The following is a 57,671-nucleotide window of genomic DNA, read 5'->3' on the forward strand; positions in this document are numbered from 1 at the left end:
ATTGAATTTGAGGAACGACTCAGCAAGCATATTTAAAATCTAAAAACGGGCAGTTACACAGAATCCGTTACAGGCTCGTTAAATTTATTCCTACTTCTTTGAGTAGGAGCCTAATTTTGTCTGATAACATTATTAACCGCTGTTTTCGTGTGTTATAAACCATCTAAATGGTGTTGAATAAGCCGTTAACTTTAAAGGTATCCAATGAGATTTATATTAATCGTTTTATTTTTTTTAAATTCTACTCAAGCTCTTGCGCAGTATGACCGCTTGAGTCTAAATTCTGAGTTCCTAGGAAAAGACGTTACCGTTCAGATATCGTTACCAGACACTTATCGACATTCTGATAACTTTTCATACCCTGTACTAGTTGTATTAGATGGCGCCACTCAATTCAATCACGCGGCAGCTAGCGCGCATTTTTACAGCACTTATGCAGCAATACCGGAAATGATTGTTGTAGGTGTAAGTCTAAAAAATAGATTAGCATTTTTTACTCATACTGAGCCTGAAGCATTTGTCGGTCGAGCCGGTAAAGCTGACTTACTCACGCGTTTCCTACAAGAAGAGTTATTAAACCAACTTAATAAGCAATATAGAGTTGCGCCTTATTATGTTATCGCAGGCCACTCACTTTCTGGTCTATATACCAGTTACCTTGCAGTTAAAGGTAATACTAAATTTAATGCTGCGATATCCATTAGCCCAAGTCTTTGGTGGGATGAAGCTACAATAGTTACAGACTTTGAAAAAAAGCACTCAACCAGTGGAGCAAAAACTTTTCGATGGTTTCTAAGTATGGCAAGTGAGCCGAACGAAATGCCCGAAGCTTTTGATCGCATGTTATTGGCATTGGAAAAAAAATCAAAATCAGGGCTTTATTATAAGTACGCAAGGTTCCCCGATGAAACACACGACACCACTCCCGTAGTAGGAATGGCAAAAGGGTTACAAGCTATTTTTTCTGATTGGAATGCGGTACCTGAGATTGATATCATGCCTCTGTCGAACCTAATAAAATTTTATGAGGATAAAGCTAAAGAGTTCGGTTATGCATTCCCTTTATCGGCACATCAGTATAATGTTTATGGGCTCAAAGCTACGTATGAAGATAAGCCAGCATGGGGCGTTGAAATTTTGGAAAAAGGTACTGAGACTTTTCCTAATTCAGAGATACTGTGGGATAGTTTAGCAACAGCTTACAGTTTGAATAAGAATTTACCTGATGCGTTAATTGCATCTGAGCGTGCGCTGGAACTGGCTGTCGCCAATAATTCAATTTTTATCGCTGAGATCAAGGAGCAAAATACGGACTTGAAGCTAAGCAAAAAATAGATGGTCATCAGGTAGCCTGTAAAGTAATACAGCTAACAATCAAATCTTATCGCCAGCAAATAGCGCTGGCGTGACTTTAACCCTCTGAGCGAATTCTCACGCTAAATTTAGGCGTTGCTGAGTGATAACAATTGATACGTGCCAGACTCTAACTTCGAGTCTGGCTTAGGTCCAAATTTAAGCATCGATCTGTTCTGATACTTCTAACGCATCATCAACTTCTATTCCCAAGTACCTGACAGTGCTCTCTAGTTTTCTATGGCCAAGTAGAAGCTGACAGGCTCTTAAATTTTTAGTTTTTTTGTAAATGAGTGATGGTTTGGTACGTCTCATAGAATGAGTGCCATATTGAGTCTTATCTAATCCAATTGAGGTGACCCAAGAATCAACTATACGTCCATATTGACGGGTTGAAAGGTGTTCAGAGGAATGAATTCGTGACTTAAACAAGTAATCATAAGAATTGAGAGTAAATTGCTCTATGAGCGCCACAATTGATTTCCTTGTATTTCCAGTAATTTCAAATTGAACAGGCATACCAGTCTTTTTTTGAACGACTATTGCCCTTGATTGGATTGTTTTACCATGAGCGATGTCATTAACTTTTAGTGAAACTAAATCACACCCTCTTAGTTTGCTATCTATGGCTAGGTTAAATAGTGCTAGATCTCTTATTTTATGAAAAAGTTCTAGTCGTATTCGGATAGCCCATATTTGCTGTAATTTTAAAGGTAACTTTTGTCCTACAAGCTTATTTTTATTCCAAGGCTCTTTAGGCTGATATATAGTTAACTGGTGCATTAGTTGTACTCCGGTGTTTATGGAGTTTTAAGCTTAGCTTGCTACAAAAAAATTCGGGTATGAGCGAGAAGCTGACGGTCGGATATACTCGTTTTTGGACATTTTTGAGTTTCGAATCGGCACAAGAATAACAGGTCTCAGATTTGTAAAAGAATGGAGTGACTCTAGAACTGTGGCCAATCTCTATCGGCCACAATAATCCAAGCTTTTCTTGAAATTCAGCTCGAAACTAAGCTTTAGCAAATTTCATTACGCAGCTACTCCTTGATCTTTTGACGATTTTTGTGGTTCACCGTTAATTCCCATCATCATCTTATAATGAGCGCCATGCTCAGACTCATCAAAAATCTTCCTGAAAACTTTTCTGTAGGTTTCAATAACTCCAATGTCTTGAGTTACGTACAAATCGTCAATAGAATGATGAGAGCCATCGTTAACCCACGAAAACAGTGACTGGCAAATCAACCTTTCTTCTCCTTCGAAAAGCTCAATCATGTCATCTTTTTTGATATTCCCTAAGAACGTAAAATAGTTCTCTAATATCTTTCTCATTGTATTTTGAATAGTTAGCGAACAAGGTTCAGGCGCTTTTATCTCTTGCCAGAGTAATTCATACGATGATTTTATTGGATTTGAATTGTGCCCAACAATTTTAGAAGTACCATCAACTTTCCTCACTATCCAAAAGGTTTCATCACTCAGTTTATCTTGCCCTGACCGTTTTTTATTAAAAGTAACTTCCTTAAAGAAATAAGTGTTATGAGTCAAGATGAATAACTGCTTAATTAAGCTAGAATCATTTCTAGCATCGGATATTAGTCCTTTTATTAAAGTACTTACAATAAACAAAATATCGCTATCCAAGCTAGAAACAGGATCATCGACAACTACAACTCTGTCAGTTGTTATGCCAACTTCGTTGAAGCTACCTTTAAGTAAATGGTAAAAGTATAAAAAAGATATAAAGGTCTTTTCTCCTTCACTTAATGTCTCTTTTGCACAAGAGCCATCACTTCTAACAATAGAGTAGCAACGATCTTTTGTTGATTTTCCAATAGTAAAACTAGTAAATCCAAATGACTTTAATAAACTGTTAATGGCATCGATAGTTGGCTGAATTGAAGTAGTATCCTTCTCTAGCACCTTTATTTCAGCATCCTTAGCTATCTTATGTGCCTTTTTAGTACTTATACCGACAGTTAAGCCCTTAATAGCTTTTTGCAAACTTGAGGAATCTTTTGTGTATTGTTGAAGTTCTGCTTTTAGTTCTTTCTCCAACACAAACTTCCAAACCTGATTGACTAACAGTTCTTTTTCGCTTTTAAAGTTAGATACAATTAAATTATGCTGATTAATTGAATTGTTGGCGTTTTCAACTATTGATTGAATTTCATCGATTATTTGATGGGTAGCTTTTAATGTAACAGTAGAAGCAGGCTCTGATATTTTATTACCAAGCAACTGCATATTCTCACTGGTTATCGCCTTCAATGTGTCAAACTTGGCTTTTAATAAGTTGCTGTCAATATCTGTATGGCTATTAGCTAAAAGGCTTTCGAGATGTGAAATCAATTGTTGTGATGAGTTAGAATATTTAGCCACTACAGCCTGTAGAGTTTCAATATTTTGAGTAAATGTTTCGTCGAAATAATTGGCTAACTGATCTTCAAAGCCACTCAGTAGTGTTTGTTGGCAAAAGGGGCACTCACCTTCTGCTTGAGGTAAGTAGTTCATACCATGTCTAACCCAGTCGCTGTTATTGAGCTTATTAATTACACCAGCTATATCAACATCACTTTTACCTATAATTCTTTGTTGTAAAATCAGATGTTGTTCCAATTCCTTTAGTTTTGACGAGTCAATAGTAAGTTGGATTAATGGTTTTGATTCTGGGGTATCACCAAATAGTGTCTTTGCTTTTTCAACTAAATATTCTTTTGTTTTTAAATCAGCAGTATTAATAGCGTCCTCACTAATAACTCGATCTTTAAACTTGGATTTACTGTTACGTACACCTTGAAAAGCGTCTTTAAATAACTCGTCTAATTTATCTTTTATTAACCAACATTTATCAGTGAAATTATTATCAATAACTTCAAGCTCTGTTATTTTCCCCTTGTTGCTGTCGTCACCATTTAAAACTAATTCCTTGGATTCAATTTCTTCAACTATCTTGTTTAATTCAAGTTTTCCTTGTGCAATATTATCTATAACTGCTTGATCAGCTTCCCCTAAGGTAAAGACACCGGGCAGGTCCTTTTGGGGATTGAAATTTTTCTCTACAAAATCTCGATTATAAACAAATCTTTCTATGGGCGATCCAGACCACTTAACTGTACAGTTTGCGTACCTTGTTGAATCTTCAATCAATCTAGAAATTGTCGTTTTACCAGCACCATTTGCACCAAAGAAAAAATTAAACTTTTCAAGTGGTGTAACCTGTTGAGAGACTATTCCATATGTTGCTGCGTTAGCGATTGTTAGAAAATTAATCATTCGACATCCTTGTTAGATAATTTAACGTCACCAGAGATTAATTATTGGAAATAAATAATTCCAAGTTTCAGTTAGTTAATTAGTTTTTTTGAGTAAACACCATTACAGTGATAATTTTGTAGTATAACAAAAATTTGCTTAGCTCTTAACATACAGAAAAAGAAGCAGCCCAACCAGATAACTCGAAAAGGGGTAGAAACGAGTTAATCATGAATGACTGCTCATGGCACTTTCCAGCCACTCGACAACATAAAATGTTGATAATAATTGGCAAGATATTTTACTGTGTCGGATGGCGCTTCGCTTATCCGACCTACAATTGGCACTGCGGGCTAATTTTTAATTGAAAACTACTTGTTTACGTATTACGTGAACGTATAAGTAACTGGCAGTGCAAACGTAAGCTATCCATATTTTCACAAATCTACCCGCTAATGGGTGCTATTTTGCTACTTACAAACCAAATACCCACCTTTAAATGCCATTTATGGGATTTACTGTGCCGTTTATGCTTATTTATAAAATCAATTAAGGTCAATATACTAAGCTAGTATTTTATTAATCGTTTAATTAAATAGCAGGCAATGTTCTGTCGTTAAATAAAAATTGGCTGCCTTGCCTGTTTAACAGCTTAAAACTATTTATATTGCGACTTTCTTATATGGTGTTTTTGTAAGCCTTTATTACCTTATCAATTTTAAGCTAAGAATGGTGCAAGGGATCATGTTGGCTATGCAATTTAATGGCAACATTTCTTAGAGCGGCTACTTCATTCTAATTTATAAAGGAATCATTTAATTATGTGGATAATTTTTGCATTACTCGCCACGGTTTTTTTTGGCGCACGAGGAATAATGTATCAATGGACATCCCAGAAAAAAATTGATCGAAACTTATTATTATTCGGTGTGTTTTTTGTCGGATTTATAATCAGTGTTTTGGGTGTAACCTTGTTAAATCAAAAGTGGTATGGCTGGGCTGATATTGCTGTTGGCTTAGCATTGGGCTTTGGCTCTTTTGCCGCGAATGCTTTTTTGCATAAAGGTTTTTCGGTTGGAAAGGCTTCGCTTATTAGTATTTTGTCGGGTTTAACTCCTTTATTTGTGTTGGTTTTTGCCTTTTTATTATGGCAAGAAACCTTAACAACGCTGCAGCTAATTGGCTTTTTTATTATTTTTGGTGGGCTTTATATTATTCGCTACTCTAATGATATTTCGTTTACTAATTTACAAGGGGCGCAATGGGGGTTACTGGCTGCATTATTCTTTTCATTTAATGACTTACTAGGTAAGCAGTCTACTTTGCTGGAGGCCGATACGTTCGCTACGCTCACCTCTATGTTTGGTTTTGGTAGTTTGCTTTTTGCTATTAGTTGGTTAGTAAGTAACAAAAAACAGGCCAGTGACGCAAATGACTCTCGGCCTAATTGGTCGCCAGTAAAAACGTTTTCTTGTGGGTTACTTATTGGATTGACGAATGTGGCTGGCATGGTTGCAATAATATCGGCTTTTGCAATTGGCAATACAGGGCTGGTTTCTGCTATTTCTGGTATGAATATTTTAATAATTCTTTTGTACTCACGCATTATTTTAAAAGAGTCGTTTACTCGCCAAGAGCTGTTAGGGCTAACGACCGCTTTTATAGGGGTAATTGTACTAAGGCTGAGCTATTAACGCTTAAAACCACACACAGTAAGGACGTTTCGGTAAATAATTAAATAGGAATAGTAAAAATGAAGAAGAAGTTAGCACTAATAGGGTGTGGTTATTTAAGCCAAACTATTGCTCAGGCTGTAAAAAGTGGCTCTCTTGCTGGTTACGAGCTAGTTGCGGTATTAGGCAGAAACCCAATTAGAACCAAACAATTTGCTGATTACTTTAACTGTACACCATGCACAGATATTGATGCGTTTATGGCTTTAAAGCCTGAGTTTGTAGCCGAAGCTGCATCGGCGGTATCTGTAACCGATTATTGTGAAAAAATATTAGCCGCTGGCTCGCACTTAATTGTGTTATCTACGGCGGCATTTGCAGATGTAGCTTTGTACCAAAGAGCCATAGCTGTAGCATTAAAAAATAATACTAAAATATACATTGCCGGTGGTGCAACAGGTGGCTTTAACCTGCTTCAAACCGCTTCATTTATGAGTTCAACACCGATTGATGTAACAATAACATCTAAAAAATCACCTGGTTTTATTGCTCGAACCCCTTTTAACAAAGAGGGCTTAATGAACATAACTGAGCCAGAAAGAGTTTTTAGCGGAACAGCTAAGGAAATTATTGATATTTTTCCTTATGTTTTTAATGTTATTTATGCAACTTCGCTAGCAAGTGCGGGGCCAAAAGCAACTAAATTTAATATTGATGCTGTGCCTAACTTTGCTGGAGATGACTACAGAATTGAAGTTAAAGGTGAACAAGTAGCTTTAGATTTAACAATTAAATCGGGCGATTATGCTATTGCAGCATGGAGTGTGGTGTCTATTTTAAATAATGCGGCTTCTCCGGTCGTTTTTATGTAAAACACTAAGCTGAGCGGCTATAGCAGCCTGCTATTCTCACCTTATAATATTTATTATTCATAAATAAAAAGCCGATACTGCAATCAGTATCGGCTTTTACCTATTTGTAATTCAGGTATTAAAAAACTAATTAGTTATTGCTGAGTTTTAATTAGCTTTGCGGTGTAATTAAGTATTTTTCGCCTGTGGCTTGTTTAGAGTAAGCCGCTATTGATGCTAATTGTAGCGCCTCAGACAACGACACTTCATGGGTGTAATTGCTGGCAAATGTGGTAGTAATTTCATCGGCTATACGTTTACGCATTGCCACTACCGTATTCGTGCCTAATTTACCAAGCGCATTAAATAATAAAAACCCATTTACGCCCCAAGCAAAGCCAAAATTACGATTTAGCGTAATAGGGCCGCGATCAAGTGCGCCATAAATATAAACTTGCTTGAAATTATCTGAGCCATACACGCTATACTCTTCTACGTCGCGAGTTATAGCAGCTTCCATACAGTTAAGAATGTCGCTGGTTAGTTGGCCACCGCCAATTGGATCAAACGCAATTGTGGCACCAGTGGCAATAATTGCTGCGGTTAAATCCTCAAGAAACGACTCACTACTAGAATTAACCACATACTTTGCGCCCATGTTACGTAACAGTGTTTCTTGCTCTGTTTTGCGTACAATATTAACTAAATCAATACCGTCGGCAATACAAATACGGTTTAACATTTGCCCAAGGCTAGATGCCGCCGCCGCATGAATAATAGCTTTATGGCCTTCGGCGCGCATGGTTTCTACCATAGCTAGTGCTGTAAGCGGGTTAACAAAAGACGATGCGCCTTGCTTAGCGGTAGTGCCTTCTTTTAACTCTAAGCAACTTTGTACATTAACGCAGTGATATTGACGGTACGTTCCGCCGCCAATTACAGCAACCATTTTACCCATTAATGCTTGTGCCGCTGGCGATGAGCCCGCAGCAACTACAGTACCGGCACCTTCATTACCTACAGGCGTTGCTTTATTAACACGTGTTTTGAGCGCTGGCATAAACTTAGCTGGCACATTAGCTGTAATAGCTGGGCTTTGCCCAGTACCCGATTGCGTTGCTGTAGACATGTCAGCGGCGCTGAACATAACCGCTAAATCAGATGGGTTTAATGGCGCAGCTTCAATGCGAATAACCACTTCATCGGCACTTGGTTGTGGCATGTCGATGTTTTGTAAGGCAAGCGTTAGTGTGTTGTCTTCGCTGATTGTTGAAGTAAGTTGGATATTTTTGTCTGTCATCGGGATTTGCTCCTGCACATTATTAAATTAGTTAAACCAATAAGGTTAATGAATTGGCTGTTTTATAGCTAAGCATTAGCTGCTTGAATTTGCGCTGTGACCTTTTGCATAAACTCGGGCATGTTTGCGAGCCGATCTACCTCTACTTTTTGCGCAATAGCAGATTGGCGCATGGTGTCGTTCCACTGTTTCATTCCCGGTACATCACCCAGTACATCCCAATTAAGTTGGCTGGCACCAAAAGCGTTAACTATGGTATTTACGTGATAAACGTAAATATCTGCCATAGTAAACTGCTCACCCGCAATCCAAGGTGAAAACTTACATAAGCGACTCAAGGCGGTAACACCACGGGTTAACACTTGGCGTACCTCATTTTTAAGCGATTCTGGCGCGTTTGTACCACTAAACGCATACGGTATAAGGCGTCTGCTTGGCAGTTCAAAGTACAGCTCTGCTATTTTCATAATTTGGCGCACTGCTGCACGCTCGGTGCTATTTTTTGGATAAAGCGGAATATCTGGGTATGACTCTTCAATATAGTCGCAAATAACACTCGACTCTGAAATATTAACGCCCTGAGATGTTGTTATAACTGGCACTTTACCCGCAGGACTCATTGCCAGTAACTCGTCACTACCGCCGTAAATAAGGTGCTCTTTAAATGGCAGTTCTTTATATAAAAGTACATGTTTTACTAGGTTGTAATAGTTGCTAGCAGCAAAACCGTGCAAAGTAATCATAATAAATTTTCCATCATTAACGTGAAGGGACTTTTTAATTACCTAAAATGCAATTAATGCCTCAGTGCTTAATACACTGCGACTGGGCTATTTAAGCTAAACACATTATTACTGGTTTTAATTTGCTTATATATAGGGGTAAATGCTAATCACTTTTGCTTTTAAGACAAAAATAGAAAACTATTTGGCAAGGAAGTAGTGGCGGTACTAGCGCTCCCTATTTACATTTTTTAATAGGGAACCCCAGCTAAAGAAGTTATTTTTGTTGGTAATAATTTACGTTAAATTAAGTAAAACAGGCGAACTCAGCAAAGTTATGCCAACAGGCTAAACTTGGTTATTACAAGCTCGGCGCTGAATTACTGCGGCTCTAATATGGTCGTAACTCAAGTTAAATAAAAAAGCATAAATAGTAATAAAAATAGTCACGCCTAAGTCCATTAAAAAAGCATTCCATAAGCTCACCGATAATAAATAAGCCATAATTGGAATAGTTAACACCAGTAAACCCGCTTCAAATAAGGTAACGTGAAATAGCCGCATTGAAAAAGTACGCTTAGTTTTATCTCCTTTAACATAAAGATCAAAAACCCAATTAAAAGCATAATTCCAAACCATGGCGACACTCGCAATAACTATCATAGTTCCTGATAATGCAGCGATATCGTGCTCAGTAAAAGCAGCTAAACCGGCAATCGATAAAGTTACTGCTATTACTTCAAATGACACAGAGTGAAACACACGCTCTACAGCTCTCATTGTTATATTTCTCCAATAAAGGTCTTACTTTAAAATTAAGTGATTAACACTAGGCAATTAACACAAAGTAATTAATACAAAGGTGATAAAAAAGGATAACGAAATTATTAAGCGGCGATTATGACAGTCAATCAAAACAGATAAAGTTAACAGCTATCACGAATAGTGATAATCTGAGCCAAATACCTGTAACTCTCAGACACACCATGTATAGCTTCGAGCAATTGAAAGTATTTATCACTGTATGCGACACCGGATCTTTTTCAGCTGCTGCTCGTAAATTAAAGCGTGCTCAATCGGGGGTAAGTCAAGCAATTGCAAACCTTGAAATAGCCATTAATCAAGAGCTGTTCAATCGTGATAAAAACACTCCGGTATTAACTGATAACGGCAAAACCTTGCTGCCAATTGCAAAGTCTATTTTGCATCAACAAAAGTATTTTGATCAAACAATAGAATCGCTAGCAAAAGAGCATGAGCATGAAATGGTTATTGCTGTTGATGAGAGTGTAATGAGCCCAGACTTTTTAAATATTCTCATGCCGCTTGCCGATAAATACCCAATAACTCACTTTGATATCATCACCACCTCAACCTTTGATGTAGAACAACTCGTTCGTTCGGGTAGGGCGCAAGCCGGTATTGTTTATGCCGACGGTGAGTTAAAGGTGGATATGGATTTTTTCTTGTTAGGGCAAGCACGCTTTTTAACCGTAGCATCATCGACCCACGAATTAGCCAAACTAGCTAAAGTGCAAGGCTCTGATTTAAAACGTTATAGACAATGTGTACATCGCAGTGCTGAACATAAGGAGTTATGGTTTAGTTACGGTATTAGCTCTATGTTGTGGTATGCCAACACTCACCAAACACTGGTTGAGTTAGTTCATGCGGGCATGGGGTGGGCAAACGTACCTGAGCTATCAGTAAAAGAGCAGATAAACCAAGGCCATATTGTCGCATTGCCTGTTACCCATGAGTACAATGGGTGGTTAACGCCTGTAGGATGCTTAATTTCTCGAAGCCATCAATCGGGGCCTGTACTAACGAGTTTAATTGACACTCTTCAACAGTATCATTTTAGTAAAAACAGCTGGAAAATCAGATAAGCTACCCATTGTTTTGATAGAATAATTGTCACTTTTAAACAAATTAATCTATCATAAACACATAAATTTTAGAGCCTGCTTTATGATAATTTGAGGGCGTTTTTCTGCTTAAATTTTGCATTTAAAAAGCCAGGGATTAATGCTTTCCTTACTCCTGCGTTTAGTAAAATATTAATTTTATTTCAGCTTTTTATGAGCAACGTCCTTTTCAAAGCCTTGTTATTCCCAAGGGCAATTTTAAAGTTGAGTTAAAAACAACAAATGGAGCAGCTCGTTGGATCAACTACGTGCAATTAGGTATTTTAGTAAAGTAGTCGAAACTGGCAGCTTTACCAAAGCAGCCAGTACTTTTAACGTGCCGCCGTCGTCGTTATCAAGGCGCGTTGCAGATTTAGAAAAAAGCTTAGGCGCTACGCTGTTAAAGCGCTCAACCCGACTCGTTAAATTAACAGAAGTAGGGCAAATTTATTATAACGATATACAGCAAATTTTGAGTCAACTAGAACAAAGTAATGAAACCGTACGCAGTTATCAAACAACGCCAATGGGGCGTTTACGTATTAGCTCTATGGTGGGGTTTGGTGAGCAAATATTATTACCTTTGCTAGATGAATTTAGCGCCTTATACCCTGAAATAGTGCTGGATGTTAGTTTAACTGATCAGCTATCGACACTCGGACGCGACGATGTTGATATTGCTATTCGCGGTGGTTACGCACCCAATGAGCGAGTACTAGCAATAAGGTTAATGGACAATGGTTTTATTCCGGTGGCATCACCTTGTTATTTAAAAAAACACGGAACACCTAACAATGCGATGGAACTAAAGCAGCATAATGGCCTTTATTTTAAAGCGCCAACGGGGCCAACGCCTTGGTTATGTAATATGGACGGCCAATGGCATGATGTATCTGGCCCTGCTGTGGCTATTTCTAATAGCGGATCGTGGCTAGCAAAAAAAGCGTGCAACGGTGAAGGTATTTTAATGTCGACTCGGTGGGCGTTAGCCCCTTATATTGACTCAGGTAAGTTGCAACAACTTCACTTTGAACATGAGTTAGCTATAACTCAAAATGCTAATATGGCTGTGTATTTGCTGTATCAAAAACAGCGCTACTTAGTACCTAAAGTAAAAGCGGCAGTAGACTTTTTAGTGCAAAAAATAAAGACAGAAAATGAACAATAAACACAAAGTAACAGATTCCCTAGGCTGATTAATTTACAACTGCGTGGTTTGTTAAACAAAACTAACCGCAGGTTACTTTCGTTTTTTGCTTATGCAAACTGTAAACCCCCATTACAGTTTGCACAAAAGCCACAAATTAACACTGCATTTTACGCTATAGGCACTGTGCTAATAAAAGGATTAAGCTTAACTTTTAACGTGTTTAAAAAACACTTTAAAGCGAGTGTTTTCGTTTGAGGTTACCACTATTTCGCCCCCATTTGCTGTAACTAGCGCTTTTACTATCGCAAGCCCTAAACCCGCGCCATTGCCTTGTCGCTGCCTTGATTTATCGGCTCGATAAAATCGGTCAAATAAATAGGGTAAATGCTCTGCTGCTATTTTTTCGCCTGGGTTGGTAACCGCAATACACACTTGATCATTTCCAGTGCGCTCACTACTAATAGTTATCGATTCGCCTGCTGGGGTATACCTAATCGCATTTGATAATAAATTAGATAACAACTGCCTAAAGTGTAATTGTTCACAATAAAACTCAACATTACTACCTTGTTTAATAAAGGTAATATTGGCATCTTCTGCTACCGCATCAAAGTATTCTAGTAACGCGTCTATTTCTTCATCACTTTGTAATACTTGTTGTTGTGCTTTTATCAGTCCATTTTGAGTTTTTGCTAACCACAACATATCACTAACCATTTTTGTTAGTCGCTCTAGTTCTTCAAGGTTTGAAAACAACAGTTCTTGGTATTGCACAAGGTCGCGCTGTTTTGTTAAGCCAACTTGTGTTTGAGTAATAATATTAGTAAGCGGGGTACGCAGTTCGTGGGCTATATCGGTAGAAAAATTTGATAAACGCATAAACTCATCTTGTAATCTATCCAGCATGGCATTAAATGAATGCACCATATTCACCAGCTCAATTGGCACTTTACTTTCATCTAACCTAACATCCATTTTATGGGTTTGAATGTCATATATTTTTTTGCTTAAGCCACGCAGTGGATTTAACCCCTGATGTACCGCAAACCAAGCAACGAGTAAAATGAGCACAGCTGAGCCAAACATAATCACCCATAGGCTTTGTTTAAATTGGCGCAAAAAATGTTTATGAAAACTCATATCAATGGCGGCGGTAATTTTATAATGCTGTTGCTGCACGTTAAAGTCGCTAACTAATGCGCGATAGGTATGATCATTGGCTTGCCAATGCACTATGTTATCGCGATTAAAACCAAGCGCCGATGGCGCACTCATAATCTGCTTAGTAAAATCGCGACCTGAACTTTGGTAAATTAAGGCTCCTTGCTGGCTATTTACTTGATAATAAACACCATGATGTCCTGCCACAGCTTTAGATAATGCCTGTCCTAAAGGTTCACTTGAGCTATGCTGCTGGGCTAAAACAGCTGCAACTGACTGGCTAATAACCTTTAACTCGCCACTGTCTTGCTCAATAAAGTGATGCTCAATGGAGGAGTTAATTAATGACGCTACTAAGGTTAAACAGGCTATTACAGTAACAGCAATAAACAATACCACCCGCATGGTCAACGACATTGGTCGAGCGTTAATTTTGGGCATTTTCGACCTCTAATTTATAGCCCATACCGCGCACTGTATGAATAAGTTTAATACTATACTCATCGTCAACCTTGCCCCGCAGGCGTCTAATCGCAACATCTATTACATTGGTATCACTTTCAAAGTTCATATCCCATACTTGCGACGCAATAAGTGAGCGAGATAGCACTTCGCCTTCTCGGCGCAGTAGTAGCTCTAATAAGCTAAACTCTTTATTACTGAGCAAAATACGCTTGCCTGCTCGCTGTATTTTACGCTTTGGTATATCCATTTCTAAGTCTGCAATTGTGAGTATGTCGGCCACCTTTTGCACGCCACCACGGCGAATAAGCGTACGTACGCGGGCAAGTACTTCTGAAAAAGCAAACGGTTTTATTAAGTAATCATCTGCGCCAAGTTCAAGCCCTTTTACTCTGTCATCAACACTATCGCGAGCCGATAAAAATAATACTGGCGTGTCGTTTTTGGCTTCTCGTACCGACTCTAAAATTCGCCAGCCAGATACATCGGGCAACATTATATCTAATATAATCACATCAAATAATTCGGTCATTGCTAAATGGTGACCGTCAAGGCCATTGCGCGCCAAACAAACCTGAAAGCCGGCTTCGGTTAAGCCCTGCTTTAAGTAATCACCGGTTTTAATCTCGTCTTCAACGATTAGTAAGCGCATATAATTCCTTTGTTACTTTTATTATAATTTTAGTTATCACTTAAAACAGCACTATGCCATATTAGTTTAAACAACAACATGACGCGAACATTACAACTTTGTAATGTTCGCGTCATGTCGATGTCAGGTTTAAACATTATACTCAATGCATATTTTTCTCTTAAGGTGTAATAAAATGGGTTTTAAAGAGTCATTACAGCACATTTCAAAGCCACGTAGGCGCTTTGTTCAAGGATTAGTTGCTGGCGGTGTGCTGGCAGCTTTTCCAACTGTTTTACATGCAGCATCATCTTTAGCGGCATCAACATTAACAGGTACAGTGCCTGAGTTGAGCGGTAAAGTTATTGACCTGGTTATTGATGAGTCCCCGGTAAACTTTACCGGTGTAGTGCGTATGGCAACCACCATTAATGGCTCTATTCCCGCGCCAACATTACGCCTTAAAGAAGGTGACGATGTGACCATTCGCGTTACCAACAATTTAGCGGTACCTAGCTCTATTCACTGGCACGGAATTATTTTACCGTATCAAATGGATGGTGTACCGGGCATTAGCTTTAAAGGCATTATGCCTGGCGAAACGTTTGTTTATAAATTTAAGTTACAACAAAGCGGTACTTATTGGTATCACTCACACAGTGGCTTTCAAGAAATGACCGGTATGTATGGGGCGTTAATTATTGAGCCTCGTGAGCAAGATGTTATCAGCGCAGATAATGAACATATTATTCAACTCTCTGATTGGACTGATGATGATCCTATGGAGTTATTCCGTAAATTAAAAATTCAGGGGGATGTGTTTAACTTTAATCAGCCCACTGTACCTGAGTTTTTTGATGACATAGCAACAAGCGGCGTTGCTAATGCACTTCAACGACGTGAAATGTGGAACCAGATGCGAATGAGTCCAACCGATTTAGCTGATTTATCGGCTTCGGCAATGACCTATTTAATGAATGGTACTGCGCCAATGGCTAATTGGCGTGGGCTGTTTAAAGCGGGCGAAAAAGTACGTTTAAGATTTATTAATGGCTCAAGTAACACCTTTTTTGATGTACGTATCCCAGAGTTAAAATTAACTGTGGTACAAGCAGATGGACAAAATGTTGAACCCGTTACCGTAGATGAGTTTCGCTTTGGTCCAGGTGAAACCTACGATGTGGTTGTTGAACCTAAGAATGACGCATACACAATTTTTGCACAAAGCATGGACCGCTCAGGTTATGCCAAAGGGACTTTGTCTGTCGCTGCTAATATTGATGCGCCAGTGCCTGCACTTGACCCCGTTGAGTGGTTAGCAATGCGAGATATGATGGGCAATATGGATCACTCTGCTATGCCTGGAATGGATCACAGCGCTATGGGCCACGCTAGCATGGACAAAACCAGTATGGATCAGGGGGCAATGGATCATAGCACAATGGATCACGGTGCAATGGCAATGGACCATAGTAAGCATAATATGGGTAAAAATCCACTGGCTGTTCCAAGTCAGAAAGTTCGCCACGCTAAAACAGAATATGGCGCCTCAGTTGATATGCGCGTTGATACGCCACGCACAAACTTAGACGATCCTGGTATTGGGCTGCGCAATAACGGCCGTCGTGTTTTAACACTTGCAGATTTACGCTCTCTTGATGGCATAGTTGACCACCAAGCGCCTGAAGCCGAAATTGAGCTGCATTTAACCGGCAACATGGAACGCTACAGCTGGTCTTTTGATGGCTTAGAGTTTGGTAAAAGTACCCCTGTGCATATGAAGCATAATCAGCGGGTACGAGTTATTTTACAAAACGATACCATGATGACACACCCTATGCATTTACATGGTATGTGGAGCGACTTGGAGAACGATCAAGGTGATGTGTTAGTTCGCCGCCATACCATTATGGTACAGCCCGCCCAAAGAATTAGCTTTTTAACTACGCCACATGATGTTGGTCGTTGGGCTTGGCATTGTCATTTACTGTTTCATATGGATGCAGGTATGTTTAGAGAGGTGGTTGTATCATGAGAAATTTAACCTTATCAACTGTACTTACTAGTGCACTATTAATTAGCGCACCGTTATTGAGCCTGCATGTGTTTGCTCAAACTGAAATGGGCGACATGGCGGGCGATATGGCGGGCGATAAAATGCAGCCGCAAGGCGGCGATGCCCCTAAAAATGCTCGCGATCCACACGCTTATGCTAATGGCACAACCTTAACGCAAGGGCCATATGCTTTAGCTGATGGCGAGCGCTTAACCCTTGCGGATGAGCATAAGTTTTACGCTATTTTAGGTGATCGCCTTGAGTATAACGAACAAGCCGATGCTGCTGTTTTCGATTTACAAGCTTGGTACGGCACCACCTTTAATCGATTAGTGATAAAAACCGAGGGCGATGTTAGTGATGGCAAGCTTGAAGAAAATCAGACTGATATTTTATGGGGCCATGCAATTTCGGCTTACTGGGATACGCAAGTTGGTATTCGCTACGATTATTATAAAGAGGGCAAAAACCGTCAATGGTTAGCGTTTGGTATTCAAGGCTTAGCACCTTATTGGTTTGAGCTTGATATGACAGCGTATGTAGGTGAGAGCGGAAACACAGCATTTACAGCAGAAGCTGAATATGAGCTGCTTTTAACACAAAGGCTCATTATACAGCCTCGTGCTGAAATAACATTTTATGGTAAAGACGATGAACAAAATGAGCTAGGCAGTGGGCTATCTAGTACTGCTATTGGCGTTAGGGTTCGTTATGAATTTACTCGCCAATTTGCACCTTATGTAGGTGTAGAGTGGACTAATAAATTTGGTAGCACAGCAGATTACGCCAAGCTAAACGAGCAAAGCAGCAACGACACTGAGTTTGTTGCCGGTATAAGATTTTGGTTTTAATATTTAAAAATAAGAGGTAATTATGAAATTTATAACTATTGCGGCAATTTTAGGCTTAGCTGTAAGCTTTTCGGCATCAGCTCATATTTCGCTAAAGCAATCAACACCACAAAATAGTGCGATGCTAATGCAAAGTCCAGAGCAACTTACGTTAACGTTTAGCGGCGAAGTACAACTTGCCAAAGTACTCTTAAGTGATGCTGCAAACAAGCAAGTAGATTTTAACTTTAAACCCAGTGCAAAAGCTAATAGTAACTTTAGCTGGCCTTTACCCAAGCTTGAAAAAGGTAATTACACAGTTAAATGGATAGCGCTTGGTGGCGATGGCCATAAAATGTCAGGCAATTTTGACTTTATATTACACAGCAGCGACACACATTCTAAAATGAAAGACATGTCTGCTCCGCATAAACAACATAATCATTAGGTAGTCATATAATGCAATTAAGTGATTGGTCAGTGCTGTTACTATTATTAAAAATAGTAAGCTATTTAGCTATTGCAGCCCTTGCGGGCTGCTTGCTAATGCGCTTACTTAATAATGAGAGTACAACGCCAGATACACAATTAAGCTGTTTTAATCGGTATTTAAAGCGCTGGCAAATCACCCTTGTTATGGTGGGCTTTATTGGTGCAATATTACAAATACCAATTGAAGCGGGGGCCATGGCTGAATCTGGTTTTGCTGGCATGATAGACCCCTTCATGGTGGATATAATTTGGCAGTCAGTAATTGGTGAGCAGGTAAGTATTAGAGTGCCTGCATTTATAATTGCCTTGTTTGCGGTGTGCACTTGGCGCACCCATTCAAACTCAGCTAACGTGGCTAATTTTGTTATTACACTATTAGCACTTATTATCCTTACCTATAGCTTTACCTTAACCGGCCACAGCGCCGAAAAAGACCTATTAATTAAAAGTATATTAACACTGCATTTAATTGCCATTGCTAGTTGGATTGGCTCACTATGGCCTCTTTATAAAAGTTGCCAACTGCTATCGTTAAATACGATAAAGCATTTAATGGAACGCTTTGGACAGCTAGCAATTATCATAGTAACGGTACTGCTTATATCGGGTATAACCTTATTATGGCAATACTTAAATTCATTTTCTGTATTATTTACTTCAAATTATGGCCAGCTAATAATGTTAAAACTGTTGTTAGTGAGTGCTATGTTACTACTGGGTGCTTGGCATAAACTACGTTTAGTTCCGCAAATTACACAGCAACATCATGTTGTTACTTTAAAGCGTTCTATTTCTGTTGAAATGGTTATTGCCGTGTGTGTATTGCTAACCACCAGTGTATTTACCACGCTCGTTGGACCGCCCGTATAATTTATCTTATAAAGAGAAAAACATGTTAATAAAACACCCTAAATTTGGATTGATCTCAGCGCTGTTACTTACTGCAACAAGCTCTTTTACTGTAAACGCGCATGGTGATGAAGAGCACGCAAAAAAATCAGCTTTATTTGTTAATGTAAGCAGTGCTGCAGCAAAAGTTGTTAGCTCGTTTCATACTGCGCTTAAGCAAGGCGATAAAGTAACTGCTCGACAATTACTAGCCGATGATGTGATTATTTTTGAAGGTGGCGGCGTTGAGCGCTCAGCCGATGAATACGCTAACCACCACATGTTAGCTGACATGAAATACCTAAGTGCAATTAACAGCGACCTATTAGAGCACCAAGTGTTTATTAATGGTGATATGGCTTACTCGGTATCAAGAAGTAAAAGTCATGGCAACTATAAAGGTAAAGAAATAAGCGCCACAGGTATGGAGTCAATCACCTTAAAAAACACCGATTCAGGCTGGAAAATAACTCATATTCATTGGTCAAATTAAGGCGTTAATTATGCGTATAATTAAAATCACCTCAAGCGTGCTTTTAGCACTAGCACTGCCTCTTATGGGGGCGTGCTCTGAGCAATCACCGCAAGTACATAAAGCAACTAGCTCAGCCGATAGCATCAAAAAGCAGGAGTTAAAGCTTACTGTTTATAAAGATAAAAACTGTGGCTGTTGCAAAGGCTGGATTGAGCATATAAATCAAAGCGACATTAATACAAAAGCCATTGATGCAGACGATATGGGGTTAATAAAATCGCAATATCAAATAAAGCCTAACCAGCGCTCATGCCATACAGCTGTGTCGGCCAACGGTTTTGTGTTTGAAGGCCACGTACCGGCTAAGTTTATTAAACAATTTTTATCGGAAAAACACCCAGCGCATATTATCGGTTTAACCGTACCCGCAATGCCACTAGGCACACCAGGTATGGAAATGGGTGATGCATTTCATAAATACAACATTGAATTTATTACCACAAACACCACCACAGGTGTGTACAAGCACATTAGTCAATACGACGAGCAGTTTTAACTGTTGTGGCATAGTTTGTGAAACAAACATTACAAATAGGCGTTTTAAGTAGCATACCCCCCTAATTAAAACGCCTAGGTGTGTAAAAGTATCTCTCTCGTGTAAAAAATACATAATTAATCTTTAAGGAGAATGTAATGCCCCAGTATTTAAAATTTGTTTTAATGATTGCGACATCCACTCTAATCATGTTTGTATTAATGTATTTAAACAGTTACCAACTTAGTCATGTGTTTTTTAGTGAAACGCGTACCTATATGGCTATCTATATGGGCGCTGCAATGGCGGTAGTTATGCTGTTGTTTATGCTAAATATGTATAAGGATAAAAAGAAAAACAGCGTTGTTTTAGGGATCAGTATTATTACCTTTGTAGGCGCACTATTTTTAGTACGTTCGCAAATAACGGTCGACGATCAGTCTTGGATGTCAGCCATGATCCCGCATCATTCAATTGCGATTCTTACCAGCGACAGAGCAAACATTAACGACAAGCGCGTGCAAGAACTAGCAAAAAATATAATAGATGCGCAACGCCGTGAAATAAAAGAAATGCAGTGGTTGTTAAAAGACATTGAGCAAAATGGCATTGCCAACACAACAGCACAAGCACAATCTAGAGCAGTACCCGACTTTAATTCTCAGTAAATAAATCACCGATAAAAAGGAGCTTATAATGAGTAAATCAGCGCAACTATACAGAATGGCAACCGATGAACATATTTGCCCGTTTGGTTTAAAGTCAAAAGATTTACTAGAACGAGAAGGTTATGATGTTGACGATAAATTACTTACCTCTCGTGAGCAAACTGATAAATTTAAACAGCAACATAATGTAGAAACGACCCCCCAAACTTTCATTGACGATAAACGCATTGGAGGCTACGACGAGTTACGCGAATACTTTAATAAACCACAAGCCGCTCAGCAAGGTACTACTTACACTCCGGTAATTGCTATTTTTGCTGTTACTTTTTTGCTCAGCTTAGCGTTTAGTTTTGCTACCAATAATAGTCTTTTATCACTAAAAACCGCAGAGCTGTTTATAGCCTTAACCATGTCGGTGCTTGCAATACAAAAGCTACAGGATTTATTTAGCTTTACTAACTCATTTATAACTTACGATTTAGTTGCTATGAAAGTGGTTAGGTATGCCTATATTTATCCGTTTTTAGAAGCCTTTGTTGGTATAGGTATGATTGCGGGACTACCTGCTTATAGCGTAGCGCCAATTTCTTTATTTATAGGTAGTGTAGGTGCTGTGTCTGTAATTAAGGCTGTTTATATTGATAAACGCGAGCTTAAATGCGCCTGTGTTGGAGGAGACAGTAATGTGCCTCTAGGCTTTATTTCACTCACCGAAAACTTATTTATGATCGCCGCTGGTGTATGGATGTTTGTAAGATAACGTAAATATAATTTACGCGATTAAATTTAATACTGGTAGCTAGTTAAAGCACTGTCAGCTTTAACTAGCCCAATAATAATTTTATTTTTAAATTTATGGGCCATTTTTAAACCCACAGATTCAACCTTGAAGTGCATAACCGCTGAGTAGCTATAGCTAATCATATGCTCAACCATTAATTTGGCTGGCGTTTTATACTGTAGCTTTTTCTTGGTTTATCATTTAGCTTTACTATGGCATCTTCAATTTCTGATACTGTTACTTTTTTTAAATCAGTTGATTTAGACTAATACCGTGGCAGTAACCCACCCATGTTTTCATTCAGCCTTAGCAGTTATGTAAATACAGCACCATGCAAAGGTGCTAATAATGTAGTTGTAGCGGCAGCGACTGAATTAACTGCTTTATGATTCAGCTGTATTGATACAGTAAACTAGTTTGTCGCTCTACTATTGTTAGTAATGCGCCACTGTGTCCTCGATACACCAGTAAACTGGACTGCCTTATAACTGCATTTATCATTTGGGGTGTCAGTTGCGACTCTTCTGCTGTTACGAATTATTTGGCGAGTAAAAAATGACAAACAATAAAAACAAAAATCCGAGATACCTTAAAACCTAGTGCGGTAAAACTGTAAACCCCCATTACAACTTGCACAAAAAAGCCACAAATTTAAATTGTGGCTTTTGTTTTTTAATAATGAATCAAAAATTATTTTAGTAAGTTTTTCTCAAAAAATTCGGCCATCATAGTGTGGTAATGCAAAGCCGTTCCTTTGCCTTCTTTTAAGCTGTGTGAGCGATTAGGATAAGCAAAAAACTCAAATTGTTTATTGTGCTTAACAAGCTCGTCAATTAAACGCTCAGACCCCTGATAGTGCACGTTATCGTCGCCAGTACCGTGGATCAGTAATAATTTACCGCTGAGGTTTTTAGCAAAACTAATTGGCGAGGTATTATCATAGCTTTGTGGGTCGGTGTTTGGGTTACCCGAATAACGCTCTTGATAAATAGTGTCATATAAACGTATATCGGGCACAGGTGCTGAAGCAATACCTACTTTAAATTTGTCGCCGTGACGAAATAATAAATTAAGTGTAGAGCTGCCGCCGCCAGAGTGTCCCCATACGCCAACCCGCTCTGTGTCTATTACATCCCAGCGTTTAGCCATCGCGTCGAGCGCGTCAACTTGGTCTTGCACTGTAATTGAGCCTATTTTTTTATAAATAGATTTGCGCCAATCTCGGCCTTTTGGTGCGCGTGTACCGCGGTTATCAACTGATGCAACAATAAAGCCTTTTTGAGTTAATAACGATTTGTATAAATAGCTATTACCTTCAAAGCGATCTTGTACGGTTGATCCCCAAGGTTCGCCATAAACATAAAATACGATTGGGTACTTTTTATTTAGATCCATATCCGCAGGAAACATAATATAACCATCAAGCTCGGTGCCATCACGCGCGGCTACTTTAAAAAACTCATGGTTTGGTAAACTTTGCTCTGCTAATTTTTGTTTCAGCTCGCTGTTTTCGACCAAGGTTTTTACATTACTGTGATCGCTCACCTTAATAATTTGCTTAACGGCCGGCTGATTAAATTTAGAATAGGTATGCATGGCCCAAGAAGCATCCTTTGACACGTAGTAACTGTTGGAGCCGTTAAACTGCTCAGGTGTTACTCGTACTGGTTTACTGCTGCCATCTATTGCTGTGCGATACAAATAGCGCTGAGCTGCATCATCTGGTGATGCACTAAAATACAATACGTTTTTGTCTTCGTTGATTGCAAGCATATCAACAATGTCGTAATCGCCAGGGGTTAGGTCGATAATTTTTTTGCCATCGCGAGATATGCGATATAAATGACGCCAGCCGTCGCGTTCGCTGTGCCAAATAAAAAACTCACCACTTTTTGACCAATTAGCACTATAAAACCATTCAATAAACGCATCGTCTTTTTCTGCCAGTATTTTAGTTAGCTGCTGCTTTTGCCAATTAAATAACCATAAATTATTATGGTTTTGTGGGCGGTTTAAGTCTTGGATAAGTAACGACTCACCATCGCCTGCCCAGCTAATGCGTGGTATGTAACGATCGCGGTTATCGCCCTCAAGTTTAGCCCACCGGGTTTGCTTGTCACTCAGGCTCACTACGCCTACGCGTACAGCTGAGTTAGTTTCGCCCGCTTTAGGGTATGGAAATTCAGTAAGGCTAGGGTAGAGCGCTTTGGTGTTGTTGATCATGGTAAAGTATTTAACGCCGCTAGTATCGAGCTGCCAATACGCGATTGATTTATTATCTGGGCTCCAACTAAAGCCATCACGAATAGAAAACTCTTCTTCGTATACCCAATCGAAATTACCATTAACTGTGGTAGCGCTGCCATCGGTTGTTAATGCGCTAACGGTATTGCTGCCAACTGCTTGCATATAAATATTATTATCGCGCACATACGCTACTTTTGAGCTGTCGGGGGAGAACTTAGCAAACATAAGCTTTTTGGGCTCAGGGTTTTCGCCGCCCAACTGCGAGAGTTTATTCGTATTTAAGTTAAGTAACCAAAAATCCCCTCGGCTGCGCGAACGCCATACTTGCTCACTGTTGGTAAATACCATGAGCCACTGGCCATCTTTAGAAAATTGATAACTCTCAATTGCAAACGCTTCATCTGCGCCCTCTGGCAGTAACTTTTCAAAAGCAACCAGTACTTTTCGCCCTGTGCCATCGGCGTTGTAAAATACAATGTCGTTGCCTTTTACACCGTGCTCTTTTTCGTCGTCAGCTTTAACGCCTACTTTTTTATCGGCTTCACGTTGCTCAAGTACTGTGTAGCCAGTGCCATCGTCTAACCATTTAAAGTAAGTACTACGCTGTGCTTTAAAGTATTTATCTTTATAAATTTGCTCAAGAGTAAGCGGGTTACTAATAGGTGTAACTGTATTACCTGTTGTTGATGGTGATGTATTTGATGTCATAGAACACCCTTGTATGGTTATACCCGCCAGAATGGCAACTAACAGTGCTGAGGTTTTAATTATTTTCATCGTGTTTCCTAGGGGGGGTTATTAAATAAATACTGACCCCGCTACTTTAGCAAATAAGCAAAATAGGATCTGAGCGTTTATCGCGTTATTAAGGGATTAAGCTTAAAAACGGAATTAATACGCCATGTTAATTAAAAGTAGGCATTAGCTGTGTAATGAAGGTTACCGTTTTTAAATACCTAACCCTTTTGCTACGCAGTTAATCTAATTCTAAATTTGCACGTTCAACACTCTCTGCTGGCAGCTCTTTTTGTACCGATACGCCCAGCTCTTTAAACTCGCTTGCCTGTTTAATTAGGTTACCTTTACCTCGGTAAAGCTGCGAAAACGCTTTGTCGTAGCTTTCTTTAGCACGATCGAGCTGTTTGCCAACCCCTTCCATACTGGTTAAAAAGCCATTGAGCTTGTTATAAAAACGCTCGGCTCGAGCTGCCAATTCTTTTGAGTATTTAGTTTGTTCTTCAAAGCGCCATAGCTGTTTAACTATATTTAAACTAGTGAGTAAGGTAGTGGGGGTTGCCACTAGAATATTTTTTTCGATTGCTTGCTGGTAAATATCACTTTGGTATTTAAGCGCTTCAACAAAGGCTGACTCTATTGGTACAAACATCACCACTACTTCAGGCGAGTTAAGCCCAGGTAGACGGTCGTACGATTTACTCGCAAGCTCGTTTATACGCGCTTTAACAGCCTCAACGTGCTCTTTAATAGCTTGCTGTGCTTCTAGCTCGTTATCGGCGTTAACATAGCGTGTGTAGGCGTTTAACGAAGTTTTAGCGTCAATAACTAAATGGCGACCTTGGGGTAAATACACAACTACATCGGGGCGTAAGCGGCCGTCTTCGGTGTTAAACGACACCTCGCGTTTATAGTCTACGCCTGCGCGTAAGCCTGCGCTGTCGAGCACGTTTTCTAGCATTAACTCGCCCCAATTGCCTTGGGTTTTCTTTTGCCCTTGTAGAGCGTTACTGAGCCTGTCGGCTTGCTCGGTTATGGCTTGGCTTTTTGCTTGTAAATGTAATAACTCGGTTTTAAGCGCGGCGCGTTGTTTTAAGTCTTCAACATGGATTGACTCCATTTTGTCGCGAAAGCCTTTTAGCTCGCCTTGCACTGGTTTTAATAGTTGCTCAATGCTTTCTTGATTGAGCACTTTAAACTTTTGAGACTTTTCTTCTAAAATTTGATTCGCTAAGTTTTCGAACTCTTTTTTAAGCATCTCTTTGCTTTGCTCTATTTGTGCAAGTTGTTCGCTAAAGTGTTGTTGTTTTTGCTCAAGCGTAGTGCGTATATTATTTAGCTCTACATCGCGTTGGCTATATTGTTTGCGCAGTGCACTTAGCTCGGCTTCGGCTTTTTGCCAAAACTGATTATATTGCTGGCTTTGTTTTTCTTGTTCGGTAAAGCGGGTTTTAAAGTGCTGCGCTTGGTCGCGTTGCTCTTGATGGGTATGCTCTAAAAGTTCGTGATCATCCGCTAATTGGGTGTATTGCAGGGTTTTGTTATCAAACTGACTTTGCAATAACGACAACTGCTGTTGCTGCTCACTAAGTTGTTGTTTTAATTTTTTACTAAGCGATGCAGATACTAGGCTACAAAGTACGCCACCTGCGGTAACGCCTACGCCTACACTTAGCCAATCAATGCTAGTTAATAACTGAGAAAACATAAAATAAACTTATTAAATTTAGAGACATGCCATCATAACGAATAACTATCGATAGCAGTAGGGGCGGGATATAAATTAAAGGCATAAAAAAAGCCAACCTATAAAAGGTTGGCCTAACATTACTAAAACTAGTAACCAAATAGGGAAATCAACATGAAACTTGCGTTAACAACAATTCATCACAAGCATAATAGTAGACGGCAAATTGAATATTTAGTTCAACAATAATTTAAATTTATTTATATGTTGTTTAAGAAGGCTACTAAGTAAATTTTTTGCAAAAAAAAGCCAACTCAAACGAGCTGGCTCAATCATTACTAAACTTAGTAACTAAATAGGGGAATCAACATGAAACTTGAATTAACTGCAATGTAATCACAAGCATAATAGTAGACGGCAAGTTGAGTATTTAGTTCAATAATAATTTAAATTTATTTATATGTTGTTTAAGAGGGCTACTAAGTAATTTTTTGCAAAAAAAAAGCCAACTCAAACGAGTTGGCTTAATCATTACTAAATTTAGTAACTAAATAGGGGGATCAACATGAAACTTGGTTGAACTGCAATTCAACCGCTAGCAAAATAGTAGACGCTGCATATTTAATTAAGTTCAAAAAAAGTATAAAAAAATTAAACTTAAGTTTTGTGTAAAGCAGCCGTGTAAAAAAGGCATAAAAAAAGCCAGCCCTAAAGTGGGCTGGCTAAATCATTACTTATTTAAGTAACTAAATGGGAAATCAACATAATGCTTGGTTAAACTGCAATTTAACCGCTAGCATAATAGTAGACGCTGCATATTTAATTAAGTTCAAAAAAGATCAGAATATTTACAGACATTTTTAATCTTTAATTAAAGAGAGCATTTGTTGCTCGTCAAACTGGGTAAAACTCATTGATTTTTCGGTAAATAATGCATCTACAAGAGCTTGTTTATCTTGTTGCATTTTAAATACTTTTTCTTCAATTGAATTTGCCATAATAAGTTTATACACAAACACAGGATTAGTTTGGCCAATACGATAAGCACGATCTGTCGCTTGTTTTTCTACTGCTGGGTTCCACCAAGGATCGTAATGAATTACTGTGTCGGCTTGCGTTAAATTAAGCCCCGTTCCACCGGCTTTTAAACTAATTAAAAACACCGATGTTGCACCACTGGTAAACTCATCAATCACTTTATCGCGCTGGCGCGTTTGTCCGGTTAGTAAACTAAAGTTTATATTTATTTCTTTTAGGCGTTCAGCAATAAGATCGAGCGCAGAAGTAAACTGACTAAATATAATTACTTTTCTACCTAGGCTTAGCATTAGCGGTAAGCGATTACTTAGCCATTCTAGTTTTGCACTGCCAGCCTGAGTTGTTGGCTCTATTAATTTAGGGTGACAACAAATTTGCCTTAATTTTAACAGCGCTTCTAAAAAGGCGAGTTTACTTTTTTTCATACCTTGTTCAGAAAACAGATCAGTTAGTTTTTCTTCTAATGCCTGAGTAATACTGTTGTACATTTCTTTTTGTTTTGGCTCAAATTCAAACTCTTTAATTAACTCTGTTTTTAGCGGTAACTCTTGTGCAACTTGCGCTTTAGTACGGCGTAATATAAACGGCATAATTAAGTCTTTAAGTTGCTGTGCTCGCTCTGCATTGCTCTCACGCTCAATTGGCGTTTGGAAGTGAGTTTTAAAATGCGTTTGCGAGCCAAGTAATGACGGCATAGCAAAATCAAGTAATGATTTAAGCTCGAATAAGTTGTTCTCTATTGGCGTACCACTTAAGCAAAGCTTAAAGTCGGCATTAAGGCGCTTCACTAAACGCGATACCTGCGCGGTATCGTTTTTAATATATTGCGCTTCGTCGAGTATAATATTTTCAAAATAAAGTGGTGAATAATACGCAATATCGCGTTTAAGTAGCGGATAAGTAGTTAATATACATTGTGCTTGCGCTACATTTTGTAATAACTCATTACGCTGGGCACCAAAAATAGTGGTTACTTTTAAGTTTTTAGCAAACTTGGTTATTTCTTTTTCCCAATTGCTTACTAGGCTTGTAGGGCACACAATGAGTGTAGGGCCTGCTTGCGCATTATTATAACTACTTGTTAGATAGGCAATAACTTGCAGAGTTTTACCTAATCCCATGTCGTCTGCTAAAATTCCGCCAAGCTGATGGCGTTTTAAAAAGTTTAACCACGCAACGCCTTGCTGCTGATACTCGCGCAATACAACTGAGTCATTTAACCCTTGTATAAGCGTAGTGGGGCGCGACTGGTCATTACTATTTAGCTCTTCTAAATAACGTGACAATGACTCGTCGTGTAGTTCAACATTTATAGCAGTATGACTTACCAGTTCAGGCAAGTATGAAAGCGGAATATTAAATTCATCTCTGGTTTTTATAAATTCAAATCGTTGTTTAAACTCATTTAACAAATGCAACGCTGCTTTATTTATAGCGCCAAACTCACGACCTATTGGGTAGTAATAAAACAACTCACTTTGACGATTTAACGATTCATAATGAGCATCTGTTTGATTAAATAATAATGTAGCTTTAGCATCGTTTAATATAATTTTGCACTGCATTTGATGCCCCGCAGTACGGTGTACATGCAAAGCTACTTGGCTTTGTGGGTTAACAGCATTTACTTTACTAACCGATACTTTCCAGCCTCGTTGAACAAAGCTAGGAAACACCTCATACACTAACCAGTGTAAGTGAATGGGCGATTGTTTATTAAAAATAAACTCACTTTGTAAACCCCCTTTACAAAAATCGAAACCTAAGTTTATTAGCTCGTTTTTTACGGTGTTTTCAAAAGCACTATTTACTAGGGTTTCTGGCGCTGTGCCTGCCAAATAATTTTTATTTTTATATTTAAACAATAACGAAAGCGTTAATCCTTCCGCCGACATTGTTACTTTTAAAACCGCATTACTAGAGAGTTTTGAGGTATTGTTTTTTTCATTAGTGGGATGCGGAATAACACCCGAGCCAAAGTTATCGGCGAGTTGTTTATAAATACGGTCAAAATTAGTGTCGTGTAATGCTGGAATTGTTTGTAAATGAGCAATTTCATCTGCACTTAAGGGCGTGCGAATGCGTCCTACTTTATAAGTATCGAGATCTAAATAAGTAGGTGGCGTTGTTTTAATTAGTGTCCAATTTTTGCTGTTTTCTAAATTAACTTTTAATTGGGTTAGATCTTTTACTTGCTGCCAACTAAAGCTTAACGCTTGCCCTGTTTGCGCTTTAATTGATACGCGTGATCGTTGTAAAAACAATCTTTCAGTTGCTATAAGCTGTTGCAGTGCGTTAAAACCCCATTGCCCTTTAAGCTCAATATTACCTACTGCATTTTGTGAACGTATCCAGCTAAATAATCTAAAGTCGCTTTCTAATAAATCGCTAGGAGTTACAAAGCTGTTTAGCTGTTGCTCGGTAAGGTTACGGCCTAAGGCATAGCTTTGATTTTCATCGTAATTAGCTATTTTGGGCGTTAAAAACACTTTATTGTTTTCTACATCTAATACAAATAAAAGCACTTGTGAAGGCGGTTGTTCGGTACTGTTTTTAAGTGCTCCGAGTTCAGTAAACCAATCATTAATAAAGTAGTCTTCGCCGTACTCACCAGAGTGTTCTATTTTAAGTTTGAGCAAAATAGCAGCTAAGTGGCGGCATTTCGTTTTAACGTTACAGGTACAGTGAGTATCTACCGAATAACCAGTAGGTACTTTACTGATCTCAATACGTTGATTAAACGAAATACCTTTGTCGCCACGTACTGTTGAATCCACAACTGAAAAATCGCTATTATGCTCTAACCAGCTAATTTGGCCGTTTTTATAATACGCTTTACCTTTAGCCAATACGGCGGGCTTGAACAATTTTTTAATGAAGCGTTCAGAAAGAGGAAACTGGGTAGCCTGCTCATTTTTAATTTCTTCAAAAATAGCCATTAGATCAGTTTTAGATAAGTTAGCAGACATGTCACTCAAAGTATTAAATTTTAAAAACAATTTTTTTAGTATATGCCTTATATGCTCTGAGCTAAAGCAATATTAACGTTAAATAAACTGGTTGGAGCTGAGCGCTTAGTAAAAAATTGCTTTATAGCTAAATAATGCGCTAATTATTATTTATTTAAAATAAAACACACAGCTAACTCACAAGTTAAAAACAACTTACTAACACAAGGAGGGGGTTTACAGATCAGCTTTATACTAACAAAGCGCAAAACAGGTAGGATCTAAGATAAAAAGGTAATTTAGTTAGTAAAAAGCTGATCTAAAATAGGCAAGTAACTCTTTTATGCTTAAATTTTGCTATATGGGATCAGTTTTTTACTAACTTAAAGGGTGTACAGATCAATATTTAACTAAGCTAACACCCTTGTAGATCATTATTTTACTAACTAGTTAAATGCAGCTAATAGCTTAGTAAGTTGTTCTAAGCGCTTGTCTGTCATAACTTTATTGTTTATTTTTACTGAAACATCACCATTTTTTAAACTGCGCTGTACTGAAACAAAGTTACTCTCAAGCACAACTTCACGTTTAACGGCTATTTGTGGCTCGGTAGTTAAATACTTAGTAATGGCCATTGCACGCTTGTCATCGCTTGCTGCTGCGTTTATGTCTTCATGGTTAGCAATGTCAGCAACTAGCAAGTTAAAGGCTGCTTGGTCGCGCTCCTTTGCGCTAATCAGCTTTTTAGCCACTTCACGGCCAACATGATTAGCTGTAGGGTAAAGTGCAACAACATCTGCAGGGATTTGCTCGAATGCTTTTATTGCATCGGCAACCGCGGTATGCGATACGCCTTCAATAACTGCAATTTCACGGTAAGAGCCTTTTTTACCTTGCTCAATTAATTCATTTTTAGTGTTTTGATAAGCTTGTCCAAGTTCCCACAAGCTAGGTGCTATGTATTGATCAGACGAAACAGCTAAAATTTTTGCATCTTGATCAGTAAAGTCGCTAGAGCTCAACACTAAATAATCGGCATTACCCAAAATGCAGGCTTTACGGCGGCGTGATCCCGCAAGTACTAAGCTTGTATCGCCTTGATCCCAAAGAAGTGCCGGGTGTTGATTACGGCCATCTTCTTTTATTGCCGGTAGAATATCGGATACCGACTTTTCATTTAACAGCGACTGTACACGGCGGTTTTTGCCATATACCTGGGTTGTTGACTCAATGTCACTATGGGAAATCACTTTACAAACTAGGGTAATTTCTCTGCTAGGATCACTTGGCGCTGGCATACGAATTACATCGCCTGCATTTGCTTGCTCTAATAAAGCATCAAGACTACTACTACCAACCGCTGTTGCAAAAGGATCTAAGCGGGTGTCATTTTTACGTTTTTTAGCCATTTTTGTTTAACATCCTTACTTAGGGGTATTTAGTTTTGATTGTGTAGATTGCCAATTAGAGCGGATCAGCATTTCAAGCTCATCAACTACATCTTTTATATTTTCTTGGGCACGCATTAACGATTCGCGACTCGCTAAACTATCTGATGCTTTTTGATCAAAAATAGTGTTAAACGAAGACGAACTCGCTGTAATTGCTGAGCTATGATTAATTGGGTAACTCATTACTTGGCGACCAAAGGCACTACGAACATCTTTAACGATATCGCGTTGCGAGTGGTTACCTTTTACATAGTTAGTTACTAAAAACTGCATAAAGTCCCATCCTTCATGGCCTAGGGCTGCAACTGTATGATAAATCTCACCTAAACGTTTTAAATATTTATTATTTGCATCAAAGTCTACTGCTTCTGGATGAACCGGTATTAGCATTGCTGTAGATGCCATTAACGCATTATAAAACATAAAGTTAAGTGTTGGAGCTGTGTCGATTAATAACACATCAAACTCGTCTTTTACTGGGTCAATTACTTTTTCAAGTAACTTATGATAATGACGGGTTTGTTCATAATTTGAGGTGTCTTTGAGTAAAGTAGCTGTTTCATGTTCAAAATAAAAATCATCCATACCAGATGGTAAAACACGAATATTTGGAATATGTGTAGGTAAAAATGAGCTTGATACAAATTCAGGCCACGTTTCACCTTCGTCTAATTCAATACAATCACGCATTAAATCGCCAACGGTGATTGGATCGGGCTCTGCCGATGGAAAAAAGCTAGATGATGAACCTTGAGGATCTAAATCAATAATACCAATACGGTAGCGTTTTATATTAGTAGTTGCCAGTGCTGCTGCAATATTAACCATACTAGTTGTTTTACCACAACCGCCTTTTAGGGAGTTAATTACAATAACTTGCAGTTTGTCATCACCAGTACGGTGATCGGGCTGAATATCCATAATATCGGCCATAGCAAAAATATTTACCAAAGTGTAAGCGTAATGACCATTTGCACCACGTTTGATATTTAAATTATCAAAATCACCATTGTCGTGACGTCTTTTTAAGGTACGATTGTTACAACCAAGCAGATCGGCAGCTGCTTTTTGCGTATAAGTTCTTAATTCTTTTTCTTCAGATTTAAGATGAGCGCGATAATGTTGTATACGTCCTTCTAGAGACTTTTCGGCAACTTCAGCTGTTGCTTTCAAAAGCCGGTAGGTACTTAGCGCATTATTATTGATAGACATACTTAATTCCTCAAAGTTAGGCTGTTAGTATAATGTCCATTCAATTTGCTGTAAACAACTATTTATAGTGACATGTGTTTTATAAACAAGACATCTAATAATATTTTTACATGCTTAATATCTCTTAGTATAAATAGAGAGGTTAAGTATGGTTAAGTATATAAGGTATTAAAGGATAGAAGCTTAAATAAAGATCATAAACACATGATTTATATGAATAATAATAAAATAAGCAGATCAGCTTTATACTTGGTTAAGATCAGATCTTTATCTACTAGCAGATCAGCTTTTTACTAAGCTGAAAATTAAAACAATAGTTACGCACAGGTTAATCATTAAGTTGTGCACAAAAAAGGTCTGTTAGATCAGTTTTATACTAAGTAAATTATAAAGTTATACACCGACTCTGTAGTAAAAGAAGGCTTTTAATTAGTATAGATCTGATCTGTAGTAGGTACAGATCAGATCTATGCTAACTCAATATGTGCTTATCCACAGGGCTTTTAGTTTTTTAGTTAATTTGTCGTGTTAAATATTAAAAATTTAGCTTTGTAATGGACAAAAATCTCACTGAGTTAGTAAAAATGAGATTTGTAACTGCCTAGTTAGTAAAATAATGATCTGAAATTGAGTTAATTAGCATCCGCTTAGTATAATAGTGATCCGAAGGTTTTATTTTAGCTCAGATCACTTTTATACTAACTTAAACATTTAACTTTTTTGTCTTTATGTGTTGTTATTAGCTGTCGCAATAAAAATGGAAATAACAACAATGAGCCGAAAGGTCAACATCTCGGTAGATAACTTGCCCGATACACTAAGGGGCCAAATTCACGGGGTGGAAAGTGCAATTGATAATGAAAGCTTAGCGCTGTTTACAGATAATAAAGATGTGCGGATTTCGATAGAAAATGCAGCTCATGGATTACGTGCTTATTCGAATACTTTTAACCATTATGATTTATGGGGACGCTTTGTCCGTTCGGGGCATAAAAAATTACCATTAGAAGAAGCACCTAAAAAAACAATAATTACACGCAAAATATCTGAAAAAATAGATGGTATTTTGTACGACGGTGAATTAAAAATAACGCCGGCGGTTGTTAGCACACGCAAAGATGGTGAAGACGTAGAATATTTGGTTTGGCCATCAGATCGAGAAGAAAAAGTAGAACGTGCGCTGATCCGTTTAGCTTCTAAAGGTAAAATAGTAAAAATAAATTTTAAGTCCGGTATTCAATATGCTGTTGTTTTTTCAATGAACGAATTAGCACAAGAGCTGAAAACCGTTGGCCAATCTATGCCATATCCACAAATTAAAGAATCACTTGAAGCATTACAAGGCTCGAAACTTTCGTTTAAATATTCAGCAACAGACACCAAAAATACAAATATTGATGATTCATTTTACGAATCGAACATGAACTTTTTATCGTCACTGCATTTTAGTGGAAAAAAAGGTCAAGGCGGGAATGTTAAATGTGTTGCGTGTTTAAATGCATTTGTGCATAACATGATTGATAACCTTGAATATAAAGGATATTACTTTAACAGCGCCCAAGAATTAAAACGCGGATTGTCGCGTTGGATGATGCTGCGCTTATATCATCTTTGGCGTTATGCAGCGCCGGGTAAAACATACCATTTTAGATTACTGTCTATTATGGAAAAGTACGGCTCAATTTATTCAACGGATAATATTACCGAAAATAAATTAAAAGCGCTGCGTCGTGATATGACCACAACAATGAAAGATCTGATCGAAAAAGGGGCTATCTCTGAGTACAGTATTACCAATGTTAAAGACGACAAAACCGGTAATATTATTGACTACACTTACGAAATGCATCCATCAGACCAATTTTGTGATGAGATACTTACTCTGAATAAACACAATAAACGTATTGAAATACAAGGCGGTAAGCGTATTGTTGAAAATGCTGTGCTTATTGATGAAGACAAACTTGTTGAAATAGTAGATAAGTAATTTTTATTACAGAGTCCAATAATAACAAAGGTCACCTAGCGTGACCTTTTTAACATAATCACTTTTCTACTTGTTCTAAATAAAGTCGATCTACTAAAAAATCATAGTCACGTTTTCGTGGATGACTTAATGGTTTTTCGTAATTTGGTAATATCCCAAGCTTTACGTCTGGTTCTGGGTTTATTAAAATAAAAGGTAGCGCCGCACTGACGTGATAACGGTTTTGCGCGGTATAACGCACATTTACCTGAGGGCTAACTCGAGTAGGGCGCCTAATTCTAAGTTTTTCTTTTTCACCTAAACTTGCTACCCGTAATTGCTCTTGTGCTACTAGCGCCTGCCATTTTTGCTGGTCGATCATTCTGGGGTTTCTATAACTAGCTGACTTTTGTAACATTTCGAGGGCCATTTTTTTGGTCAGTGTTTTAGTTGCATGTTTGTGCATCCAGGTAAATCGTACTGAAAAAGGCGATTCATGTTCACTATGAATTTTTCGATAAGCAGCCAAAGTAATTAAGTTGGGTACTGCATTATGCACCGCTTCAAAACGAGCATCGTTGTTATCAATAGCTAAAATACACTCTTTAAACGCTGCTTTTGCCTTATTTACTTGAGCAATTCGATTAATTAGTGCTTGTTTGTCAGCATTTTTTATAACTAATAGGCCAGGATGACGCTTTAAAACTCGGCTACTTAGCCCTTGTTTTTTATAAATGTCAGTAAAGGAATTTAATATAGCTTTATGTGCTAGTTCGCCTGATATTTTAGTAACTTTAATCGATTCGGCCACTTTATCTTCATCAACAGTGCTTATATCAGGAAGTTGATAATATTCGGCTTTTGTATATTCACATAGATTAAGCTCTTCTATTAGCCTTAATGTTAGTTCGCTCATTAAATCAAACTGACTTCTTATTTGTACTTTAGTTACCATGCAACCTCCAAAGAACACATCTTACCTAACTAATTATCACACATAACCTTATCTTTGTTTAGCAAATAATTCTACTTTACTCGGGGCTAAGTTTATCTAATATCTAGTTTTAGTATGATGTGTTCTTTGCAGCTTTGGTTAATTTTAAAATCTCGTGCTTATGCATTGAGTAGCTTAACTCTTAATAATAATTCCCCAATACTTACATTTGTATACCGTTATAGGTTACAGCTAATAACGGCCTACTAGCTTCTGAGTGCAATTTAACTTTAGCCATGATTTGTAGTGAGGCTTTAAAATGAGGTTGATATAATTAACCGGCTCATACTTTGGGATACTTAAAATGTTTAGCTTGTGAGAACTGAATATACATTTATTAGTACCGGGCAGGGCAAACCATTTTGAGTTCCCTGTAGCTTAACTAATTAAGCAGCTAGTTAGTGGTGTTAATTAGTGCCGATCCAAACGTTCATACAAAGAGTAACTTAATACATTGCAGATATAAGCTTTACGTATTGTAGTATGCCTGGGTGAAATACAATACGTTGTCATGTCTATTTACACTACAGCATAAGATCTGCAAAGCGTAAAACTTATACATATTAAAATAAGTTTTAACCTCAGTAATAACTGCCACTATTCACATTTTTATAAAAACTTAGTACTGAGCCCAAATAAGTCTTTGTATTTTAACCTTAACCAAGGAGAGCTTTAGCCTAATAAACCCACTGTTTATAAACATCTAGTATATGTTGCGGTGGCAAATAAAATTCGCCCTAGCATGTATTTTTAAAAGTGCATAGTTATTGGTCAATTATTGTTTATATTAACTGTAAAGTTAAGAATACACATGGTGCAATTTAAGTATGATGTGTTCCCTGCTCAACCTGTTATAATAATTAACTCAGATTGAATGTAGGTCAACAACTAAAAAGTAACCATGATTAATCTTAACTTTATGTTTTTAATCAGTTATATTCTTTCTATTTATCATTTTATATTTGCGCTAAGGGCCCAACATATATGGCTAAATATATTAATTACCTAACCCATAACTAAATAATTAGTAAATAGTGAATTTAGTCCTTGAACAAACAGCCCTGCATACGTTAATTTCGTTGTATCAGGTAAATAGGAATGAGGAATGAATATGCAAACGTGGAACCCAAATAGCTGGAGAGAACTGCCAATATTGCAGCAGCCAAACTACCCAGATCAAGAATCACTTAAATCAGTAGAAGCGCAATTAAAGAGTGCTCCGCCTTTAGTATTCGCTGAAGAGACCAGAAGTTTATTTAAGCAGCTAGAAGATGTATGCGAAGGGCGCGCTTTTTTACTACAAGGTGGTGATTGTGCTGAGTCGTTTAGTGACTTTAATGCCGCTAACATTCGCGATACTTTTAAAACAATTTTACAAATGGCCGTGGTATTAACTTACGGCGGTAAATGCCCAGTAGTTAAAATAGCGCGTATGGCAGGGCAGTATGCAAAACCACGTTCAGCAGATTTAGAAACGATTGATGGCGTATCACTACCGTCATACCGTGGCGACATTGTTAACAATTTTGAGTTTACCGAACAAGCGCGTATTCCAGATCCACAACGCTTAATGACGGCGTATCATCACAGTGCCGCTACGTTAAACTTACTGCGTGCGTTTGCTCAAGGTGGCCTTGCTGACTTACATCAAGTAAACCGTTGGAATATGGGCTTTGTTGCAGCCAATCCACAAAAAGAAAAGTACCAACAGCTTGCTGATAAAATTCAAGACGCGCTTGAGTTTATGGAAGTGTGTGGTATTAATTCTACTATTGCACCAAGCTTAAAAGAAACCGATTTATACACCTCTCACGAGGCGCTATTACTAGGCTACGAAGAAGCACTAACTCGCCGCGACCATTTATCTGGCGATTGGTACGATTGTTCTGCGCACTTTGTATGGATTGGCGAGCGTACGCGTCAACTAGACCACGCGCACATTGAATTTTTTAAAGGAATTAAAAACCCAATTGGGGTTAAAGTTGGTCCAGGTATGGACCCAGATGATTTAATACGTTTAATTGATGCATTAAATCCAGATAACATTCCAGGTCGATTAACATTAATTACCCGTATGGGCGCAGATATACTCCCTGAAAAACTGCCGGCATTGGTACGCAAAGTACAACAAGAAGGCCGTAAAGTAATTTGGAGTTCTGATCCAATGCACGGTAACACCGAAAAAGCGAGTTCAGGATATAAAACACGTAGCTTTGATAACATCATGCGTGAGATCAGCCAGTTTTTTGCAGTGCATAAAGCCGAGGGCAGCTATGCAGGCGGCGTGCATTTAGAAATGACAGGCCAACATGTTACTGAGTGTACTGGCGGTGCGTACGGACTGTCTGACGACGATTTAGCACAGCGCTATAAAACCCAGTGCGACCCACGTTTAAATGCCGATCAAGTATTAGAGTTAGGCTTTTTAGTTGCCGATTTATTAAAAGACGCACGTAAATAAATAAAATAACTACCCTAAATACAAACGCCGCTAATTAAGCGGCGTTTTTTATACTTTTTAGTTAAGTTAACCGCTAAGTAAGTTAGTACTTACGGCGCTCAAGATCGGTATCAGATATAATCTTCGCTGATATTTCTTCAACTGAGTGATGAGTAGAGTTTAAAAATGGAATTCTATTACGCTTATACAGCATTTCTACTTCGCGCACTTCTATACGACATTGACGAATAGAAGCGTATTTAGAATTAGCCATACGCCTATCTCTAATGGCAGCAAGGCGCTCAGGATCAATAGTTAAGCCAAATAATTTATGTTTAAAAGGTATTAAGCATTTAGGCAGGCCTTCAGTTTCAAGGTCGTCTTCGGTGATTGGGTAGTTAGCGGCTTTAATACCATATTGTAGTGCTAAATATAAACTCGTTGGGGTTTTACCACTGCGGCTCACACCGATTAAAATAATATCGGCCTCTCCATAGTTTTTAATATTACCGCCATCATCATTCATCAGCGCGTAGTTAACCGCATCAATTCTAAAATCATAGCTTTTTTCATGAATAGAGTGAGTGCGATGAATTTTTGGTACTGGCGCCACATTTAGTTCTTTTTCTATTTTTTCGCTATAGGTTGTCAAAAAGTCATAACACACTGCATTAGCAGAGCTAATAATTTCAGTTAAGTTGTAATTTACAAAGGTAAAAAATATTAAAGGCTTTTCACCGTCTCTTTTAGCCGTTGCATTAATTAACTCTTTAATTTGATGCGCTTTCTCTTCTGTTTCTACAAAGGGAATGGTTTTATGATTAAATTCAACAGGGAACAGTGACAAAGTAGCATGGCCAAAAACCTCAGAAGTAATTGCTGTGCCATCTGAAATATAAAAAGCAGTTCTCATAAATCCTCTTTTTTATTACTTTTAATTTTAAAATTAAGTTTCTCACGGTTTACGTGAGGACTGTTGCCAGTGTAGAATGGGTGTGACCTTTATAAAAGGTTTTCTTTCTTAACTCTCACAGTTATATCGATTGTATTAAGTAAATAGTCAATTATAGCGATAGGAAGCGCTTTATTAGCAACATAAAAATTAACAGGTAGTTGTTCTACATGAAAATTTTTAACTTGTTAATAGAATGTCTAACTCGCTAAAATGATTAAATGTTAATTAGTTGGTATTTAGTACTACAATTTGTTTTTTTGGAGAAAGATCCGTGCAAGAATACGTTCTCTGGTATCAAGAGCTTGGTATGCAAGATGTTCCTCGTGTTGGCGGTAAAAACGCTTCACTTGGCGAAATGATTTCAAACCTAGCAAACGCAGGTGTACAAGTGCCGGGTGGTTTTGCAACTACCGCTGATGCTTTTAATGAGTTTTTAGATCAATCAGGACTCACCGCAAAAATTCACGATATTCTAGATACACTTGATGTTGAAGATGTGAATACACTCGCTAAAGTCGGTGCCGATATCCGCCAATGGATAATCGATACACCATTCCAACCTAATCTAGATAAAGCCATTCGCGAAGCATACAGCCAACTCCACGGCGACACAGCAGCCGATGTTTCATTTGCAGTACGTTCATCAGCTACTGCTGAAGACATGCCAGACGCATCATTCGCAGGCCAGCAAGAAACTTTCCTAAACGTTGTTGGTATCGACTCAGTAATGGTCGCTATTAAACACGTATTTGCTTCATTATTTAACGACCGCGCTATCTCTTACCGTGTTCATCAAGGGTACGATCACCGTGGTGTTGCACTGTCTGCTGGTATACAACGCATGGTTCGTTCAGATAAGTCAGCATCTGGCGTTATGTTTAGTATTGATACCGAGTCTGGTTTTGAAGATGTTGTATTTATCACATCAAGCTACGGGCTAGGAGAAATGGTTGTACAGGGCGCAGTAAACCCTGATGAATTTTATGTTCATAAACCAACATTACTTAAAAACAAACCTTCAGTAGTACGTCGTAACATTGGCTCTAAAGCCATTCAAATGATTTACTCAGAAGACAAAGCACATGGTAAGCAAGTAGACATCGTTGATGTTGCCCCTGAGCTTTCAAATAAATTTTCGATTACAGATGAAGAAGTGCAAGAACTTGCCAAGCAAGCTGTAATCATCGAAAAACATTACGGTCGTCCAATGGACATCGAATGGGCAAAAGACGGTAACGACGGCAAACTATATATAGTTCAAGCTCGTCCAGAAACGGTTCGCTCAAACGAAGATGCCAACGTAATGGAACGTTTTCAATTAAATGGCACCAGCAAGGTTGTTGTTGAAGGCCGTGCAATTGGTCATAAAATTGGTAGCGGTGTTGTTCGTGTTCTTAACTCAATCAAAGAGATGGATCAGGTTCAAGTAGGCGACATTTTAGTTACCGACATGACCGACCCAGATTGGGAACCAATCATGAAACGTGCAGCAGCGATTGTTACAAATCGTGGTGGCCGTACTTGTCATGCTGCAATTATTGCACGTGAACTTGGTATTCCAGCCGTTGTTGGTTGTGGTAACGCAACTGATTTAATTACAGCTGGTCAAGAAGTTACCGTATCATGTGCCGAAGGCGATACAGGTTTCATCTATGAAGGTATTTTAGACTTTGAAGTACTTACTTCACGTGTTGACGAAATGCCTGAGCTACCAATTAAAGTAATGATGAACGTAGGTAATCCAGATCGTGCATTCGATTTTGCTCGTTTACCACATTCAGGTGTTGGCCTAGCCCGTGTTGAATTTATTATCAACCGTATGATTGGCGTTCACCCTAAAGCACTACTTAATTTTGATGCACAAACTGATGCATTAAAAGCAGAGATAACCGACATGATGGCCGGTTATGAATCTCCAGTAGAGTTTTATATCTCTAAATTGGTTGAAGGTATTTCTACTCTGGCGTGTGCATTTGCACCAGAGCGTGTAATTGTTCGCATGTCTGATTTTAAATCAAACGAGTACGCAAACTTAGTTGGCGGCCAACAATACGAACCGGAAGAAGAAAACCCTATGATAGGTTTTCGTGGCGCCGCTCGTTATGTGTCAGAAGCTTTCCGCGACTGTTTTGCTCTAGAGTGTGAAGCAATTAAACGCGTAAGAAACGGCATGGACATGACCAATATCGAAATCATGATCCCATTCGTACGTACCGTTGAAGAAGGTAAACGTGTTATTGAACTACTTGAAGAGCATGGCCTTAAACGTGGCGATAATGGTCTAAAAGTAATTATGATGTGTGAACTGCCTTCAAACGCACTATTAGCTGAAGAGTTTTTAGAGCATTTTGATGGTTTTTCTATCGGTTCAAACGACTTAACTCAGCTAACGCTTGGTTTAGATCGTGACTCAGGTTTAATCGCACATCTATTTGATGAACGCGACCCTGCAATCAAAAAGCTACTTTCTATGGCAATTAAAACAGCTAAAGAAAAAGGCAAGTATGTAGGTATTTGTGGTCAAGGTCCTTCTGATCATGAAGACTTTGCAGCATGGTTAGTAGAGCAGGGTATCGACTCTGTTTCATTAAATCCAGATACAGTACTAGAAACATGGTTATACTTAGCTGAAAAACTAGCTAAATAATTACTTTGTTTAATAAAAATGCCAGCTTTTGCTGGCATTTTTGTTTGTGTAATTTAAAATAAAGTTTTAACGAGCTAATTTTTTATCTAAATATCTGCACGATTTAGTTAACGCTTTTTGACAAAGCCCCAAATAATGCCTTGCTTTTGGGTAGTCAAAAGAAAAACACAATAACCCTGCCATAAAAAATATTAACGATGGTCCAGGTACAATCGCAAAAAATAAACCCAGTAACATGCACAATACACCGGCTAAAAGTAATAGTATTTTTTTCATAGTTAAAGCCCCCTAGTAACTGTTAACTTGAGTATAATTGCAGTGCGAATAAAATCGATTAAAAGAGTGTTACAAACTGTAAAATCTTCAATTTCTATTACCCCGCAGCATGATATAATTAATCAAATGCCTTAAAATATCGCCGTCATGATAGCAACTATTACACAGCAAGATGCCGCGACAGAAGTTGTCGCAAATTACTTAAGTACCATTAAAAATCAAGGGTTTACTGGAGACACTGACGCAAGTTATGCAACCCGCATAACAGCTTCAACCGATAACAGTATTTACCAAGAGCTACCGCAAGGTGTTATCTTTCCTAAAACCGAAAAAGATATTCAACTTGCGTTGCAAACAGCATCTCGCGACCCCTTTTTATCGTTAACATTTGGTCCGCGCGGCGGCGGCACTGGGACTAACGGGCAATCATTAACCCCTGGAATTATTGTCGATTTATCACGATACATGCGTGAAATACTCGAAATAAACACACAAGAAGGCTGGGTGCGTGTACAAACTGGGGTAATAAAAGATCAGCTTAATGACTTTTTAAAACCTTATGGGTTTTTCTTTTCACCCGACTTATCTACCAGTAATAGAGCAACCATTGGCGGTATGATCAGCACTGATGCTTCGGGTCAAGGCTCGCTAGTTTACGGTAAAACGAGTGACCATGTTTTAGGGCTAACAACTTATTTGGTCGATGGCACACCTATGTGTACTGCAGCTATTGATACAGAGAAAGCAAAGGTAATCGCAGAGCAAGACACATTAGTTGGTCATTTATACAAAACCGTTTTAGCTATCGCACTAAATGAGCGCGAAGCTGTATTAGCTAAATTCCCTAGATTAAACCGCTTTTTAACCGGATACGACCTAGAGCATGTGCTAAGTGATGACTTACAAACTTTTGATATGAGCCGCTTAATTACCGGCTCTGAAGGATCATTAGGTATAGTTACCGAGGCTAAATTAAAGCTAACCCCCATTGCTGAATTTAAAACTTTAATTAATATTAAGTATGATAGTTTTGATTCGGCACTACGTCATTCACCATTTTTGGTAGCTGCGAGAGCAACCTCAGTTGAAACTGTCGATAGCAAAGTTTTAAACTTAGCCCGCCAAGATATTATTTGGCATTCAGTATCGGACTTAATAACCGACATTCCTAATAAAGATATGCAAGGGCTCAACATGGTTGAGTTTAATGCTGCATCACCAGAGGATATAAAAGACAAAGTAGACACTTTGTGCAAACTATTAGATCAGTGCGTGGCACAGCAAACTAATGGTGTTATTGGTTACCAGCTAACCAGTAATAAAAGTGATATTTTAAAAATTTACGCCATGCGTAAAAAGTCAGTCGGGCTTTTAGGTAATGTAAAAGGCAGTCAGAAACCACTCGCCTTTGCAGAAGACACCGCGGTACCACCAGAAAACTTAGCTGATTATATAGTAGAGTTTCGAGCATTACTCGACAGCCATAATTTACAATATGGAATGTTTGGCCATGTTGACGCTGGCGTTTTACATGTTAGGCCTGCGCTCGATATGTGCGACCCAGAACAAGAAAAACTATTGCGTGTTATTTCAGATGAAGTGGTAAAACTCACCGCTAAATACGGTGGTTTAATGTGGGGCGAACACGGTAAAGGGTATCGTAGCGAATATGGCCCAGCGTTTTTTGGCGACCATTTATTTACTCAGTTACGTAAAATAAAAACTGCATTTGATCCAAATAACCGAATAAACCCGGGTAAAATATGTACACCTATCGATAGTGAAGACTCACTAGTAAGTGTTGATGGACAAAAACGTTCATGGTTCGATAAACAAATATCTATTGATGTAAAAACAAGTTTTAATAATGCCATGACTTGTAACGGTAACGGAATATGCTTTAACTACGATGAAAACTCACCAATGTGTCCGTCGTATAAAGTAACCGGCGATCGCCGACATTCACCTAAAGGCCGCGCAAGTTTAATGCGCGAATGGTTGCGCCTGCAAGAAGCAAAAAATGTAGATTTACTTGAGGTCGAAAAGCAACTTAATAAAGGCGAAGTAATTACCTGGTGGGAACGTTTTGTTCACAGCCGTGAAAAAAACAAAGGCATTTACGACTTTTCTCACGAAGTTAAAGCTTCGATGGACGAGTGCTTAGCCTGTAAAGCATGTACTACTGCTTGCCCAATTAAAGTAGATGTACCTACTTTTCGTTCGCGTTTTTTAAATTATTATCATAGTTACTACGCACGTCCACTCAAAGATTACCTAGTGGGTAATATAGAAGTTAGTGCGCCATTAATGGCTAAATTTGCACGTATTATTAATCCTATAGTAAGTACAGACCTAGTTAGTAACATAATTAAAAAAACCGTGGGTTATATAAATACACCACAATTAAGTATTCCCGCACTAACTAGTCGAGTAAACAAAGCTCATACTTTTAATTTTGAATTACTAAATAAATTAAGTGCTGAGCAACAAAACGAATATGTATTAATAGTACAAGACCCATTCACTAGTTTTTATGAAGCAGAATTAGTAGAGAGTTTTATTACGCTTATTACTCAGCTCGGCAAAAAGCCAATGTTATTACCTTTTAAACCCAATGGAAAACCACAACATGTAAAAGGGTTTTTGCATGAGTTTAAAGTAACAGCAAAAAACGCCGCGGAGTTTTTAAATAAACTTAACGATATTAATGCGCCACTGGTTGGTTTAGATGCTTCATTAGTTATGTGTTACCGCGATGAGTACAATACAATTTTAGAAAATAATCGTGGTGATTTCCATGTGCAACTTGCTCACGAGTGGTTACAAACTCAATCGTTTACGCAATTAAAAGCAAAACAAAATACTAATACTAATACTGAATTTACTTTATTAAGCCACTGTACCGAAACTACCGCCTTACCAAAAGCTGCGAGTGTTTGGCAAAATATTTTTACCGATATTGGATTAACATTAAAAACAACCAGTACTGGTTGTTGCGGCATGGCGGGTACTTATGGTCATGAAGCACAAAACCAAAACAACTCGCGCGCACTATACGAAATGAGTTGGAAACCTATTGTAGATAAAAATAAACCCGAGCAACTGTTATCAACAGGATTTTCTTGTCGTAGCCAAGTTAAACGATATGAAAAATTTAAACCTAAACATCCAATTGAGTTACTTGCACACCTACTTAGCAATTAAACTTTATTAGGCTGATTAAAAAATGCGTAACTTTATAAATAAAATTACGCATTTTTACTTTTTACTTTTTACTTTTTAGCAAAACTATCTGCAATTGGCTTAGTAGTTATACCATGAATAAATACACTAAATAAAATAGTGGTCATAGCAATAGTTGCAATCTGATATTTATTTTCTATTTGAGTATCAATTACCATTAACGTAAATACTATCGATGCGAGTCCTCTTGGTCCAAACCAAGCAAAAGTAAATCGCTCTTTTATATTCAGTGCAGTAAATTGCAGTGACAACATAACCGGAATTATTCTGATCAAAGTTGCACTAAGTAAAGCATAAATTATTATTTCAAAACTGAGTTTTGGTAAAACCAAATAGGCACTTACAAAACCAAATAAACACCAAATTAATAATGCTGCAAAATCGGCTATGTGCTCTGAGTCTTCAACAATTTCACAACGTATCGACTCTGGAGAATATCGGTCAAATAATAAACCTGCTACAAACACTGCAATAAAACCACTACTATGAAAATACTGTGTAATAGAAAATATCGCCATTGCAAAACCTACCAGCAAAAAAGGACTGGTTTTTTGTGCAAAATAATGGCGTTGCATAGCAAAGTTTAAAGTTGGAATAAATATCGCAACACTCGCAATCGCAATCAATAGCGCTATACCAAGTTCCCGAGTAAAAATAATCATAGTTTGTGAAGCGGTGATCCCAAGCTCTGGGTTATTAGCTAATAACAAAAAAATTAAAAATACAGGTACACATAAACCATCATTTAAACCACTTTCAGTATTTATTCCTTCACGGATATTTTCGGGCACTTGTGTACTTTCTAATAGTCCTTTACTGAGTGCTGCATCGGTTGGTGTTAAAATAATTGCTAATAATGCAGCTTGAATAAGTGTTAACTCTGCAAATAAAAATAATGCAGTGCCAATACCTAACAACAAGGTAAGGGGTAGGGCAACAAATAATAATAAACTTGGATACTGATAACTGTGTTTTAAAACGCTTAGTTTTGTTTTTGTAGCGTCGGTAAATAAAAACAAACTTAAAGTTAATTCAATTAAAGGTAATATATAAGCTCCACCATTTTTTAATTGTTCAACTTCCTCAGGTATAAACCAAGCCAGTGCTATTCCTCCAATCACAAAAAACATTGGGCCAGTGATTTCGGTTCTTTCTAATTGCCGGATTGTTAATGAATAAATCAAAAACAAACTGCCAATAAAAGTAATGACTAAATATTCCATTATATTTTCCTTTTTAAACCAGATTTTGCACGTTCTTTTATATTTGTTTGAATATAAATTTGATCTGTAGTTGCTATTTTTGCGTGTCCTAAATCTTCAGATAAATGTTTGAGTGGTCGTGTTTGTGCATCGTGTGTTGCACCTGTATGTCTAAGCCAATGTGCGGTTGCTGCTTCAAGTTGTTCAGAGTCATCTTTAAAACCATCATCAAGTAAAGATTGCTGAGCTAAATCAAAACTTTGTTGTACCAAACGTCGTATTTGCCTAACTGTCATGCCACCTTGGCCACGAATTTTATGCACCAAAGGTTCAGATTCATCAACGCGTGGTAGGGCAGGTAAACCACGATAAAGTCGGTAGCGTTTTAAATATTCAACAAAATCATCGCTTAGAGTTACATCTCGTAATTTATTACCTTTACCCATAATACGCAAAAACCAAAAGCCATCGTTGTCTTGCCAAAAATGCGACATAACGGGCGACCATTGTGGCCGCTCTGACAATTCAGAGATCCGTAAATATAATCCTTTTAAACATGCCAGAGTAAATAAATTTCTTTCTAGATCAGGTTGTTGCTCACATAAGTCGCGCGTTACCCCAAACACATATTCCCATTGTATATCGCTTAGCGTATCGGGGATCTGTATTTGCGATTGAACCACTAAATAGGGACTATTCTTTTTTACTACAGGCACAAAATTGGCAAAGGTTTTTTCTTCTAAAATAGCAAATTTATAAAATACGTTAAGTGCAGTAAACATTGCCGATAATGTTTGTTGGCTAGCAATTGATTCTTTTTGGATGAAAGGGCGCCAATTTGTATTTAAACGACGAATACCTTGATCGTCTTTATAACGCCATTGTACTGATGTTGTAGCCCAAGCTTTATCTGGTTCAACAACAAAATCTACATAACCTTCAATATCTTCGCGCTTTAAATCAAATACTGATTTTTCAGCCACTAACCATGCCCATAAATAAAAACGTTCAAGCTCACTTCTAAACCGACTATAGGTTGCTTCCGATTTGCGACCATAAACATATAAAAACTGGTATAAGAAGGTAAGATCTTGTTTTGATTCAGTTACAGTCAAGCCAACTTGCTGTATAAAGGTAGCCAGTTCTGGATATTCTGAATTTAAAGTATTATCTTCAAGATGAGCAATTTGATATCTCAATTGTTTTAACGTATCAACCAAAGCAACTAGCATAGTAATAAAATATTCAATAAAATAATAGACTTATAGATTAACCATAAAGTCCGATACTGTCTAGTATTGGACATAAATAGATTCTATTATTTTGTAATTATATACTTGCTAGTTATAAATGTTATTTAAGGAAAATTCATGAAAAGATTTATTTTGCTAAGTATGGTCGTATTTACACTCGCGCTCACAGGTTGTGCAACAACAGGCAGCGCCTCACCAAGCGAAAAACGTGCATTAGTGCATAGCATGGAATCAAATACATTAAGTAAACTTTACACGATAAAACCAGATGTTAAAAAGCAAATTGCTAACTCTGCAGGTTATGCTGTTTTTGATAATGCCAACGTCAATGTTGTTTTAGCTAGTTTTGGTGGTGGTTATGGTGTTATTAAAAATAACCTAACGGGTAAATCTACATACATGAATATGGGCGAAGCCGGTTTAGGCCTAGGTTTAGGTGTTAAAGACTTTAACGTTGTTATGGTTTTTCATAACCAAGCGGCACTAAACAGATTTATTGAACACGGTTGGGCATTTGGCGGAAACGCAGATGCAGCAGCTAAATATAAAGAAAAAGGCGGTGCATTAGTTGCCGAAGCAATAGCAGACCAAGTTACTGTGTATTCTTTGACCGAAAGCGGCCTTGCACTACAAGCAGTATTAAAAGGTACTAAGTTTTGGGTCGACTCCGAGCTTAATTAACCCCTAAATTACTCTCCTAAAAGCGAGCTGATTTGAATAATCACCCTCGCTTTCTTTTAAATAATCAAATTTAACATAACGTAATTTATGGGTAGTCTTATATCGCGTTATTTCTTCTTTCGTTTCTTTCTGGCTTTGCTTCTTTTTGTGTTTGAAGGTGCACAGTGATCAGCCACTATCTGTGCAGGTTCATGCCCCTGCTTTAACAACGTATCAATATGTGCATTTTCAATATTCACATATTTATCTTTAGCATTATCTGTATTTTCATTGTTATTAAAGATATTTGTAGAATCAAAATTATTCCACAAATCCTCTTCGCTTAAGTTTGAAGCACTATGACCTGGTTTATTCTCAGGTAAAGCTATCTGCTTAAGATTTAAAAAATCTGGATTAACTTCGTAATCAGTCATCTTTCCAATATTTTGATGGCTATTAAACAGACCTAATGTAACTAGTTTTGAAGCAGCTGAATAAACAGTTTGTTTTGAACAATTACAAACACTCGCAATATTAGAAAGAGATATTGATTCCCCCTTACTCGAAAGATACAACATTCTCATACACACCAATTGCTCAACTGGTTTTAAAGAATAAAATTTATAATCTGTATTAAACAAAAACTCTATTAATGAACTATACATTTTATACCCGTATATATTTTTAATAGGTTTAAATAACCACCCTGTCTAAATTTAAATTATCCTAGAATAAGATCAAATATGTCCTCTACTTATATTTGCTCATAATTATTTATTTGACTTTCACTGATTAAATGTCAGTATACAAGGTATATAACTCAAAAATCAAAAGTTGAGATGATGGCTAAACCAATAGTAGAAAGAGCACCAAAATTTAGTATGAAAGACTTTGATTTTCAAAAGGTTGAAGATATTTTTCATGATTATGCTGAGGTCGATGATAAAGGTCGGTATTTACATTGGAGCGTACTTAAATGGAGACTTCCTCAAAATGATGCAAAGAGAATTTGGTCTTTAATTAAATTTAAAAGAACTATGCAAGTAAAATACTTACATATTACCGATGATAATGAAGAGCTTTTTTATTATTGCATCCCTCATTCAATGGAGGCAAAACTTCACAAAGTAATTCAAATTGCAGGAGGTAGTATTGCTAGCGTTGCAGGAAATGTTGCCTCTGACAACATTCAGAAGAAGTTTTTAGTTTCATCTCTAATGATGGAAGAAGCTATTACAAGTGCTCAACTTGAAGGAGCTTCTACTACGAGAGAAGTGGCAAAAAAAATGCTTGAAGATGAGCGGGAACCTATTGATGAAGATGAAAGAATGATCATCAATAACTTCTTATTGCTTAAACATGCAGAAAAGATGAAAAATGAAAATTTAACTTTAGATCTGATTCTAGATTTCCATAGAATAGCTACTTTACACACTACTGAAAATAATGTTGTCCCTGGTGAATTTAGAAAAGATAATGACATTCATGTTAGAGACTATCAAGGTGAAGTTGCTCATCAACCACCTTGTTATAAAAAGATTGAAGAGAGGCTTTTTGACTTATGCGAATTTGCAAATTCAGATCATAGCGGTGCTGAAGAAGCGAGTCCATTCATTCCACCTGTTATTAAGGCAATTATTCTTCATTTTATGATTGGCTTCGAACATCCATTTAGGGATGGTAATGGTAGAACCGCTAGAGCTATTTTTTATTGGTTTATGTTAAAACATGAATATGATTTATTTAAATATGTTTCTATAAGTAAACTTCTAAAAAATGATCCAAAAGGCTATGGGCTTTCATATTTATATACAGAGAAAGATAATAATGACTTAACTTATTTTATTGATTTCCAATTAGATATAATTTTAGCTGCATTTGATGAATTACAAGATTATTTAAAAGTTAAAACTGACGAATTCTACCAAGTAGTTGAGTTATTAGATGACTCAAGATTTAGTGGTTTGAATTTCGTACAAAAAGATATTATAAAAAAAGCAACTAAAGAACCTGGAAGAATATTTACAGTTAAAGAAGTATCTAACTCATATGCTATTTCAGATAATACTGCTAGAAAAAATTTGAACGCTTTAGTTACAGAAAAACTTATTTACTCATTAAAAGATGGCCGAAGTACTAATTATATTTCATCGAATAACCTTATACAGAGGTTAAGTGCTAAGAAAATTAAAAAGGTTTAGTTTATCTTTTATTTATAAATAACTGTTTAAATTATAATTACTTTATGATTGAAAAGGGCTTTGCCCTTTTCTTATTTACTACATATCGTAATTTATAACTTTGAGTTATTTTATGTTGCCTTAAATAGTATATGTTTAAAAGTTTGATCTTAGAGTGATTTTTTTATCAAACGCCTCGGCTAACTTTTCAGTTTCACTAAAAACGGTGTTCCAATATTTAATACGTGTATCTGCATCAAGATCGGTAAAGTCATTTCTATCTGGAATTTTCCCGTAGGGTAAGCCTGCTATAAATTCTTTTGATGGCGTGATCATCACCACGTTATCGTAATTAAGTGGTGAGACTTTACGTTTTAAATTTTTATCGAACCATCCTGCTTTTGGATCGCTATTAAAGTGTGGATATAAAATGAGTCCTGGGTTGTTAATTTTTAAATCAAAGTGGTAATCAATAATGCCGCCATCGCGATAAATGCCTGCGGGTGTTCCTGCAATATTTTTAATTCCTTGCATAACTAACGGTATTGAACCCGATGCAAGTAATGCCTCTTTTAAATTATTTTGGGTAAGCGCTATTTTTTGTGTTTTAAAATTATAGCTGTCGGTAATTGATAAGTCGCTTGTTGCGGGGCCAAATATAAAACGCTCATATTGCGATCCTAAATATTTTCGGTTTACTCGATTAAGCATATAACTTTTTGATAAACCCATAAGCTGTAATAATTTATTTTCACTGGCTATAAATCCATTCGATTTTGCCACTATAAAATGTGCTTTAAATACGGGGTTATTTATGATTTCAGCCACGCCGTTATTGCCAAAAACATCTTCAAGCAGTGCGCGGGCTTTTAATGTTATTTCTGCGGGGGTAGGTTTATTACTAGAATAGCGCGTTTGCGAATACGATGTTGCTAAGCGCTCAATTGCTGCAATCGGATCATTTTGCGCAAAACACGCTGAGCGAAATGCCCCGGCCGATGAGCCAATTAAGTTAAGCGGTTGGCTATGGTTTTTAAAAAACTCACCAAATATATACTTGTCTAAGCCAAACAAGGTAAACCATTTTGGCCCGCCGCTGGCACCTAAAAATGAGCTGAATAATTCGGGTTTAAGCCCCTGTTCGTTTATTATTTTTGCAGCAGTTTTACCTGCGTAAATGTTGATCATCTAAAAATTTAGCCTATAAAATCTGTGTTTAATTGCGCTGCTTATTTCTATTTAATGGTATATATTTGTTACTTACTTTGTATATAACCAGGCTAAAAATAGAATAGTTATGCAAAAATAAAAACGATTTTATGCTGCCATAAAACCGTTTATTAATGCTAAAAGTGACTTAAAATACGTTAACTAGTCCCAAATGCCGGTTTCGCATTTACCCTGTACTTTTACATCATTTACTTTAAATTCGGGCTCTAAGCCTTTTTCGCGTTGCGTATGATAATCGCGAGTAACCGCTAATATTGTTGGGGTTAGCAATATAATAGCGATAACGTTAACCACTGTCATTAGACCTAAAGCAATATCGGCTAAATCCCATACTTGCTTTAATGTGGCCGACGCGCCCCACAACATCATTGATAAATAAAGCAAAGTATAAATACCACGACCCATTTTGTTATCGAGTTTAAATAAGTGCAAGTTACTTTCTGCGTAAGCATAGTTGGCTACTACAGACGTAAAGGCAAACAAGGTAATAGCGGCTGCTACAAAGTACACACCCCCTTGCGCTAAATGAGCGGTCATGGCGCTTTGCGTTAAACGTATACCTTCCATTTCGCCGCTTATGTCTATATCGGCAAGTAAAATAATAACCGCAGTACAACTACACAATACTATGGTGTCGAAAAACACCCCTAACATTTGAATGTAGCCCTGTGTTACCGGATGATTAGGCAGTGGGCTTGCACTGGCTGAAGCATGTGGCACACTGCCCGCGCCCGCTTCGTTTGAATAAAGGCCACGTTGAATACCATTTTTTATTGCTGCGCCCATCGCGCCTGCACCTGCTTCTTGCAGCCCAAATGCTGATAAAAATATATCTTTAAGCATAGCAGGCACTTGGGTGAAGTTTATTAAGGTAATAATAACTGCAACAAGCACAAACACTATGCCCATTACCGGTACTACGCACTCAGCAAAGCGAGCGATTGCTTTAAAACCACCCACAATAATAGAGCCGGCTAACACAGTGATCACTAATCCAGAGTAAAAGGTTGGAATTTCGAAGGCAAAATTAAGTGCATCGGTAATGGTGTTGGTTTGCATGGCGCTAAAGGTAAAGCCGTAACCTAAAAATAAGCACAGTGCAAAAGTAATAGCGAAGGCTCGATTGCCTAATCCTTGTTGAATATAATACGCAGGGCCGCCTCTAAACTCGCCTTGGCTGTCGCGCACTTTATATACTTGACCTAATACACTTTCGGCAAAGCCTGTGGCCATGCCTAATATGGCAATAACCCACATCCAAAAAATGGCACCACTACCACCTAATGATATAGCAACGGCAACACCTGCTAAGTTACCCGTGCCTACCCGCGCACATAAACCAGTACACAGCGCTTGAAATGATGATATGTCGCCTTTTTTACATTTGCTGCTGCCTTTTAGTAAACTAAACATATGTTTAAATTTAAGTATTTGAATGGCTTTTAAACGCACCGAAAACCAAATACCAGCAAACAATAAAATGTAAATGAGGACTTGGCCCTCTCCCCATAAAATACCATTTACACTTTTTACTACGGTATCGAACATTGCTAATTCCTTGTTATATTTCTTATTTAAATAGGCACTGCAAGCGACACAAATATACGTTATAAAATAATAAAGGCAGTAACACTGCCTTTATTATTTTATACATTTACTTTGTTGGTAAATGAATGCCGGCGATCATACACCTTACTGAGCCACCAGCAGATTCAATGGTAGGAATAAGTAAAGGCACCAATTTGGCACTTTTTTCTATTACCTTAATTTGCGCTGCAGTAAGTGCTTTAAAAGCCGTTGCTGATAACGCTAAAATCCGTCCGCTTTTACCCTGTAACTCAATGGCATTGCCGCAAAAGTTATTAATTTGATCGCCCGATAACTCAATGACTTGATGATAGCTTTGCAATAAATGGCTTACTAGCTGCCTGCGCTGTTCGTTTGGCACCATGTCTAAGCCAATCATGGCAAACTCTGTAGCAACACACATTAATACATTGGTATGGTAAACCGCTGTGCCTTGCATATCGTAGGCATTAAAAACCACCGGGGTTAGCTTTAATTGCTCGCATACTGTGTTAACAACTGACTGTGTCGTTCGCTTTGATTCAACCGCATAAGCAAACTTATATTGATGATCAATAACCAGTGAACCAGTGCCTTCTAAGAATGAATTTTCTTTCGCTAAAAATGAATAATCAGTCACTGAAGACACTTTATATTGATCCGTTAAAAAATCAATAATATCTTTGCGATATTCTGCTCTTCTGCTTTTTGCGTACATTGGATAGGTTAGTATTTCGCCATTTTGGTGAGTAGTAAACCAATTATTAGGAAATACCGAGTCGGGCGTATCTTTATGCTGGTCTTCAAAAAGGTGAACGAGGATCCCTTCTTGCTTTAACACTTCTACTGCATTGGTTACTTCGTTATACGCATGTAAGCTTTGATCTGTTGTTAAACAGCTGCGTTGAAATGTGTTATCACGCATGGTTTGCGGGTTAGAAGTAAAATGATGTGGGCGAACCATCACAATACTATTTGGTGCTTGGTTTACCATACTTATGCCACACTCTCTTGCTGCGTATGCTCAGCGGTTAACACTGAAAACAAATTACGCGGATCGGCTTGCTGGGTAATTAAATCAAGTAAGCTGTACTGCCCCGTTGCAATGAGCTGATCGCGAATAAATGCCAATGCCGTAAAATCTTCGCTAGCAAAGCCCACACCATCAAAAATAGTAAGTTGTTGCTGACTCTCACGCCCGCAAGCTTGTCCATTAATAACTTGATGAAACTCGGTTACAGCAAAATCAGCCCTCATTTGTTGAATTTCACCTTCAATACGTGTTTGTGGCTCGTACTCTACAAATACAGCGGCGCGCTCAAGCAGCTTTGTATCTAATTCTGTTTTACCTGGGCAGTCGCCACCAATAGCATTTATATGCACGCCTTGTGGGATCATCTCGCTAGTTAAAATTGTGGCGTTGGTTTTATCTGCAGTGCACGTTGTTATTATGTGCGCACCTTTTACCGCCTCTGCAGCACTGTTACAAATAGTGACGTTTAAGCCATAGGCAGTGAGGTTATTAAATGCTTTTTGCGACGCACTCGGGTCTATATCGTATAAACGAATATCAGTAATACCTAATACACTTTTAAATGCCAACGCCTGAAATTCAGACTGCGCACCGTTACCAATTAGCGTTAGTGTGGTTGCATTTTTAGGAGCTAAGTATTTTGCGACTAATGCTGAAGTGGCTGCAGTTCTGAGTGCGGTAAGTAGGCACATTTCGCTGATCATAATCGGATAGCCGCTATCTACATCGGCTAAAATTCCAAATGCAGCAACGGTTTGCAGTTCTCTAAAAGTATTTTTAGGATGCCCGTTTACATACTTACAGCTAAATAGTTCGCCGTCGCTCACTGGCATAAGCTCTATTACGCCCTCTGGTGAATGCGCTGCATAACGTGGGGATTTATCAAATTGCTGCCAGCGAGTAAAGTCTGTTTCTAGTCGCTTTGTTAGCTGTTGTAAAACATTTTCTATGCCGAGTTTATTTATAAGCTGTGCCATTGTTTGTACGCTAACAAAAGGAACGCCTTGTTTTGGCTGTGCTATAAAATGCGTCATTAAAACCTCTATAAGTAAGTGTGTGCAATTATTTATAGACAGTTTATCGCTCTGGTGCATCAGTTAAAATGGCAATTAATTATACAAATAGCATTGTTTTTTGTCATTTTGCTAGGCGGCAATGGTTAAATTTAGTATTTTGATTAAAACTTACCTAAGGCTTAACCTATGACTCCCTATATTTATGACGCCCTCGACAAAGCATTAATAGCTGAACTTAGAAAAGACGGCCGCGCTTCTATTTCAACCTTAGCCACTACATTAAACGTGTCGCGGGGCACAGTACAAAATAGGTTAGACAGATTACTTTCATCAGGGGCAATTTTAGGTTTTACCGTGCGTGTACATCAGCACATTGAAACCGAAGCAGTCAGAGCAATTATGATGGTAGAAGTGGTAGGTAAGTCGACCTCGCAAGTTATAAAAACGATGCGCGGTATTCCTGAGCTAACTAAATTGCACACCACTAACGGTGCATGGGATTTAGTAGCCGAAATTCAAGCTGCTAACTTAAGTGAATTTGATGGGGTGCTTAGGCAAGTAAGGGAAATAGACGGTATTTTAAATAGCGAAACCAGTATTTTGCTTTCGTCTACTTAAAATAAAATGCTGGCGTGCATTACATACGCCAGCAAAGAGGTTATTTATTACCTCAATTCAATTGAGTAAATAACCCCCTTAGTTTTAGTTATATTTAGTTATAACAGTACTGCAATGCTTGATTATGGCTATGATCCCAAATTTGCGAGTTTTGCTCTGCTAAATAAGCACGCCCTGCCTGTAAACCAAGTTTGTGATCAAAGCGTAAATCGTTATCTGAACTGCCAAGTAATTTGCTATGCAGTTTTTCGGTTGCAAAAATTTGTATAATTTCAACATCCTCTGGTGGGTTTGCAATAAACTCCAACTCTTCTTGATATGCTTGTTCGTGCTGTAGTAAATAATCTATGGTTTTAGGACAATAGCCTGACGCGCACACAAATGCTCTTAGTTTATTTACCCATGCCGATTGTACTTGAAAGTTAATATCGACCGTGCGGATCACCACTATTTTACGTGCGCCTCGGTTATAGGCTTCACGTACAGGTAAAGGTGCTGCAAGGCCGCCATCTAAGTAAAAGTCGGCTACTGCTGGCTGTACTTGCTCTAAGGCAAGCTCGGCTTCGTTAGCTGCTAAAGTATTCATCCAAGGTGTTAGTTTTACACCTTGCTTATACAAAAATGGTAACGCACTTGATGCTTTTAATAGCTCACGCCATTGCTTGCTCTCGCCTGTAGGCGCTAAAAAGTACGGTTTGCGGTCTCGTGAGTTAGTTGCTGTAATAAGCAATTCACGATCCCCTAAGTTATTTTTGGCTGTTTTAAAATCTAAACTACGATTTACCTCTGTGGTTTTATCAAAGTACCAGTCTAAATCCATTATGTGCTTACCAATTAAACCACGGCCTAATTGAAAAAAGTTTTTATTACGCGACAACCCTCTGATCAAACGCTTTGCATAGCCTTTTTGCCTTGCTAAAAAACTAGTTAAGTTTTGCGAGCCCGCAGAAGTACCAATAAATAAATCAAATGGGTCGTAGTCTTGCTCTAACCATGCATCGAGTACACCGGCTGTAAATATACCTCGCTGTCCGCCACCTTCAGCAATCAGCGCAATTTTTGGCAGCGCTGCTTTATTAACTGAATTAGGGATTACATTATTTAGCGAGTTCACGGTGCACCTTCCTGTAAAAAGTAGAGTTATAGAGTTATAACGTTTTGTGGTTTTAATTATAGCGGGTAAGTTATCACTATAAAATTTGATTAAATCTATTAGTTTAATCGCTTAAAGCGAATACGGTAGGGTAATTTATTTGCTGTTATTTGAGAGTAGCTTAAATGAGCAGCCAAAATACAGATTGATGTTGCCTATAAGCAAAACTAGTTTAGATTTCGCGTATAATATAGCAGGCGTAAGGTGTACGCCTGCTTAACCAAATGAAACTTAACGTTTTAATTCCATTAAAATTTCGATAGCTCTATGGCGTTTTTCGCTGTCGTATAAATCGTTGGTAAATATAAATTCATCAACGCCCAGCTCTTTTACTATCATTTCTAACTTGTGTCTTATACTTACATGCCCGCCTATTACACTTAAACTTAAAAAGTTTTCCACTTGTGCACGCTCTTGCTCGCTCCATAGGCCGTCCATAGAGTCAACAGGTGGTTGCAGCCATAATTCACTGCCACGCATTAGCGCAAGTACCCGCTGTTGCGAAGTGGTCGATAGGTATTGTGCTTCTTCGTCGGTATCGGCTGCTATCAGCGGTAACGCCAGCATTATGTATGGCTTATCAAGTACCTTTGAAGGTTTAAATTCACGCTTATACAACTCTATGGCATCGTACAAAAAGCGCGGAGCAAAGTGCCCTGCAAATACATACGGTAACCCTTTTTGCGCTGCAAGTTGCGCGCTAAATAAGCTTGAGCCTAATAACCAAA

At 38.0% G+C, this 57,671-nt stretch carries 44 protein-coding genes (1 of these 44 running past the window's edge); 20 read left to right on the forward strand and 24 right to left on the reverse strand.

Annotated elements, in window-relative coordinates; genetic code table 11:
* Nucleotides 1-204 precede the first annotated feature (204 nt).
* On the forward strand, nt 205-1,335 hold the full coding sequence (locus AAEY55_RS07315) for an alpha/beta hydrolase (protein ID WP_290190703.1): 1,131 nt from the start codon (nt 205-207) through the stop codon (nt 1,333-1,335).
* Between the two features lie 177 nt (nt 1,336-1,512).
* Here AAEY55_RS07315 and AAEY55_RS07320 read toward each other — a convergent pair whose 3' ends face one another.
* Nucleotides 1,513-2,136, reverse strand: coding sequence for a tyrosine-type recombinase/integrase (locus AAEY55_RS07320; RefSeq protein ID WP_010388419.1), 624 nt, complete (start codon nt 2,134-2,136; stop codon nt 1,513-1,515).
* Between the two features lie 249 nt (nt 2,137-2,385).
* Nucleotides 2,386-4,632, reverse strand: coding sequence for an AAA family ATPase (locus tag AAEY55_RS07325; protein ID WP_350550667.1), 2,247 nt, complete (start codon nt 4,630-4,632; stop codon nt 2,386-2,388).
* Between the two features lie 800 nt (nt 4,633-5,432).
* On the opposite strand from AAEY55_RS07325, the gene AAEY55_RS07330 reads away from it, so the two are divergent.
* Nucleotides 5,433-6,305, forward strand: coding sequence for a DMT family transporter (locus AAEY55_RS07330; protein WP_197182626.1), 873 nt, complete (start codon nt 5,433-5,435; stop codon nt 6,303-6,305).
* Between the two features lie 59 nt (nt 6,306-6,364).
* Nucleotides 6,365-7,156 carry an aspartate dehydrogenase domain-containing protein gene (locus AAEY55_RS07335; protein ID WP_179807983.1) on the forward strand — a complete coding sequence of 264 codons (792 nt, stop codon included), beginning with the start codon at nt 6,365-6,367 and terminating at the stop codon, nt 7,154-7,156.
* Between the two features lie 151 nt (nt 7,157-7,307).
* On the opposite strand, the gene AAEY55_RS07340 is transcribed toward AAEY55_RS07335, so the two are convergent.
* From AAEY55_RS07340 to AAEY55_RS07350, 3 genes are all read right to left on the reverse strand, one after another.
* The gene (locus AAEY55_RS07340; protein ID WP_197182627.1) at nt 7,308-8,435 is read right to left on the reverse strand and encodes a zinc-binding dehydrogenase; all 1,128 of its coding nucleotides are present in this window, start codon (nt 8,433-8,435) and stop codon (nt 7,308-7,310) included.
* Between the two features lie 68 nt (nt 8,436-8,503).
* Entirely contained in the window at nt 8,504-9,178 is a 675-nt protein-coding gene (locus AAEY55_RS07345) for a glutathione S-transferase family protein (protein ID WP_086996222.1), read from the reverse strand.
* A gap of 327 nt (nt 9,179-9,505) precedes the next feature.
* Nucleotides 9,506-9,937 (reverse strand): PACE efflux transporter, encoded by a 432-nt coding sequence (locus AAEY55_RS07350; protein WP_182678680.1) that lies wholly within the window; start codon nt 9,935-9,937, stop codon nt 9,506-9,508.
* A 206-nt stretch (nt 9,938-10,143) separates the two neighbouring features.
* On the opposite strand from AAEY55_RS07350, the gene AAEY55_RS07355 reads away from it, so the two are divergent.
* Nucleotides 10,144-11,046 carry a LysR family transcriptional regulator gene (locus AAEY55_RS07355; RefSeq protein WP_011329658.1) on the forward strand — a complete coding sequence of 301 codons (903 nt, stop codon included), beginning with the start codon at nt 10,144-10,146 and terminating at the stop codon, nt 11,044-11,046.
* A 274-nt stretch (nt 11,047-11,320) separates the two neighbouring features.
* On the forward strand, nt 11,321-12,232 hold the full coding sequence (locus AAEY55_RS07360) for a LysR family transcriptional regulator (RefSeq protein ID WP_011329657.1): 912 nt from the start codon (nt 11,321-11,323) through the stop codon (nt 12,230-12,232).
* A 186-nt stretch (nt 12,233-12,418) separates the two neighbouring features.
* Here the strand turns inward: AAEY55_RS07360 and AAEY55_RS07365 are convergent, their stop codons facing one another.
* Entirely contained in the window at nt 12,419-13,816 is a 1,398-nt protein-coding gene (locus AAEY55_RS07365) for a heavy metal sensor histidine kinase (protein WP_231618001.1), read from the reverse strand.
* A complete protein-coding gene (locus AAEY55_RS07370; RefSeq protein WP_086998455.1) occupies nt 13,803-14,489 on the reverse strand; it encodes a heavy metal response regulator transcription factor in 687 nt (228 codons plus the stop codon). The genes AAEY55_RS07365 and AAEY55_RS07370 overlap by 14 nt, the downstream gene beginning before the upstream one ends.
* Nucleotides 14,490-14,664: 175 nt before the next feature.
* Between AAEY55_RS07370 and AAEY55_RS07375 the strand changes: the two genes are divergently transcribed.
* From AAEY55_RS07375 to AAEY55_RS07410, 8 genes are all read left to right on the forward strand, one after another.
* Nucleotides 14,665-16,503, forward strand: coding sequence for a copper resistance system multicopper oxidase (locus AAEY55_RS07375; RefSeq protein ID WP_197182628.1), 1,839 nt, complete (start codon nt 14,665-14,667; stop codon nt 16,501-16,503).
* A complete protein-coding gene (locus AAEY55_RS07380) occupies nt 16,500-17,375 on the forward strand; it encodes a copper resistance protein B (RefSeq protein ID WP_197182629.1) in 876 nt (291 codons plus the stop codon). Before AAEY55_RS07375 ends, AAEY55_RS07380 begins: the two co-directional genes overlap by 4 nt.
* A gap of 22 nt (nt 17,376-17,397) precedes the next feature.
* Nucleotides 17,398-17,802, forward strand: coding sequence for a copper resistance CopC family protein (locus tag AAEY55_RS07385; RefSeq protein ID WP_197182630.1), 405 nt, complete (start codon nt 17,398-17,400; stop codon nt 17,800-17,802).
* A gap of 11 nt (nt 17,803-17,813) precedes the next feature.
* Complete coding sequence (locus AAEY55_RS07390; RefSeq protein WP_197182631.1) at nt 17,814-18,716, forward strand: copper resistance D family protein; 903 nt, start codon at nt 17,814-17,816, stop codon at nt 18,714-18,716.
* A gap of 22 nt (nt 18,717-18,738) precedes the next feature.
* A complete protein-coding gene (locus tag AAEY55_RS07395; protein WP_011329650.1) occupies nt 18,739-19,227 on the forward strand; it encodes a DUF4440 domain-containing protein in 489 nt (162 codons plus the stop codon).
* A gap of 10 nt (nt 19,228-19,237) precedes the next feature.
* Nucleotides 19,238-19,765 (forward strand): DUF411 domain-containing protein, encoded by a 528-nt coding sequence (locus AAEY55_RS07400; RefSeq protein WP_197182632.1) that lies wholly within the window; start codon nt 19,238-19,240, stop codon nt 19,763-19,765.
* Nucleotides 19,766-19,902: 137 nt separating this feature from the next.
* Entirely contained in the window at nt 19,903-20,412 is a 510-nt protein-coding gene (locus tag AAEY55_RS07405; protein WP_197182633.1) for a DUF305 domain-containing protein, read from the forward strand.
* A gap of 28 nt (nt 20,413-20,440) precedes the next feature.
* Nucleotides 20,441-21,172, forward strand: a complete 732-nt coding sequence (locus tag AAEY55_RS07410; RefSeq protein WP_197182634.1) for a MauE/DoxX family redox-associated membrane protein — start codon at nt 20,441-20,443, stop codon at nt 21,170-21,172.
* Nucleotides 21,173-21,883: 711 nt separating this feature from the next.
* On the opposite strand, the gene AAEY55_RS07415 is transcribed toward AAEY55_RS07410, so the two are convergent.
* From AAEY55_RS07415 to AAEY55_RS07435, 5 genes are all read right to left on the reverse strand, one after another.
* Complete coding sequence (locus tag AAEY55_RS07415) at nt 21,884-24,217, reverse strand: S9 family peptidase (RefSeq protein ID WP_197182635.1); 2,334 nt, start codon at nt 24,215-24,217, stop codon at nt 21,884-21,886.
* Nucleotides 24,218-24,416: 199 nt separating this feature from the next.
* A complete protein-coding gene (gene rmuC, locus AAEY55_RS07420) occupies nt 24,417-25,883 on the reverse strand; it encodes a DNA recombination protein RmuC (RefSeq protein WP_192532220.1) in 1,467 nt (488 codons plus the stop codon).
* 839 nt (nt 25,884-26,722) lie between these two features.
* Nucleotides 26,723-29,869, reverse strand: coding sequence for a DEAD/DEAH box helicase (locus AAEY55_RS07425; RefSeq protein WP_197182636.1), 3,147 nt, complete (start codon nt 29,867-29,869; stop codon nt 26,723-26,725).
* A gap of 425 nt (nt 29,870-30,294) precedes the next feature.
* A complete protein-coding gene (locus AAEY55_RS07430; protein WP_011329645.1) occupies nt 30,295-31,257 on the reverse strand; it encodes a transcriptional regulator in 963 nt (320 codons plus the stop codon).
* 15 nt (nt 31,258-31,272) lie between these two features.
* Nucleotides 31,273-32,511 carry an AAA family ATPase gene (locus tag AAEY55_RS07435; protein WP_058374625.1) on the reverse strand — a complete coding sequence of 413 codons (1,239 nt, stop codon included), beginning with the start codon at nt 32,509-32,511 and terminating at the stop codon, nt 31,273-31,275.
* Between the two features lie 772 nt (nt 32,512-33,283).
* Here AAEY55_RS07435 and AAEY55_RS07440 point away from each other — a divergent pair.
* The gene (locus AAEY55_RS07440) at nt 33,284-34,498 is read left to right on the forward strand and encodes a hypothetical protein (protein ID WP_011330184.1); all 1,215 of its coding nucleotides are present in this window, start codon (nt 33,284-33,286) and stop codon (nt 34,496-34,498) included.
* Nucleotides 34,499-34,556: 58 nt separating this feature from the next.
* Here the strand turns inward: AAEY55_RS07440 and AAEY55_RS07445 are convergent, their stop codons facing one another.
* Nucleotides 34,557-35,432 carry a DNA replication terminus site-binding protein gene (locus AAEY55_RS07445; protein WP_011330183.1) on the reverse strand — a complete coding sequence of 292 codons (876 nt, stop codon included), beginning with the start codon at nt 35,430-35,432 and terminating at the stop codon, nt 34,557-34,559.
* A 1,150-nt stretch (nt 35,433-36,582) separates the two neighbouring features.
* Here AAEY55_RS07445 and AAEY55_RS07450 point away from each other — a divergent pair.
* Entirely contained in the window at nt 36,583-37,932 is a 1,350-nt protein-coding gene (locus AAEY55_RS07450; RefSeq protein WP_172459254.1) for a class II 3-deoxy-7-phosphoheptulonate synthase, read from the forward strand.
* 82 nt (nt 37,933-38,014) lie between these two features.
* Here the strand turns inward: AAEY55_RS07450 and AAEY55_RS07455 are convergent, their stop codons facing one another.
* Nucleotides 38,015-38,824, reverse strand: coding sequence for a pyruvate, water dikinase regulatory protein (locus tag AAEY55_RS07455; protein WP_011330181.1), 810 nt, complete (start codon nt 38,822-38,824; stop codon nt 38,015-38,017).
* Nucleotides 38,825-39,137: 313 nt separating this feature from the next.
* On the opposite strand from AAEY55_RS07455, the gene ppsA reads away from it, so the two are divergent.
* Nucleotides 39,138-41,513, forward strand: coding sequence for a phosphoenolpyruvate synthase (gene ppsA / locus AAEY55_RS07460; RefSeq protein ID WP_041454953.1), 2,376 nt, complete (start codon nt 39,138-39,140; stop codon nt 41,511-41,513).
* A 66-nt stretch (nt 41,514-41,579) separates the two neighbouring features.
* On the opposite strand, the gene AAEY55_RS07465 is transcribed toward ppsA, so the two are convergent.
* Nucleotides 41,580-41,789, reverse strand: coding sequence for a PGPGW domain-containing protein (locus AAEY55_RS07465; protein ID WP_041454951.1), 210 nt, complete (start codon nt 41,787-41,789; stop codon nt 41,580-41,582).
* Between the two features lie 147 nt (nt 41,790-41,936).
* Here AAEY55_RS07465 and AAEY55_RS07470 point away from each other — a divergent pair, with 147 nt between their 5' ends.
* Nucleotides 41,937-44,993 (forward strand): FAD-binding and (Fe-S)-binding domain-containing protein, encoded by a 3,057-nt coding sequence (locus tag AAEY55_RS07470; protein WP_350546119.1) that lies wholly within the window; start codon nt 41,937-41,939, stop codon nt 44,991-44,993.
* Between the two features lie 68 nt (nt 44,994-45,061).
* Here AAEY55_RS07470 and AAEY55_RS07475 read toward each other — a convergent pair whose 3' ends face one another.
* Together AAEY55_RS07475 and AAEY55_RS07480 are read right to left on the reverse strand one after the other, a co-directional pair.
* Nucleotides 45,062-46,255: a sodium:proton antiporter gene (locus AAEY55_RS07475; protein ID WP_086998423.1), complete on the reverse strand. Its 1,194-nt coding sequence runs from the start codon at nt 46,253-46,255 to the stop codon at nt 45,062-45,064.
* Nucleotides 46,255-47,466, reverse strand: a complete 1,212-nt coding sequence (locus AAEY55_RS07480) for a site-specific integrase (RefSeq protein WP_350546122.1) — start codon at nt 47,464-47,466, stop codon at nt 46,255-46,257. Before AAEY55_RS07480 ends, AAEY55_RS07475 begins: the two co-directional genes overlap by 1 nt.
* Nucleotides 47,467-47,604: 138 nt before the next feature.
* On the opposite strand from AAEY55_RS07480, the gene AAEY55_RS07485 reads away from it, so the two are divergent.
* Nucleotides 47,605-48,168, forward strand: a complete 564-nt coding sequence (locus AAEY55_RS07485; RefSeq protein WP_089369312.1) for a YSC84-related protein — start codon at nt 47,605-47,607, stop codon at nt 48,166-48,168.
* A 107-nt stretch (nt 48,169-48,275) separates the two neighbouring features.
* Here AAEY55_RS07485 and AAEY55_RS07490 read toward each other — a convergent pair whose 3' ends face one another.
* The gene (locus AAEY55_RS07490; RefSeq protein WP_350550671.1) at nt 48,276-48,812 is read right to left on the reverse strand and encodes a hypothetical protein; all 537 of its coding nucleotides are present in this window, start codon (nt 48,810-48,812) and stop codon (nt 48,276-48,278) included.
* 177 nt (nt 48,813-48,989) lie between these two features.
* Here AAEY55_RS07490 and AAEY55_RS07495 point away from each other — a divergent pair, with 177 nt between their 5' ends.
* Nucleotides 48,990-50,348 carry a Fic family protein gene (locus AAEY55_RS07495; protein ID WP_350550674.1) on the forward strand — a complete coding sequence of 453 codons (1,359 nt, stop codon included), beginning with the start codon at nt 48,990-48,992 and terminating at the stop codon, nt 50,346-50,348.
* Nucleotides 50,349-50,483: 135 nt separating this feature from the next.
* On the opposite strand, the gene AAEY55_RS07500 is transcribed toward AAEY55_RS07495, so the two are convergent.
* The 4 genes from AAEY55_RS07500 to AAEY55_RS07515 all read right to left on the reverse strand — a co-directional run bounded on the left by AAEY55_RS07500 (nt 50,484) and on the right by AAEY55_RS07515 (nt 55,190).
* Nucleotides 50,484-51,515 carry a patatin-like phospholipase family protein gene (locus tag AAEY55_RS07500; protein ID WP_350550677.1) on the reverse strand — a complete coding sequence of 344 codons (1,032 nt, stop codon included), beginning with the start codon at nt 51,513-51,515 and terminating at the stop codon, nt 50,484-50,486.
* Between the two features lie 183 nt (nt 51,516-51,698).
* On the reverse strand, nt 51,699-53,105 hold the full coding sequence (locus AAEY55_RS07505) for a sodium:alanine symporter family protein (RefSeq protein WP_197182643.1): 1,407 nt from the start codon (nt 53,103-53,105) through the stop codon (nt 51,699-51,701).
* A gap of 106 nt (nt 53,106-53,211) precedes the next feature.
* Nucleotides 53,212-54,123, reverse strand: coding sequence for a citrulline utilization hydrolase CtlX (ctlX, locus tag AAEY55_RS07510; RefSeq protein WP_350550725.1), 912 nt, complete (start codon nt 54,121-54,123; stop codon nt 53,212-53,214).
* Nucleotides 54,120-55,190 (reverse strand): ornithine cyclodeaminase, encoded by a 1,071-nt coding sequence (locus AAEY55_RS07515; protein WP_350545710.1) that lies wholly within the window; start codon nt 55,188-55,190, stop codon nt 54,120-54,122. The genes ctlX and AAEY55_RS07515 overlap by 4 nt, the downstream gene beginning before the upstream one ends.
* A gap of 168 nt (nt 55,191-55,358) precedes the next feature.
* Between AAEY55_RS07515 and AAEY55_RS07520 the strand changes: the two genes are divergently transcribed.
* The gene (locus tag AAEY55_RS07520) at nt 55,359-55,790 is read left to right on the forward strand and encodes an Lrp/AsnC family transcriptional regulator (RefSeq protein ID WP_011330165.1); all 432 of its coding nucleotides are present in this window, start codon (nt 55,359-55,361) and stop codon (nt 55,788-55,790) included.
* Between the two features lie 94 nt (nt 55,791-55,884).
* Here the strand turns inward: AAEY55_RS07520 and AAEY55_RS07525 are convergent, their stop codons facing one another.
* A complete protein-coding gene (locus AAEY55_RS07525) occupies nt 55,885-56,904 on the reverse strand; it encodes a patatin family protein (protein WP_350550680.1) in 1,020 nt (339 codons plus the stop codon).
* A 270-nt stretch (nt 56,905-57,174) separates the two neighbouring features.
* Nucleotides 57,175-57,671 carry the 3' portion of an LLM class flavin-dependent oxidoreductase gene (locus tag AAEY55_RS07530; protein WP_041455000.1) on the reverse strand. The gene runs 493 nt beyond the window's last position, so the window shows 497 of its 990 coding nt (coding positions 494-990); its start codon lies off the right edge, out of view; the stop codon is at nt 57,175-57,177.

It is taken from the genome of Pseudoalteromonas sp. 120-MNA-CIBAN-0494, from assembly GCF_040308885.1.
Classification (GTDB): domain Bacteria; phylum Pseudomonadota; class Gammaproteobacteria; order Enterobacterales; family Alteromonadaceae; genus Pseudoalteromonas; species Pseudoalteromonas nigrifaciens.

Bases quoted from the DNA above. Each gene is read 5' to 3' on its own strand.
- AAEY55_RS07315 (WP_290190703.1), top strand. From the start codon at position 205: ATGAGATTTATATTAATCGTTTTATTTTTTTTAAATTCTACTCAAGCT.
- AAEY55_RS07320 (WP_010388419.1), bottom strand. From the start codon at position 2,136: ATGCACCAGTTAACTATATATCAGCCTAAAGAGCCTTGGAATAAAAAT.
- AAEY55_RS07325 (WP_350550667.1), bottom strand. From the start codon at position 4,632: ATGATTAATTTTCTAACAATCGCTAACGCAGCAACATATGGAATAGTC.
- AAEY55_RS07330 (WP_197182626.1), top strand. From the start codon at position 5,433: ATGTGGATAATTTTTGCATTACTCGCCACGGTTTTTTTTGGCGCACGA.
- AAEY55_RS07335 (WP_179807983.1), top strand. From the start codon at position 6,365: ATGAAGAAGAAGTTAGCACTAATAGGGTGTGGTTATTTAAGCCAAACT.
- AAEY55_RS07340 (WP_197182627.1), bottom strand. From the start codon at position 8,435: ATGACAGACAAAAATATCCAACTTACTTCAACAATCAGCGAAGACAAC.
- AAEY55_RS07345 (WP_086996222.1), bottom strand. From the start codon at position 9,178: ATGATTACTTTGCACGGTTTTGCTGCTAGCAACTATTACAACCTAGTA.
- AAEY55_RS07350 (WP_182678680.1), bottom strand. From the start codon at position 9,937: ATGAGAGCTGTAGAGCGTGTGTTTCACTCTGTGTCATTTGAAGTAATA.
- AAEY55_RS07355 (WP_011329658.1), top strand. From the start codon at position 10,144: ATGTATAGCTTCGAGCAATTGAAAGTATTTATCACTGTATGCGACACC.
- AAEY55_RS07365 (WP_231618001.1), bottom strand. From the start codon at position 13,816: ATGCCCAAAATTAACGCTCGACCAATGTCGTTGACCATGCGGGTGGTA.
- AAEY55_RS07370 (WP_086998455.1), bottom strand. From the start codon at position 14,489: ATGCGCTTACTAATCGTTGAAGACGAGATTAAAACCGGTGATTACTTA.
- AAEY55_RS07375 (WP_197182628.1), top strand. From the start codon at position 14,665: ATGGGTTTTAAAGAGTCATTACAGCACATTTCAAAGCCACGTAGGCGC.
- AAEY55_RS07380 (WP_197182629.1), top strand. From the start codon at position 16,500: ATGAGAAATTTAACCTTATCAACTGTACTTACTAGTGCACTATTAATT.
- AAEY55_RS07385 (WP_197182630.1), top strand. From the start codon at position 17,398: ATGAAATTTATAACTATTGCGGCAATTTTAGGCTTAGCTGTAAGCTTT.
- AAEY55_RS07390 (WP_197182631.1), top strand. From the start codon at position 17,814: ATGCAATTAAGTGATTGGTCAGTGCTGTTACTATTATTAAAAATAGTA.
- AAEY55_RS07395 (WP_011329650.1), top strand. From the start codon at position 18,739: ATGTTAATAAAACACCCTAAATTTGGATTGATCTCAGCGCTGTTACTT.
- AAEY55_RS07400 (WP_197182632.1), top strand. From the start codon at position 19,238: ATGCGTATAATTAAAATCACCTCAAGCGTGCTTTTAGCACTAGCACTG.
- AAEY55_RS07405 (WP_197182633.1), top strand. From the start codon at position 19,903: ATGCCCCAGTATTTAAAATTTGTTTTAATGATTGCGACATCCACTCTA.
- AAEY55_RS07410 (WP_197182634.1), top strand. From the start codon at position 20,441: ATGAGTAAATCAGCGCAACTATACAGAATGGCAACCGATGAACATATT.
- AAEY55_RS07415 (WP_197182635.1), bottom strand. From the start codon at position 24,217: ATGAAAATAATTAAAACCTCAGCACTGTTAGTTGCCATTCTGGCGGGT.
- rmuC (WP_192532220.1), bottom strand. From the start codon at position 25,883: ATGTTTTCTCAGTTATTAACTAGCATTGATTGGCTAAGTGTAGGCGTA.
- AAEY55_RS07425 (WP_197182636.1), bottom strand. From the start codon at position 29,869: ATGTCTGCTAACTTATCTAAAACTGATCTAATGGCTATTTTTGAAGAA.
- AAEY55_RS07430 (WP_011329645.1), bottom strand. From the start codon at position 31,257: ATGGCTAAAAAACGTAAAAATGACACCCGCTTAGATCCTTTTGCAACA.
- AAEY55_RS07435 (WP_058374625.1), bottom strand. From the start codon at position 32,511: ATGTCTATCAATAATAATGCGCTAAGTACCTACCGGCTTTTGAAAGCA.
- AAEY55_RS07440 (WP_011330184.1), top strand. From the start codon at position 33,284: ATGAGCCGAAAGGTCAACATCTCGGTAGATAACTTGCCCGATACACTA.
- AAEY55_RS07445 (WP_011330183.1), bottom strand. From the start codon at position 35,432: ATGGTAACTAAAGTACAAATAAGAAGTCAGTTTGATTTAATGAGCGAA.
- AAEY55_RS07450 (WP_172459254.1), top strand. From the start codon at position 36,583: ATGCAAACGTGGAACCCAAATAGCTGGAGAGAACTGCCAATATTGCAG.
- AAEY55_RS07455 (WP_011330181.1), bottom strand. From the start codon at position 38,824: ATGAGAACTGCTTTTTATATTTCAGATGGCACAGCAATTACTTCTGAG.
- AAEY55_RS07465 (WP_041454951.1), bottom strand. From the start codon at position 41,789: ATGAAAAAAATACTATTACTTTTAGCCGGTGTATTGTGCATGTTACTG.
- AAEY55_RS07470 (WP_350546119.1), top strand. From the start codon at position 41,937: ATGATAGCAACTATTACACAGCAAGATGCCGCGACAGAAGTTGTCGCA.
- AAEY55_RS07475 (WP_086998423.1), bottom strand. From the start codon at position 46,255: ATGGAATATTTAGTCATTACTTTTATTGGCAGTTTGTTTTTGATTTAT.
- AAEY55_RS07480 (WP_350546122.1), bottom strand. From the start codon at position 47,466: ATGCTAGTTGCTTTGGTTGATACGTTAAAACAATTGAGATATCAAATT.
- AAEY55_RS07485 (WP_089369312.1), top strand. From the start codon at position 47,605: ATGAAAAGATTTATTTTGCTAAGTATGGTCGTATTTACACTCGCGCTC.
- AAEY55_RS07490 (WP_350550671.1), bottom strand. From the start codon at position 48,812: ATGTATAGTTCATTAATAGAGTTTTTGTTTAATACAGATTATAAATTT.
- AAEY55_RS07495 (WP_350550674.1), top strand. From the start codon at position 48,990: ATGGCTAAACCAATAGTAGAAAGAGCACCAAAATTTAGTATGAAAGAC.
- AAEY55_RS07500 (WP_350550677.1), bottom strand. From the start codon at position 51,515: ATGATCAACATTTACGCAGGTAAAACTGCTGCAAAAATAATAAACGAA.
- AAEY55_RS07505 (WP_197182643.1), bottom strand. From the start codon at position 53,105: ATGTTCGATACCGTAGTAAAAAGTGTAAATGGTATTTTATGGGGAGAG.
- AAEY55_RS07515 (WP_350545710.1), bottom strand. From the start codon at position 55,190: ATGACGCATTTTATAGCACAGCCAAAACAAGGCGTTCCTTTTGTTAGC.
- AAEY55_RS07520 (WP_011330165.1), top strand. From the start codon at position 55,359: ATGACTCCCTATATTTATGACGCCCTCGACAAAGCATTAATAGCTGAA.